Raw genomic sequence first — 55,675 nt, forward strand, 5'->3', positions numbered from 1 at the left:
AACCGGGCATACCTGGCGGAACCGGGCGTGCCTGGTGGTACCGGGCATACCGAGCGGAGCCGGGCGTACCTGGCGGAGCCGGGCGTACCTGGTGGGTTCTTCCGACCAGGTACGCCCGTTCTTGCAAACCAACGCGCCCGCGATGGGAAAGAACGTGCGCGCAGACGGACGGGAGGCCCGGTGCCGGCTGGCACCGGGCCTCCCGTCCGTCCTGTGGGACGCCGGGCCGGCGGCCGCCGTCGTCACGTGCTGGGCGACACCTCACGCGCTCACGTGCGCGTGAGCTGTCGCTCAGCGCGAAATCCCGCCCCCGCACCGCACCGCGCCGCCGCACCGCACCGCACCGCGCCGCCGCGCCGCGGCACCGCGCCGCGCAGCTCAGCCGCGCCGCCACCACCGCCGCGGCTTCGCGTCGAGCCGTGCCTGCTCCGCAGCCTGCGCAGCCGAGGCCATGCGCACCTCGCGGCGCTCCCGCCACGCCTGCACCTCGGCCTCGATGTCACGCATCGGTGTCACCACGGGTGGCCCGCCGAGCAGCTGCCGCCTGGCCTCCTTCACGCGGGCGTTGAAGTCGACCAGGACGTCCCGCACGTCGGACTCCAGGGACAGGGCGTCGAGTGCGTCGTCGAGCTCGGCGTCCTCGGTGCGCAGCGCCAGCGCGGGCGGGGCGATGCCGCGGATGTCCTCGCGCTCGATCTTCGACTTGATCCACCAGTCCGGATCGTGCTGCCCGTCGAGTCCGGGCAGGGGCTTGCCGTGGTACGGGTTGCCCTCGAAGACGCCGCGGCGCTCGGCCTCCTCGATCTGCGCCCGGGCGTGCGCGGCGACGTCGGCGGCCTTGAGCAGCCGACGTTCCTCGCGTTCCGCGCGGACCTCGTCGGGGTCGAGCGACCCCCGCTCGATCTCCTGGTCGACGAGCTGCTGGTAGCGGTAGCGGGCTGCCCTGCGGAGCCGGTCCATCCGTGCATCGACGTCGTTCATCGTCAGACCATGATGCCCCGCACCCCCGACGCGCCCGTCCAGCCGGTCAGGACTCCGCCGACAGCTCCTCGATGGTCAGCGCAGCCTGGATGAGCGCCAGGTGCGACAGCCCCTGCGGGATGTTGCCCATGAAGTCCCCGTCGACGGCGCTGAGCATCTCGCTGAAGAGCCCGACGTCGTTCGCCTGCGCGACCATGTCGTCCATCAGCTGCTTCGCGTCGTCGGAGCGTCCGACACACGCCAGCGCGGCTGCGAGCCAGAACGAGCACGCCACGAAGGGCGACTCCTCGTCCTGGATGCCGGAGTAGCGGTACACGAGCGGACCGTGCTGCAGCTGGTCCTCGATGGCCCGGATCGTGGACTCCATGCGCGGACCACGGTCGAACGCCGACATCGCGTGCAGCAGGATCGAGCAGTCGAGCGCGTCGGTGCCCGGGTACATGACGTAGTGGCCGAGCTCCTCGTTCCACCCGTTCTCGGCGACCCAGTCCTCGATGAGTTCGCGGTTCTCGACCCACTTGTCGCGCGGGCCGTCGATCATCCCCGCGTCGTGCAGCTCGACCGCGGCGTCGAGCGCCTGCCAGCAGCCGATCTTGCTCGTCGTGTAGTGCTGCGCCTCCTGCAGCTCCCACATGCCCGAGTCCGGCTCCACCCAGCGGTGGCAGGCGTCGTCGGCCAGGTCCTGCAGCACCGAGGCGGTCTTGCGGTCGAGCACGTTGCCGGCGCGGACGTACTGGCGCATGATCTCGAACACGTCGCCCCAGACACCGAGCTGCAGCTGGTCACCCGCGCGGTTGCCGATCGTGACCGGGCCGATCCCGTTCCAGCCCGGGACGTCGCGTTCCTCGACGTCGTCGCTCTTCGACCCGTCGAGCCCGTAGAAGATCGGCATCGTCTCGTCGTGCTCGGCGATCGTGCGCATGACCCAGGACACCGCGGCGTGGGTCTCCTCGCGCAGCCCGAAGCGGGTGAGCGCGTGCACCGTGTAGGCGAGGTCGCGCACCCAGGCGAACCGGTAGTCCCAGTTCTTCCCGCCCGTGCGGTCCTCGGGCAGGCTCGTCGTCGGCGCAGCTGCGATGGCACCGGTCGGCGCGAAGATCAGGAGCTTGAGCGCGAGCGCGCTGCGCTGCACGGCGTCGGACCACGGCCCGTCGTAGCTGAACTCCTTCGACCACGTCGACCAGTTCTCGATCGTGCGGTCGACCCCCTCGAGCGTGCGCTCCGGCTCCGGCAGGAAGATCGGCTCGTCGTGGGTGCCGACGATCGTCAGGATCGACTTCGATCCCTCGGCCGTCGCGAACCGCCCGGAGAACCGCGGGCCCTCGTCGTGGACGGGCTCGAACCCCTGCTCGACGATCGCGATCGTCACGCCGTCGATGCCGATGACGGTGCCGTTGGCGGTGTCGAGCCGTCGGGGCTCCGCGGTGTTCAGGATCGTGCCAGGCACGACGGCCCACTCCATCTCGACCGTTCCCTCGACCCCCTGCACGCAGCGGCCGATCTCAGCCCAGGGAAGGCGGCCGGCGACCCCGGTGACCATGGCGTCGGTCACGGTGGCGGTGCCGGTCGGGGTCGTCCACGTGGTCACGAGCACGTTCGTGCCCGGCAGGTACGCACGGGACACCTGCGCCTGGTCGTCCACCGGCCGCAGCGCGACGTGTCCGCCGTGCTCGGCGTCGACGATGCTCGCGAACACCGGCGGTGAGTCCATCGACGGGATCGGCAGCCAGTCGATCCGGCCGTCGAGCGCGATGAGGGCGACCGTCCGCCCGTCACCGATCGCGCCGTACGAACGGAGCGGGACGTACCCGTTGGTCCGCTCTTCGTTCTCGGTCGCGTCGGGGGTGTCTCGCGTGCGCTCGGTCATGCGTCCAGCCTGCCCCGGCGCTGGCGCCGACCATCAGGCGGACGTACCCCTCGTGGAGAACGCACGCCGGGCCTCCCGCCTGTGGAGAACCGTCGGCACACCGCGGGCGGATCCCCGGAGCACCGCCGACACGCCCACGTGACTTGCGCATCCCGGGCGTGTCGCACTAGCGTCGTCCTCCTGCCGATCGGCAGACCGCCCGTCCCGGGCACACCGGAAGGACCGCGCATGCGCGCCGTGCAGCACAACGAGGAACGCGTCGAGCTCCAGCTCGACGCGACCGCCGTGCTGCTCGGACAGCAGCAGTGGTCCCTCAGCTATCCCGCGTAGGCACGCGACGTCTGACGACGCCCCCGTGCCCACCCGGCCCGGGGCGTCCGTCTGCACGGCTTCCTTCCGTCCGCCACGTCCGGCGACGACCAGGAGGCCCGGCGTACGACCGTCTCGGACCGTCACCTCGACCGTCACGAAAGCGAGACGACACCATGCAGACGATCACCGACCGATTACTGAGCTGGGCCTCGATGCTCGAGGACAACACCGAGCAGCAGGCCCGCACGACCGCGCGCATGCCGTTCGTGTTCCCGCACCTGGCCCTCATGCCCGACGCACACCTCGGCCTCGGGGCCACCGTCGGGTCCGTCATCCCGACCCTCGGCGCGATCATGCCGGCGGCCGTCGGTGTGGACATCGGCTGCGGCATGATCGCGGTCCGCACGCAGTTCACGGCGGCCGACCTGCCCGCCGACCTGCAGGGGCTGCGCGAGCAGATCGAGCGGGCGATCCCGCTGTCGGCCGGTGCGTCGAACCGGAAGATCGTCGCGACCGCCGCACCTCGGATCGCCGAGCTCGAGGCGATGGCCGAGACCGCCGGGTTCGACCCCGACGGCGTGCACGGCGCCTGGCGCAACCAGCTCGGCACGCTCGGGTCCGGCAACCACTTCATCGAGGTCTCCCTCGACGAGCAGGACCGGGTCTGGCTCTTCCTGCACTCCGGGTCGCGGGGTGTCGGCAACAAGATCGCGCAGCGCCACATCAAGGTCGCCAAGAAGGCGATGGAGCGCTGGTGGATCCAGCTGGCGGACCCCGACCTGGCGTACCTGGTCGAGGGCACGCCGGAGTTCGACCGGTACATCGCCGAGCTGCGGTGGGCCCAGCACTTCGCGCTGCTCAACCGCGAGGAGATGATGGACCGCGTCGTCCGGCAGCTGTCCGAGGCCGTCGGCACACCCGTCGACGAGCGCGAGCGGATCAACTGCCACCACAACTTCACGCAGCGTGAGACGCACTGGGGCAAGTCCGTGTGGGTGTCGCGCAAGGGTGCGATCCAGGCGAAGGCCGGTCAGCCCGGCCTGATCCCCGGGTCGATGGGCACCGCGTCGTACGTGGTCGAGGGGCTCGGCAACAAGCCCTCGCTGGAGTCGTCGCCGCACGGTGCCGGTCGGCTGTTCTCGCGGAGTGCGGCCCGGCGGACCTTCACCCACGAGCAGCTGCGCGCGGCGATGGCCGGCATCGAGTACCGCGACACCGACGCGTTCCTCGACGAGATCCCGGCGGCGTACAAGCCGATCGACCAGGTCATGGCGGACGCCGAGGACCTCGTGTCGATCCGGCACACCCTGCGGCAGGTCGTCAACGTGAAGGGCGACTGAGACGCGCCCCCGGACGGACGGGAGGCCCGTGGCGGCACCGCCACGGGCCTCCCGTCCGCCAGGGGTCGACACCACGGCCCGGCGCGCCCCGGACAGGACGGCGCGCGTCGGGCACGCTGGGGCGTGATGAGCGACACGGCGGAGCACGCAGCGAAGGAAACCGGACGACAGGTCCGGCGAGCGGCGGACAGCCGCTGGTTCGAGGTCACGGCGCGCGCCGGGTTCGTCGGCAGCGGCATCGTCCACCTGCTGATCGGGTACCTGGCGATCCTGCTCGGCATCGGCAATGCATCCTCCGGCGGTGAGACGGACCAGTCCGGCGCGCTGCAGCAGATCGCCGCGGTGCCCGGCGGGGTGTTCCTGCTCTGGCTGATCGCCGTCGGCACGGCCGCACTCACCGTGCGCCTGATCGTCGAGGCGATCGTCGGCGGCCGCTCCGACACCACCCGGGGGTGGCTCGCCCGCCTGAAGGACGTCGCGAAGGCCGTGGTCTACGGCGTGATCGCGTACTCGGCGGCCTCGTACGCGCTCGGCGCCGGGTCGAGCTCGAGCAGCTCGTCGCAGAGCGCCGCGGCGAAGACCCTCGCGACGCCCGGCGGGGTGTTCGTGCTGCTCCTGGCCGGGGCCATCGCGGTCGCGGTGGGCATCGGACTCGTGGTGATCGGTTGCCGCCGGTCGTTCCGCAAGCAGATCACGCGACCGTCCGGCCAGCTCGACCGGGTGGTCACCGTGCTCGGGGTCGTCGGGTACGTCGGCAAGGGCATCGCCGTGGCCATCGTGGGCGTGCTCATCGCCGTCGCGGGGCTGCGGAGCGACCCGGACCAGGCCACCGGCCTCGACGCCGCGTTCGACGCGGTGCGGAGCATGCCCGGTGGGGTGTTCGTCCTCGTCGCGATCGGCATCGGGTTCCTGGCCTTCGGCGTCTACAGCTTCTTCCGCGCGCGGTTCGCCCGCCTCTGACCCGCCGCGCCGGAACGGCCGGACCGGCGGGACCGGCGGAGACTTTCGCGCTGCGCGACACCTCACGGGCACCCGCGGGCGTGAAGTGTCGCTGGACGCGTGAACTCGCCGCGCCGCGCCGCGCCCGCGCCCCCGCCCGCGCCGCCCCCACGCCTGAACGGGCACGGACCGCCCCCGCGGTAGACGGGGTCGATGAGCACCAACGCCACGACCGGCCCCGCCACGGTCTTCGCCGACGCACGAGCGGTCCTCGCCGAGAGCATCGTCTGGGACCCGTCCGCACAGCTCCTCCGGTGGGCCGACATCACCCTCGGCACGCTCAACACCGCCGAGGCCGACGGCACCGTGCGCTCGAGCGTCCCGCTCCCGCCCCCGTTGGCGAGCTTCCAGCCGCGGGCATCCGGCGGGTTCGTCGCGGCCCTCGGCGACACGATCGTGCTGACCGACGAGCACGGCTCCGTCGATCGCGAGATCGCCCGCGTCGCGCACAGCACCTCGGGCAACCGGTTCAACGAGGGCAAGTGCGACCCGTTCGGCCGGTTCCTGGTGGGCAGCATGAACGTGACGACCGGTGAACCCGACGCCGCGCTCTACTCGTTCGAGGCCGACGGCACGACCCGGCTGCTCCGCGGCGGCTTCGGCGTGACGAACGGCATGGAGTGGTCGGAGGACGGCAGCACGATGTACGTCACCGACACCAGTGCCTCGACGGTCTTCCGCGGGTCCTACGGCCCGGACGGCGAACTCGGTGAACTCGAGCCGTTCATCGTCGGCCACGCCCACGACGGCCTGGTCCGCGACGACGAGGGCTGCTTCTGGAGCGCGATCTACGGCGGCTCCCGCGTCGAGCGCTACGGGCCCGACGGCTCGCACCTCGAGACCGTCGAGCTGCCCGTCGCGAACCCCACGTCCGTGGCGTTCGGCGGACCGGACATGTCGACGCTCTTCGTGGGGACGGCCCGCGAGAACCTCTCCGAGGACGACCTGGAGCAGGCGCCGCGGTCCGGCGCCGTCTTCGCGGTGCCGACCACGGTGCACGGCTTCCCCGCGAACACCTTCAGCGGCTGAGCACGTCGCCGCCGCCGGTGCGGACGGCGGCCGGGTATCCTGGGCGACCGCCCGACCGGAGGAGACCCACGTGGACGACGAACGCCCGGCAGCCCGGCCGGACCCGGCGGGCGAACTCGCACAGGCCGAGGACGCGGACGTCACGGTGCGGGTCGACCGGGTCGCGGTGGACGGCACCTACGTCCGGGTGAGTTCGATCGGTGAACCCGGATCCCGAGCCTTCGTGCTCGTCGCCGGCCTCGGCATCGCGTCGACGTACTACGAGCGGCTCGCCCCACACCTCAACGAGAACGGCCCCGTGCACGCGCTCGACCTGCCGGGGTTCGCCGGCGTCCCGCGGTTCCGGGGCACGGTCTCGATCGAGCGCTACGCCGATGCGGTGGAGCGGGTGATCGACGACCTCCGGCTCGAGGACCCGGTCCTCATCGGACACTCGATGGGCACCCAGGTCGTCACCGAGGTCGCCGCCCGTCGTCCGGAGATCTCCGACCTCGTGCTCATCAGCCCCGTGGTCGACTCGTCGGCGCGCACCGCACGGCAGTCGGCGTTCCGGTTCCTGCGGTCCACCCTGCACGAGCCCGCCGCGGTCCGCTGGCACGGCATCACCGCCTACGCGCTGTGCGGCTGGCACTGGTTCCGGAAGGTGCTGCCACGGATGATCGCGTTCCCGATCGAGGAGCGCGCCGCCCACGTGCAGGCCCGCACCCTGATCGTCCGCGGTGAGCACGACGCGATGGTCCCGCGGGACTGGATCCGTCGGCTCGCGCGGGTGTTCCCCTACGCCGTCCTCCGCGAGGTCGTCGACGGCGCGCACTCGGTCATGCACGCGCAGGCCGACGCGGTCGCACGGCTCGCGGTCGCGCACGTCGACCACCGGCTGCCCGACCGGGGCGTGTCCTCGCTGCAGCGGGTGCGCGACGGCTCCACGTCGTCGGACCTGGCCCGACTCGGCCCGAGGGACGCCTGGCTGCTGGTCAAGTCGCGGTTCATCGAGCTGTTCGGCATGGCCCGGAACGACGACGAGACGCTCGCGGCGGCCAAGTCCGCGCACGCCGTCGCGATGGCGGACGGCGACGACCTGCCGGTCGACCCGGCGGACCGCCGGGCGGTCGTCGACGACGTCGCGCCCGAGTCGAAGTAGCAAGACAGTGACCGCCGCGACGGGCGAGCAGTCAGGGCGTGATGCGGCCCGGCAGCATGTCGGGCGTCAGCGCGTTCGCCTCGGCGAGCACCTTGCGGGCCTCGTCGGTCTTGTCCCACACGTTCCAGAGCAGCACGCCACGGACCGTGTCGTCGTCGTCCAGGTAGTAGACGACGCCGGTCACGGTGGGGTCCTGCCAGTCCTCGACCGTGCGGAGCTTCGAACTGACCTGCCCCACGGCCTCGTACCCCATGTCGAAGACGTCGGAGTAGAACATCGGCGTGTGGTCGTAGGTCTCGTCGGCGTCGGCGAGGTTGCGGCCGGCCTGCCGACCCTGCTGCTGGGCGTTGTCGACGTGCTCGACCCGGCGGGTACCGAGGATCCGGTCCGGGTACTCGGCGACGTCGCCGGCGGCGAACACCGAGTCGTCGTCGGTGAGCAGCGTCGAGGTCACCACGATGCCGTCGCGGACGGTGAGCCCGGCGTCGGCGGCGAGCTGCGTCGCGGGTTCGATGCCGAGTCCGGCGACGACCGCGTCGGCCTCGATGACCGACCCGTCGTCGAGGGTCAGCCGCACGCCGTCCGCCGTCTCGGTGCCCTCGGACACCCGGCGGCCGGTGCGGAGTTCCACGCCGTGGTCGATGAAGCGCTGCTGGAACGCCTGCGCGAGGTCGGCCGGGAACATCCGTCCGCCGACGACCTCGTCCGGGTCGACGAGCGTCACCCGCGCGCCGTTCTGCACGATGCCCGCGGTGATCTCCTGTCCGATGTAGCCGCCGCCGACGACGGCGACGTGTGCACCGGCGTCCGCGAGCTCGCGCAGTCGGCGGTAGTCCGACGCGCTGCGGTAGTCGAGCACGCGTTCCGACGGGGACAGCCCCGGCAGCCCGCGCGGCTTCCCCCCGGTCGCGAGCAGGAGCCGCTCGTACCCGTGGGTCGCGCCGTCGGCCGTGGTGACGGTCTTCGCGGCACGGTCGATCGCCGTCACCGTGGTGCCCAGGACGAACTGCGCCCCGGTCTCCTCGGTGTGCAGGTCGACCTTGTCGTCCCAGCTGAAGTCCGGGTCGGTCCAGAGCTTCTTCGAGAGCGCCGGCCGGGCGTAGGGCCGGTCGACGTCCTCGCTGAGGATCCCGATCGACCCGTCGGCGTCGAGCTCGCGGATCCCGCGGGCGGCGGCGTCGGCGACCATCCCGCCGCCGACGATGAGGTAGCGGAAGTCGGTCATGACGCCTCCTGGCGGTGCTGTGGTGCCACGGTCAGACCGTGGCGACCGAGCCGGAGTCGACCCGGTAGTTGGCGCCGTTCACGAAGCTGGCCAGGTCGGAGCACAGGAAGGCCACGACGTTCGCGACCTCTTCCGGCTCGCCACGGCGCTTGAGCTCCATGTACGGCCGTTCTTCTTCGAGGAAGCTGCCGATGGCCTCGTCGAACGAGGTCCCGCGCTGCTTCGCCCGCTTGTCCATCATCGCGTCGGTCATCGGCGTGTGGATGAACGCGGGGGAGACCGTGTTCACCAGCAGGCCCTCGGAGGCGTAGGAGCGCGACAGGCCCTTGGCGAACGAGAGCACCCCGGCCTTGGCGGCGCAGTAGGGCAGTTCGTCGTCGTACGGCTGCGAGGCGTCCTCGGACACCAGGTAGACGATGCGTCCCCAGCCGCCCTGTCGCAGGTCGCCGATGAACTCGCGGGTGATCCGCACCGGCCCCATCAGGTCGATGTCGATCGTCTCCGCCCAGCCGGCCTCGTCGATCTCGTGGAACATGCCCTGGGCGCCCGTGACGCCCGAGGACTGCACCAGGATGTCGATCTCGCCGACGGCCTCGCGCACCTTGTCGTGCAGGGCGGCGAGGCTCTCGGCGCTCCGGACGTCGGCCGCGAAGGCGTGCAGCTTGCCGAGCGGAGCCTCGAGCTGGTCGGCACTCGTGTCCAGACGGCTCTGGTCGATGTCGGTGACGACCACGGTCGCGCCCTCCGCCAGGAGGATGCGCGCCGTGTTCCAGCCGATGCCGGAGTCGCCGCCGAAGACGAGTGCGGTCTTGCCCTGGATCCCGAGGTCCACCCGACCCCCTACGCGTGCGCCGACGCGTCGGCGACGGCGGGCGTGGTGGCGGAGGCCAGCGGGGTGATGGGTGCGCGGTTCTCGGCGGAGACCATCCACGCGAGCTGCTCGAGGCGCTCGATGAAGCCGTGGAGCAGGTCCGCGGTCGTCGGGTCCTCCTCGTCGACCTCGTCGTGGACGTCGCGCATGGTGCCGGTCGCCTGGTACAGCCGGAGCGTGACCTGGTCGATGGCGTCGTGCGTGGTGATCTCACCCGAGGGGAACGCGTCGAGGTGGCTGCCCGCGGAGACGGTCGCCGAGCGGCCGTCCGGCACGAGGTACAGCGCGCGCATGCGCTCGGCGGTGTCGTCGGCGAACTCACGGGCCGCGTCGACGATCTCGTCGAGCTGCAGGTGCAGATCGCGGAAGTTGGTGCCCAGGATGTTCCAGTGGGCCTGCTTGCCCTGCAGGTGCAGGTCGATGAGGTCCACGAGGACCGCCTGGAGGTTCTTGGCCATCTTGTCCGAAGCGTGCATGGTTGTGGCTCCTTTCGCGTCGGTGTGACCGTTCCGGTCTACGCGGTGCCGCAGTGCACGCTCTCAGTGCGCTCGGAGGCAGCGTCCCCCGACGGCGCCGGTGCGAGCGTCACGCCGGTCGCTCAGTGCGACGGAGCGGGGTCGACCTGGTCGACCGCCTGGCGCATCTGCTCGAGGAACCCGGCGACGATCCGGGCCTCCGACGCGGGGAGTCCCTCGGCGATGGACATCATCCGGCGGTGCATGACGCCGAGCGTGGCGCGGACCTCGTCATCGGTCTCGGTCGTCGGCGTGATGACGAGGGCGCGACGGTCGGTGGGATGCGGGTCGCGGCGCACGTGGTTCGACTTCACGAGGCGGTCGATGAGGATGGTCGTCGACGCCGACGAGATCTTGAGGTACGCGGCGAGGTCCTTCGGGCTCACGGCGGTGCCGGAGCGCTGCGCCTGCAGCAGGAAGCGGACGGCGAGCAGGTCGGTCTCGCCCATGCCCATCGAGTCACGGGTCCGGCGGCGCATGGCCGTCTCGGCGGAGCGGTACCGGCGCAGGGCGTTGAGCACCGCGACGCCGCGTTGGGTCGCGTCGTCGTCCGGGAACCAGTACCCGGACGCCTCGGTGATCTCCTGCGTGGACATGGCGTTCAGGGTAACCCGTCTCGTTTCTCGTCTGTCTAGCGGACTCCCGGGTTCCGCTCCGCCCGATGCGGACGCACCGAACGGACAGGAGGCCCGTGGCGGGGTCGCCACGGGCCTCCTGTCCGTCTGCTGGTCGCGTTACGCGGCTGCGGACTCGTCGGTGCCGGCTGCGGCCTCGGCGAGCGCGGTGAGCGCGCCCTGCACGAGCGTCGTGACCTCGGCGTCCTCACGCGGGTGGGTCTCCGCGAAGCGGACGACCGACTGCGGGATGGCGACCTTGACGTCCTCCAGGACCTTCGCGCCGGCGATGCCGGCGGCCTTGCGGGCGTCGTCGTGCGCCCAGACGCCGCCGTACTGACCGAACGCCGAGCCGATCACGGCGAGGGGCTTGCCGGACAGCGGCGAGGCGCCGAACGGACGCGAGCCCCAGTCGAGCGCGTTCTTCAGCACGGCGGGGATGGTGCCGTTGTACTCGGGGGTGATGAGCAGGACGCCGTCCGAGGCGGCGACCGCGTCACGGAACGCGACGGCGGCGGCCGGCGGGGTGTCGCCGTCGATGTCCTCGTTGTAGAACGGCAGGTCGACGATGCCGTCGAAGGTGTGCAGCTCGATGCCCTCCGGCGCGTGGTGCGCGGCGGCCTCGGCGAGCTTGCGGTTGATGGAGTCGGCGCGCAGGCTGCCGACGAGGACGAGGACGTTCGTCATGGAGCTCCTTCTGGTGCTGGACGGAAGAGGTGTCAGCGACGACCAATGCGATCGTCGGGGGCGCTATTCCCGCAAGCGTGGGTACGGTGGCGACGTGACCACGCTTCGGACCCCGGCCAGCACGCCACGAACCACCGACCCGACCTGGTGGCGCGATGCCGTCGTCTACCAGGTCTACCCGCGCAGCTTCGCCGACACGGACGGCGACGGACTCGGTGACGTCGCGGGCATCACGAGCCGGGTGCCGTACCTGGCGTCGCTCGGTGTCGACGCGCTGTGGCTCTCCCCGTTCTTCCCGTCACCGCTCGCCGACGGCGGGTACGACGTCGCCGACTACCGGGCAGTCGACCCGAAGCTCGGGTCCCTCGAGGACCTCGACGCCCTGGTCCGCGCTGCGCACGAGCACGACCTCAAGGTCATCGTCGACATCGTGCCGAACCACACCTCGGACCAGCACGCGTGGTTCCGGGCCGCGCTGGCTGCTTCGCCGGGGTCGGCCGAGCGGGCGCGGTACGTGTTCCGCGAGGGGTCCGGTGCCTCCGGAGAACTGCCGCCGAGCGACTGGGTGTCGAACTTCGGCGGCAGCGCCTGGACCCGGGTGCCGGACGGCCAGTGGTACCTGCACCTGTTCGCCCCCGAGCAGCCCGACCTGGACTGGTCGAACCCCGAAGTCCGTGCCGACTTCGAGGACACCCTGCGCTTCTGGTCCGACCGCGGTGTCGACGGGTTCCGCGTGGACGTCGCGCACGGACTGGCGAAGGACCTGTCGACCCCGTACCGGCCGTCGAACGAGCAGGACCTGCCGCTCGACGGCTCCGACCCGCTGTACGACCGCGACGAGGTGCACGAGATCTTCGCCACCTGGCGCCGGGTGCTCGACGAGTACGACCCGCCCCGTGCCGCCGTCGCCGAGGCCTGGGCACCGGCACCCCGACGCGTCCTGTACGCCCGGCCGACGGAGCTCGGGCAGGCCTTCAACTTCGACCTGCTCGAGGCCCCGTTCGAACCCGACGCCTTCCGGCAGATCATCGAGCGCAACCTGGCCGCCTCGGAGCAGTCCGGCGCCTCGAGCACCTGGGTGCTGTCGAACCACGACGTCGTACGGCACCCCACCCGCTACGGCCTGCCGGACGGCACCGACACCGACGCGTGGCTCATGACGGACGGCACCTCGCCCGAGCTCGACCGTGCACGTGGGCTTCGTCGGGCGCGGGCGGCGACGCTGCTGATGCTCGCGCTGCCCGGTTCGTCGTACGTGTACCAGGGCGAGGAGCTCGGGTTGCACGAGGCCGCCGCGATCCCGCGCGACCTGCTGCAGGACCCGAAGTGGCTCCGCACCGGGCACACCGTGAAGGGCCGGGACGGCTGTCGCGTGCCGATCCCGTGGACGCGGTCCGGGCCGTCGTTCGGCTTCGGGGACGTCGCACCGCACCTGCCGCAGCCGCAGGACTTCGGGGAGTCCTCGGTCGAGGCCGAGGACGACGATCCCGAGTCGACCCTGTCGCTGTACCGCCGGGCGCTCGCCACCCGCCGTCGGCTGCAGCAGGGGGAGACGCTGACGTGGCTGGAGTCCGGCTCCGAGGTCGTGGCGTTCGCGCGGCACGACGGCTGGCGGTCGGTCACGAACTTCGGCACCGCGCCGGTGCCCCTGCCGGCCGGGACCGTCGTCGTCGCGTCCGGGCCGCTCGACGGGGTCGCGCCGGGGCTGCTGCCGGGTGAGACGACGGTGTGGCTGGCCTGAGCGGTCCGCTTGCGTCGTTCTTCCTCCACAGCCAGGAGGCCCGTGGCGGCGTTCCACAGATCGTCCCGCCGCCGCCCGGGGGTGACGTCCTGGTCGCGAGCATCGGGGCATGACAGATCCCACTGCTCCAGCTCCTGCTCCTTCCCCTGATCCGCGATCGCTCCGGTCGCGCGTCGTCCGTCGCCTCGCCGCGGCCTGCGCCACGCTGACCGCGCTCGGCGTGCTCGCGGCTCCGGCCGTCCTGCCGTCCGGGTCGAGCGCCGCTGCCCTCGACTTCCCGTACGTCAACCAGTTCTCCAGTGCGTCCGGGGGTGCCCTGCACGGGGACGCGGCGGTGTCCGGCGGTCGGCTGCGCCTGACCGACGACGTCCGGAACCAGGCGGGGGCGTGGTCGACGAACGACACGTTCCCGTCCGACACCGGGCTCGAGATCGAGTTCACGTACGCGATGTACACCGCGAAGGACGACCCCGGCGCCGACGGCCTGCTCCTGTACCTGGCCGACGGCGCCGCAGCGCAGGGCGTCGGGTCCTTCGGCGCCGGGCTCGGGTACGCCTGCCGCAAGGAGGCGACCGAGGGCGGCGGTCGTGAATGTGACCTGCCGGGTGTCCCCGGGGGCTTCGCCGCCGTCGCGATCGACCACTACGGCAACTTCTCCTCGCGCATCAACGGGTCCGGTCCGGGCGCGGAGCCCGACCACGTGGTGGTCCGCGGGTCGGGCAACGGGACCGAGGGCTACCGGTACGTCGCCGGTGCCGCGGCCCCCGGTGGCACGGTGACCGCCGGCTCCACGCCGCGGAAGGTCCGCATCACCCTGCTGCCCGACGACGACGGCGGACTCGCGGTCACCGTCCGGCTGCAGGCCGGCTCGACCATGCGCACCGTGCTCGACGCGGTCCCCCTGCACGGCGACGGGCAGGCCCCGCTGCCGAGCACGCTGCGGCTCGGGTTCGCGGGGGCCACCGGCAGCCACGTCGACAAGCACGAGGTCGACGCGCTGCGGGTCTGGAAGCCGGCGGACCTGTCGGTCGCGCACGACCTGCCCGCGACCGCCACGGCCGGTGAGCCGCTCCGCTACACCGTGACGGCGCGGAACCCCGGGCCGAACGCCGCCGACCCGAGCCCGCTGCAGGTCGACGTGCCGGACGGCATCGAGGACGTCCGCTGGACCTGCACGGCGGCGGACGGCTCCGCCTGCGCCACCGCGTCGGGCACCGGGGACGTCGCGACCGACCTGTCCCTGCCCCGGGGTGGATCGGCCGTCGTGACCGTCGAGGGCCGCGTCGCCGAAGGCACGTCGGGGGCGCTGGAGAGCGTCGCGACCATCGCTCCGCCGACCTCGTTGTCCGACACGAACGAGGCCGACAACGCCTCGCGGGCGAGCACCAGCGTGACGGCCCCGGTGGTGGAGGCACACCTCGAGACGGACAAGTCGGTGTCACCGTCGACCGTCCGGCCCGGCGACGAGGTCGAGTACCTCGTGACCGCCCGGAACCGCGGGCCGTCGGTGGCGGAGCAGGTCGGCGCGGTCGACGACCTGCCCGAGGCGATGCGCTTCGCCGGCTCGGACGACGGGTGCACCGCCGAGGGGCAGCGGGTGACCTGCAGCTCCGAGGTGTCGCTCGACGTGGGGGAGACCCTGGACTTCCGGATCCGTGCCGTGCTCGACCCCGGGTACCAGGGGGACGGCTCCGACGTGGTGAACGTGGCGACGGCGACCTCCCCGACCGACCCGGACGGTGGAGACCCGTCGACCGGGGTGGCGATCGTCGTCGGACCGGACGACGAGGGGCCGGCACCGAGTCCCGCACCGACGACCGGCCCCGCGCCGGACGACGGCACCGGGGACGACGGTGACGACGGCAACGGCAACGGCGGCGGAACGAACGACGGTGCGGGTGACGGTTCCGGCGACGGGCGGGGCACCGGTGACCCCGCAGCCGATCGCGGGCCGGCCTCCCCCGCCGGGGCGCTCGCCTACACCGGCACCGAGGGGCTCGGCCTCGCCGCCGCGCTCGCCGCCGTGGCCGCGGCTGCGGGGTCCGTGTGCTGGTGGCTCGCCCGACGTCGTGCCCGCCGTGGGACCTCGACCGAGGACCCGCAGCAGCCCTGAGAGCACCGGGACGGCACCGCGGGACGGTGCCGTCCCGGCACGCGGGTGCGGACGGTCGCGCGGGTTCGACCCCGCTCCGGTCGGGCGTCCACCCCACCGGCGGTAGGATCGGATCCACGATCCGCATGCCCGAAAGAGGTCTCGTGTCCGACACCGTGGACGACGCCACCACCGTGGACGACGCGACCCAGCGCGCGCGGTACTGGCCGATCCCGATCCTCCGCGCGGTCCCCGCAGCGGTCGTCGCGCTCGTGATCACCTTCTCGACGAACCACGCCGCGGGCTACGGTCTGCTGCTGTTCGGCGGCTTCGCCCTGGTCGAGGGCCTGGTGCTCCTGTTCGCCGGGATCGCCCGACTGCCCCTCGACGGCCGTTCGCGCCGGACGACCCTGCTGCAGGCGCTCATCACCCTGCTGGCCGCGGTCGCCGGGTTCGCCTGCAACGGGTTCGGACTGCCGGCCTTCATCACGGTCGTCGTCGCGTTCGCCGTGCTGACCGGGGCCCTCGAGCTGTCGCAGGGTCTCCGTGCCCGTCGTCGTTCGCCCTTCGCCCGTGACTGGACCACGATCGGCGGTCTCACGCTGCTGCTCGCGATCGCCTTCCTCGTCACCCCGCCGGACTACTCCCAGCAGCTCGGTGGTGTGGAGCAGGTGAGCGGCATCCTCGACGCCTCGATCGTGCTCGTCGGCCTGCTCGGCGCGTACCTCGCCATCACGGCCGTCTTCCACGTGATCGCCGGCCTCTCGCACAAGTGGGGAACGGCCGCTCCGGCCGCCGCCCCGGACGGAGCACCACACGCATGACCACCCCCAGCCGTCGTGACCGCCTGCGCCCGGTCGAGCTCCTCGGGATCTCCGCGATCGTCGCGGTGTTCACCGGGCTCGTCGTGCTGTTCTCGACGCGGGAACTGCAGCTGGCCGTGATCTTCCTCGGCGTCGCGTTCATCGTGGTCGTCGTCGTGCTCGCGATGCTGCAGCTCGCCTCGTCGAGCGAGCAGGACGACAACGACATGCTCGGTGGGCACAAGACGCCCGGCGAGGGCGACGGCGACGACTTCCACTGACGGCTGAGCGTCGATCGCTGACGCCTGACGCCTGACGCCTGACGCCCGACGCTCGACCCGGCGGACACGCCCGGGGTCACGAATCCGTCACGGTCCTGTCAGGATCGCTCGTCCTGCCGACACCTCTGAGTGAAGGAGGTGGGATGTGGACGTGACGACCGGCACCGACACGGACGAGGGACTCGTCCGTGCGATGGCACAGGGGGACACCGGCGCGCTCGCCCGGGCGTTCGACCGGTACGCCGCCACCCTCACCCGTTACGCCTGGGCGCTGGTCGACGACCGGTCCGACGTCGAGGAGATCGTGCAGGACGCGTTCCTGACGCTCTGGCAGCGCGCTGCGACCCTCGAACTGCCGGCCGACACGATGCTGCCGTGGCTGCTCGTCGTGTGCCGCAACCACGCCTTCAACACCGGGCGCAAGCAGGCCCGGCGCCGCGCGGACGAGCTCCCCGAGCACCTCGCCTCGCCCGCCGAGCACGACGAGGCCCGCGAGACCCTCCGCTGGGTCCGGGCCGAGATCGCCGCGCTCCCCGACCTCGACCGTCGCATCTGCGAGCTCTGCCTGCTCGAGGGTCACTCGTACGCCGAGGCCGCCGAACTCCTCGGGCTCACGGTCGGCGCGGTCACCCAACGGGTGTCCCGCAACCGTCGACGACTCAAGAAGGTGGTGATGCACGATGAACACTGAGCCTCCCGAGGGAGACGACCTGCAGCGCATGCTCGTCTCGATGAAGCAGAACGTCCTCGAACGTGCCGCCCCGCTCCCGAAGCGTCGTCGTGGCCGGTCCGGGATCGTCATCGGCGTCGTCGCGCTGCTCGCCGTCGGCACTGCGACCGGTGCCGTCGCCCTGACCCTCTCGCAGCAGAACGCCGACCCGGTCGCCGCTCCCACCCAGACCCAGCAGCCGGAACCCTCGCCGTCCGCGACCACGCCGAGCTCCGCCCCGATCACGGGTACCCCGACCCCGAAGCCCACCCCGACGTCGACACCGACCCCCGCCACGGCGACCATCCCCACGGACTGTCGCGCGCTCGTCTCGGCAGCCGACTACGTCCGTTTCTTCGGTGACACTCCGCTGACGCAGCTCGACCCGCCGTCGGGGACGGACCGCGTTCCGGATGGTCAGGACCCGGAAGGCACCCAGTCGAAGGTCTCCTGCTCGTGGCGTGACCCGCGCGCGGACATCTCCGGGATCGAGGTCCGGGCCGGGACCGCCACCGCAGCCACCATCCAGCGGGAGATCGAGGAGTTCCCCGCGTACGACGGCGGCGGGACGTGCACCGAGCGAGACGGCGGAACCTTCTGCCAGTCCCGCGGGATCGTGGAGCCGTACGGCGCCGAGAAGGCGTACACGTACTTCACCCGCGGTGACACCTGGATCACCATCGAACAGACCAACGTCCCGACCGACGGGCTCCTGGCCGCGCTCATCGCGACGTTCTGGGGGGACTGACGGCCTGGAGGCACGCGGCGGACCCGACCCGTGCCTCCAGTCCGTCGGTGGGGAAGCCCACTTCCCTGGGTCACCCCACCCGCGCCGCCACGATGTCGCGCGCCAGCGTCCGGACCGCGCGGCTCGGTTCCGGGGACGTCCGGACCGCCAGGCCGATGCGGAGCGGTTCGACCTCGTCCTCCAGATCGAGCACCGCCCCGTCGTACCGCACCCCCGAGTCCGGCACGACCCCGACGCCGAGCCCGGCCGAGGCGAAGCGGACCACGGCGGGCATGTCGTTCATCTCCGCGACGATGCGCCGACGGATCCCGAGCCGCTCGAGTGCCCCGTCGAGGATGATCCGGTTGCCGAACCCGTGCGCCGTGTCGACGAACGGCTCGTCGGCGAGTTCGGCGAGCGACACCGACGACCGGCCAGCGAGCGGGTGGTCCGACGCGGTGAACACCCGGAACGGCATCTCCCGCAACGGCTCCACGGCGACACCGGTCGGCACGGTGGGCAGGCCCGTGTAGGCGATGTCGAGCCGCCCGGCGACCAGGTCCTGCACGAGGCCGGTCGTCCCCGACGGCGAGGTCATCAGCTCCACGGCGACGAGCGGGTGCTGCCGCCGGAACCGCTGCAGCACGCCCGTCAGGTCGACGATGTCCATGCTCGTGAAGATGCCGAGCCGCACCCGGCCCCGCAGGTCGGCGTCGTCGGCGGTGGCCAGGTCGCGCATCCGGTCGAGGGACTCGAGCACCGCGCGGGCGTGGGGGAGCAGGTCGTCACCGGCGGGGGTGAGCACGAGCTGCCGGCCCGTGCGGTCGAAGAGTCGCACCCCGAAGCTGCGCTCGAGCGACGCGATGCCCGCGGACACCGTGGACTGCGCGGCCCAGAGCCGTTCCGCCGCGCGGGTGACGCTGCCCTCGGCGGCGACGGTGACGAACTGTTCGAGCAACCGGGTCTCCATCGTCCGAGTATCGACCTGCTCGATGGTTCGCATCAAGCGCATCCGTTGGACTCGATGCACCCCGAGCGCGACCATCGGAGCATGTCGACCGTCACCGAGACCCCGACGGGCACCGTCCCCGCCACCAGCGCCGCTCCCGCAACCGCGGGTGACCGCGTCGTCGCTCCCCGCGGGCGCCGTGCCCACACCCGGCGGCGCCACGGCTTCGGCTTCTGGGTCGTCGCCTTCGCGTTCCTCTCGGTGATGGCGTTCGCGACCGTCCCCGCGCCGCTCTACGTCATCTACCAGGCCCGCGACGGCTTCCCGACCTTCACGACGACGGTGATCTTCGCCGCGTACGGGGTCGGGGTCGTCGGGTCGCTGTACCTCGCGGGGCACCTCAGTGACGTGCACGGACGGCGGCCGCTCATCCTGGTGTCGATCGCCCTCGAGCTCGTCGCCGCCGTGCTGTTCCTGCTCTGGAACGACGTCACCGGCCTCATCGTCGCCCGGCTCGTGACCGGCCTCGGCGTCGGGACGCTCACCGCGACCGCGACGGCGCACCTCGGCGAGCTCCGGGTTCGGGCGACCGGTTCGAGCGACTCCGCGAAGGGCGCGAGCGTCGCCGCCGGGGCCGTGAACCTCGGTGGCCTGTCACTCGGCGCCCTGGTCGGCGGAGCACTCGCCGAGTTCGTCGGGCAGCCGCTCATGGTCCCGTACGTGGTGTTCGTGATCGCGCTGGCGGTCGCGTTCGTGCTGGTGCTCGCGGCGCCGGAGACGGTCGACCGTCCCGAGCAGCCCGTGGCCTACCGCCCGCAGCGCATGCAGGCGCCGGAGGGGCAGGGTGCCGCGTTCTGGGCCGCCGGGGCAGCCGCGTTCGCCGCGCTCGCCGTGCAGGGCCTCTTCACCTCGGTCGCACCGAGCTTCCTCGGCACCACGTTCCACGTCACCGACCGCCTGGCCGCCGGCGCCACGACCTTCGGGGTCTTCGCCGCGAGTGCGCTGTCGCAGATCGTGTTCGCCCGGCTGTCGCAGCGTGTGCAGATCCGACTCGGCATGGTGCTCCTGGTCATCGGGCTGGTCGTCCTGGCCGTCGCCGCGGTCCTGCTGCAGGTCGCCGGGTTCATCGGCGGCGGCGTCGTCGCGGGTGCCGGCGTCGGCCTGCTCTTCCGTGCCGCCATCGGCAGCGCCGCGGCACTGGTCGGCCCGGAGCGTCGGGGCGGCGTGCTCGCCGCCACGTTCCTCATCGCCTACGCCGGGCTCACCGTGCCGGTCGTGGCCGTCGGCGCGGCGCTCCTGGTGGTCCCGACGCTCCCCGTCCTGATCGGGTACGTGGTGCTCGTCGCCGTCCTGGCCGTCGTCGCCGGCACCCGCCTGGCCGCGCGCGCCTGACGCGGGGCGGGCCTGGCGTCCGCCCATCGCATCCCGCAACCAGGTTCCGGACACCGCACCACGTGATCGCGCGGCGCCGTGTCCGGAACCTGGTTCCGTCGTGCGGCCGCACTCCCGGCATACTGGGCGGGTGCCCCGGAACCGCAACCGTCCCGTGATCACCGGCGTCGCGGCCGTGGTGGCCGCCGGGCTCCTCGCCGGCGGGCTGTTCCTGACGGCACGGCAGGGCGCTGACGACCCGACCATCGGCGGTTCGACCGTCGGTGCGACGACCGGTGCGGCATCGCCCTCGGGTGACAGCACCGTCACGATCACCCGCACGGGGCCGGACATGCCCGGCTCCGCCGCCCTCGCACGGTGCGACGGCACGACCCGGGCGGCCGTCGCCCGGTACGAGACCGAGGCCCTCGGCCGCGTCACCCTGCAGTGCGGCACCGCTGCCCAGGGCTACGAGCACATCCGGGTGCGGCACACCGCCGACTGGCAGGACGTCGTCACCGGGCACGGCTCGCGGGACTGGGACGACGCCATGCTCACCGCGGTGCAGACGGCGCTCGAGGCCCCGCGCCCCGGGTTCCCGGTCGACGCCGGCGACGGCAAGGTCTGCTACGCCGCACCCGTCCGGTTCGACGACGGTTCGCGCCCCGACGAGGACCCGTACGTCAAGGTCATCGTCTCGGCCACCACCGACCGGGTGATCACGGCCTACCCCACGCGCACCGACGACTGCTGACCCGGTGGGCGGCGGCGCTGGCCACTGACGTCGTACGACACCGCCGTTGTCGTCCGACATCGGCCCTGTCGCAACCGGTGCCACGCAACAGTCCGCTTGTGCACGGAGCGACGATGTCGTCGTCGTACGACGTCGACCCTGTCGTTCCGCGTCGCCTCCCCCGTCGCCGCCAATCCCGACCGAGACCCGAGACGCACACGCCCCAGCACGCGACCTACGCGTGCACCTCGTACTCGTGCCGCCGGTGCGACACCGGCTCCAACTGGAACGTCGAGTGCTCCACCGGCACGTCGAAGTGCTCCGCCACGCACCGCTGCAGCTCGTCGAGGATCGCCGGGGCGTGCGCCGTCGAGAAGCAGTGGTCGTCCACCACCACGTGCGCCGTCAGGTTCGGCACCCCGGTCGCAACGAGTGTCGCGTGCAGGTCGTGCACCGCGATGACGTGGTCGAGCTCGAGGATGTGGCCGCGCACGTCGTCGAGGTCGAGCCCTGGCGGCGTCGATTCGAGCAGCACGTTCGCGGTCTCGCGCAGCAGCCGGATCGCCCGCGGCAGGATGAGCAGACCGATCAGGATCGCGGCGACGGAGTCCGCCCGCTCCCACCCGGTCAGCATGAGCACGATCGCGGCGACGATGACGGCGACCGAGCCGAGGGTGTCGTTGAGCACCTCGAGCCGGGCGGCCCGCGAGGTGAACCCTTCACCCGAGGCCCGCAGCAGCACCGCGTAGGCCACGAGGTTGCCGACGAGTCCGACGATGCCGAAGACGAGCAGCGGCCCGGAGTGGATCTCCTCCGGCACGAACAGCCGCTGGACCGCCGAGATGATCACGTAGACCCCGACGGCGAGCAGGATCGCGGCCTGCGCCGTGGCACCGAGGACCTCGGCCCGCTGGAAGCCCCAGGTGCGCTGCGCGGTCGGGGACCGGCGGGCGAGCCGCGTCGCGACGAGCCCGATGCCGAGCCCGCCGGTGTCGACGACCATGTGCCCGGCGTCGACGAGCAGGGCGAGCGAACCGGTGACCACGGCGCCGACGACCTCGGCGAGCAGGATGCCCGCCGAGATGCAGAACGCGATGAGCAGGGCGCGCTCGGACGCGTGCCCGACGCCGTGCCCGTGGTCGTGTCCCATGTGCGACATCGTAGGGATCCGCACCGACGACATGCCAGGATCGTCACCGTGAGCGGGTCGCCCTACGAGCTGTCGACACCCCCCGAGGTGCTGGCCCGGCTGCACCCTCGACTCCGCACGTACTTCGGTGCCGTCCCACCCGGACACGTCGGCCGGGGCGAGGGCGTGTTCCGCGTCGTCGGCACGCCGCGCCGTTGGCTGTGGCCCCTGCTCGCCCTGTTCGCGCGCGACGCGGTCATGTTCCCGGTCTGGGAGCGGGACGTCCCCTTCACGGTCGAGAACCGTCCGGCTCGCGTCCGACGCGGATCCGGGACCAGCCTGGAGGCCCGCCCCGCCGTCCGCGCGCACCGCACCTTCCGCTTCCGCTCCGGCACCCGCACGATGGTGGACGCCATCACCGCCGAACCCGACGGCCTGGTCGACCACCTCGGCCGCCGTGGGCGCGTCAGCGCCCTGCTCCGGGCGCAGGTCGACGCGCACGGCCCGGATGCGGGCGCCCTGCGCCTGGTCTCCGAGCGCGTGACGTTCCGCGCGCTGGGACGCGATCTGCGCCTCCCGGCCCTGATCGCACCGCGGGTGCTGCTCACAGAACGATTCGATGACGAAGCCGACCTGCAGCGCGTGTCCCTGGTGCTCACGGCGCCGGTGCTCGGCACGCTGTACCGGTACGAGGGGGCGTTCCGGTACGCCGTCGTGCCCGATGCCGGTCCTGAAGGGGGACGTTGATGGTCGAGCAGCAGAAGGTCGTGATCGCGGGAGCGAGCGGCTTCGTGGGGCGGTACCTGCGGGACGCCTTCACGGAAGAGGGCTACCGGGTCGTCACCATCGGCCGGACCGGGGACGCCGTGTGGGGCAACACCATGCGCATCCGGGAACTCGTCAACGGCGCCGCCCTGGTCGTGAACATGGCGGGCAAGAGCGTGAACTGCCGCTACGGCCGACGGAACCGCGCGGAGATCATGCGCTCCCGGGTGGACACCACACTCGAGCTCGCCGAGGCCATCCGGACGTCGGAGCACCCGACGCCTCTGTGGTTGAACGCCTCGACCGCGACGATCTACCGGCACGCAGACGACCGCCCGCAGGACGAGACGACGGGGGAGATCGGCGAGGGGTTCTCGGTCTCCGTCGCCCGCGCGTGGGAGGACGCGTTCTTCGGCGCCGACCTGCCCGCGACCCGTCGTGTGGCGCTCCGGATGGCGATCGTGTTCGGCGACGGCAGCGCGCTGCTGCCGCTCCTCCGGCTCGCGCAGGCCGGACTCGGCGGGCCGCAGTACGACGGGCCGTGGGTACCGACGCGCTCCCGGCTCCGCGCCGGCACGTACCACCACCACCGGCCGACCCACGGCCGACAGCGGTTCAGCTGGGTGCACATCGAGGACGTGCTCGGCTCGATCCGGTTCCTCCGCGACCACCCCGAGATCGAGGGGCCGGTGAACATCTCGAGCCCGAACCCGTCGGACAACCGCACCGTGATGGCGACCCTCCGCGACGCCGTCGGCCGCCGGTTCGGGGTGCCGACCTGGCGGTGGATGCTCGAGCTCGGGTCGTTCGCGATCCGCACCGAGACCGAACTCGTGTTGAAGAGCCGGTGGGTGGTGCCGACCCGGTTGACCCAGGCCGGCTACGAGTTCCGGTACCCGCACCTGCACGGGGCACTCGCCGGGATCATCGCGGAGCGCCGCCAGCACCGGGGGTGACGGTCGGGTCGAGATCGCGCGCACTGCCGCTCACGAGCGGTCCGGGCAGCACGTCGTGCGATCCCGGCGGCACGGCAGCGGCGCGTCGTTCGACCTCGTCGGCGGGGGCCGGTCGCGGACCGGCGCCCCGCGCCGGTCGCGACGACCACAGCACGGCGGCGACCACGACCGTGCCGGCGAGCACCTCGACGAGGTCAGGCACCTCGCCGAAGGCCGCCCACGACGCGAGCACCCCGACCACCGGCACGAGCATCGAGAACGGTGCGACGGTGCTCGACGGGTAGGTCACCAGCAGCCGCGACCAGATGCCGTACCCCACCAGGGTCGCGACGACCACGATGTACAGCAGGCCGAGGTCCGCGGGCAGCGCCGACGCCGTGAACGCCGTGCCGAGTGCGGCACCGATGCGGTCGGGCCCCTCGACCACGAACGACAGCACGGCCATCGGGACCGGCGGCACGACCGACCACCACAGGGTCAGGTGCAGCGGGTTCGCCGCCCCCGCCCGCCGGGTCGCGACGTTGCCGATCGCCCACCCGAGCGCCCCGCACAGGGCGAGCACGACGGGCAGCAGGGCAGCGGTCTGCGAGCGGTGGAGGGCGATCAGGCCGAGGGCCGCGACGGCGACCGTCACCCCGACGAGCTGTCGTCCGGTCAGCCGCTCACGCAGGAACACCCCGGCCAGCACGACGGTGAACGGTGCCGATGCCTGCAACACGAGCGAGGCCAGCCCCGACGGCATGCCCGACGCCATGCTGAGGTACAGGAACGAGAACTGCAGCACCCCGAGCCCGAGGCCGACGAGCAGCAGCCGCCCGAACGGGATCCGCGGCCGCGGCACGAACAGCAGCGTCGGGACCGCCAAGATCGTGAACCGCAGCGCTGCGAGCAGGAACGGCGGGAAGTGCTCGAGCGCGAGTGCCGTCGCGGGGAAGTTCAGGCCCCAGACCACGGCCACGACGACGGCGAGCAGGCGGTCACGAGTGGTCATGGTCCGATCGTCCCCGGCCTCATGTTGTAGGTCCATCGAAACTCTTGCAACCGACGTTGTAGGGTCCCTGCATGGTCGACTTCGACGTGCAGCTGCTCGCGGTCCTGCGCGAACTCGCCGAGCGGGGGAGCGTCACCGCCGTCGCCGAGGCCACCCACCGCACGCCGAGCGCCGTCTCCCAGCAGCTGCAGACCCTGCAGCGGCAGGTCGGCGTCCCGCTGGTCGAACGTGTCGGGCGCGGGGTCCGGCTGACCCCGCACGGCGAAGTGCTCGCGGGCCTGGCATCCGGTGTCGCGACCGCGATCGCGCGGGTCGACGCCGCCTGGCAGGAGCACCTCGGCGGGACGACCGGGCCGGTGTCCCTGGCGATCTTCCCGTCGGCGGCGGAACTGCTGCTGCCCGGCGTGCTCACCCGGATGCAGGCGCACCCGGGCATCACGCTGACCCTGGTCGACGTGGACGTCAGCGAGGGGGAGTTCGCACCCCTCGCCGCGGACCACGACGTCGTCGTCGGGCACCGGTCGGACGGCGTCCGACCGGCCGACCAGGGATCGGTCGACACCGTGCCGCTGCTCCGCGAACCCCTCGACGTGGCCCTGCCGCCCGGGCACGCCTTGGCCGGCCGCGTGCGCGTGGGCATCGACGAGGTCGTCGGGGAACGCTGGATCGGCGTCCCCGAGGGCTACCCGATCGACCGGGTGCTGCACGCGATGGCCGCGGCGACGGACACCCCACCGAGTGTCGCGTTCCGCACGATCCACCTGCCGGTCATCGAGAACCTGGTGGCGGCCGGCCACGGCATCGCACTCGTCCCGCGGTACACGTCGGGCACGCGGGCCGCCGGGCGCTTCCACCTGGCGGAACTCGCCGACGTCCGTGCCGGCCGCCGCATCGAGGCACTGGTCCGCCCGGACCGGGCCGTCCGTCCCGTGGTGCGCACCGTCCTGGAGGCGCTGGTCGCCGTGGCCCTGGACGTCACCACCTGAGATGGTTGCGCCCACTGCCGGGCGCACGCCGCGCCTCCAGGCCGCGGGCGGGCCGCGGCAGACCCGCTTCGTGAGCAGGAATGGTCGGGTCCCGATGCGGAACCCGACCATTCCTGCTCACGAACTGTGGCGGGGTGAGCCCGTCAGCGCACCTGGAACGGCGTGCCGAGCGGCAGGCGCTCCGCCAGGGCCGTGATGTCGGCGTTGTGCATGCGGATGCAGCCGTGCGAGGCCGCCGTGCCGATGCTCGACGTGTCGTCGGTGCCGTGCAGCCCGATCTGTCCGGGGCCGCCGCCGAACGAGTTGAGCACGTCGGAGAACGCCGTCGTGCCGTACGCGTACGGGCCGTAGCCCTCGTTCGTGGGCGCGAGCAGCTCGGTCAGCGCGAACCGACCGATCGGCGACGGGGTGCCGCCGGTGCCGGTCGCGACGGGGTAGCTGTCGACGACCTTCCCTGCCTTGTACAGGTCGAGGGTGTTCGTCGAGCGGGTGACGACGATCGCGTACGGGTCCTCGGACAGGGTGAGCGCGCTCGTCGGCACCCAGCCGGTGCTGCCGTTCGGGCGCTGTGCGAGCTGCACCTCCGCCCAGCCGTCCTGCTGGTCGACGACCCGGAAGACGAGCGGGGCACCGGACGCCTGCGGGTTCTCGAGGGTCGTCGTGCTCGCGCCACCCGGCTTGCTGCTGACCGGGACGGACGCGCCGCTGACGGCGGCGACGGTGGTGCTGGCCGGGGCGTCGACCGCGTCGACCGGTGCTGCCGACCGGGTCGGCTTCGGTGTCGTCGTCGGGGTGGGCGTCGGTGCCGCGACGGACCGGGTCGATGTCGGGGCGGGTGCGGCTGACAGGGGACCGAGCGCGACGAACGCGACGGCCCCCGCACAGACGACGGCCACGGCGGCGGCGATCACAGTCGCACGCCGCCGTGGCTCGGTCGGGAGGATCGGCAAGATCAGCCCGTGAAGGTCGCCGTTCCGGGCACCGGGACGGCAACCGGAGCCGTGCCCGGGTCACCGGCAGCGGCCGGGTCGGCGGTGACGGTGAGCGCGGCCTGTGCGGCCTGCGCGGACGAGGCGCCGACGAGACCGACGCTGTAGGCGCCGGCGGCGTTCACGAAGTCGGCGGGCAGGACGATGGTGCCGGAGACGTTGCCCTCGGCGTCGGCGCGGAACGCGACCCCGGGGATCTCGGTGCCCTGAGCACCGGTGCCGACGCCGGCGCCGACGACCTCACCGGGGGCGAAGCCCGAGCCCTGGATGCGGACACCGGCGGTGGTGGCCTCGGTCAGGGTCGCGGTCGGGGTGAGGAGCTCGGCGGCCGCGGTGGGCTGCGGCGTGAAGTACGTCGTGGTGTCGTCGACGCGCAGCGCGGAGATCGAACCGCTGGCGTCGGCGGCGAGGGCCTGCCCGTTGACCTCGAGCGGCGCGGCGAGGCTCTTCAGCTCGGTGCCGCGAAGCCCGGTCGGTGCCGGAGCGCCGTCCACGGTCGGGGCCGGGGTGGGCTGATCGGTCGGAGCCGGCGTCTCGGTCGGCTCGGTCGGGGGCGCGGTGATCCCGTCGGCGATGTCGATGCCGACGTAGACGACGTAGCCGACGACCTCGGCGTCCGCGTCCCGCAGGTCGGCTGCGAGCTCGGTCGTCGACTCGACCTCGCCGGTCGTCGGGTCGATCCAGTTGCTGGTGCCGCTGATCGTGCCGCCACCGTCGGTGACGGGTTCGTCCGTGGCGAAGACCACGGACTGTGCGGTGGAGTCGTCGCCCTCCTGGACCGCGAGGCCGAAGCTCGTCGCGCCGGTCGTCGTCATGCTGATCCCGGCGGCGAGCGCGGGGACGGCAGCCGGGGCCACCGGCGTGTTCAGGCCGCGGACCAGCGCGACGGCTTCACCCTCGGAGACGGACAGGCCGTCCTCGTCGAGCGTGGCGTGGTCGGTGATCGTGCCGCCGCCACCCAGGTCGGTCACGGATGCCCAGTACCACTGGTCGTTCAGGGGGAACGTGCCGGTCGGCGCGGCCGTGAACTCGTCGGCGGAGTCGGTCCAGGTGACGATGGCCGAAGCGGCGGTGCTCGTCACGACGGCGGTCGAGACCGTCGGGACGAGGGCGGCGGAGACGCCGAGCACGGTGGCGCCGACGGCGGCCGCGGTGATGCGAGAACGAAGCACGGTGTGGAGATCCATCCGGTCAGTGGACAGGGTGCATCCACTGCGACGCCCCCCGTGCTGAGATGTACTCAGCACCACGAATCTATCGAACCGCTCAGGATTGCGCACCCCCTGGCGGAGATCCGGCTGGACGGAGATCCGGCTGGACGGAGATCCGGCTGGACGGAGATCCGGCGGCGGACCGACGACCGTCCGGCCGACGGTCCACCGTGCTCAGACGTCGAGGTGGTCCACCAGCTCGTCCGCCAGGCCCGTGTAGGTCGCCGGCGTCAGGTTGGTCAGCCGGGCCTTCGCGCCGTCCGAGATGTCGAGACGGTTCACGAACACGATGAGGTCCTGCTGGCTCACACGCTTGCCGCGCGTGAGTTCCTTGAGCATCGCGTAGGGGTCCTCGATGTTCGACTGCCCGGCGGTGACCTCGGCACGGATGACCGTCTGGATGGCCTCGGCGAGCACCTCCCAGTTGTGGTCGAGGTCGTCGGCGAGCTTCGCCTCGTTCACGGCGATCTCGCCCAGGCCCCGGCGCAGGTTGTCGAGTGCGAGCAACGAGTGCCCGAACGCGACGCCGATGTTCCGCTGGGTGGTGGAGTCCGTCAGGTCGCGCTGCAGGCGGCTCGTCACGAGGGTCTCGGACAGCGTCGAGAAGAGCGCCGACGAGATCTCGAGGTTCGCCTCGGCGTTCTCGAACTTGATCGGGTTGATCTTGTGCGGCATCGTCGACGACCCGGTGGCACCGGCGACGGGGATCTGCGTGAAGTACCCCATCGAGATGTAGGTCCACACGTCGGTGGCCAGGTTGTGCAGGATCCGGTTGGCGTGACGCACCCGGTCGTACAGCTCGGCCTGCCAGTCGTGCGACTCGATCTGGGTGGTGAGCGGGTTCCACGTCAGGCCGAGGCCCTCGACGAACTCGCGGGACAGTGCGGGCCAGTCGGCCTCGGGGTCCGCGGCGAGGTGCGCCGAGAAGGTGCCGGTCGCGCCGGAGAACTTGCCGAGGTACTCGCCGCCCTCGATCTGGGCGAGCACGCGCTCGAGCCGGTAGACGACGACCGCGAGCTCCTTGCCGAGCGTCGTCGGGGTGGCCGGCTGACCGTGGGTGTGCGAGAGCATCGGCACGCTCTTCAGCTCGACGGCGAGCGTGCGGAGCTTCTCGATCACGGCGCGGAAGCCGGGCAGCCAGACCTGGTCGACGGTGTCCCGCACGGTGAGTGCGTAGGACAGGTTGTTGACGTCCTCGCTCGTGGCGGCGAAGTGGGTGAGCTCGGCGATCGCGTCGAGCCCGAGCTCGGACAGGCGGCGGCGCACGAAGTACTCGACGGCCTTGACGTCGTGACGGGTCGTCGCCTCGATCTCGGCGAGCTCCGCGATCTGGTCGTGGCCGAAGGTCGAGGCGATCGCGCGGAGTGCGGCCTTGTCGTCGACGCTGAGCGGCGAGGTGGTGAACATCGCGTGGTCGGTCAGGAAGATGAGCCACTCGACCTCGACCACGATGCGCGCGCGGTTGAGGCCGGCCTCGGAGAGGTGCTCGCCCACCGTGTGCACGATCGGGTAGTAGCGCCCGTCGAGCGGGCTGATCGGCTGCGGGGGAAGGGGGGTCATGGGGCTCCCTGACGGACTGCCGGCTCGAGCTGGTGGAAGAGCGCCCGGCAGGCACGTTCGACGGTCGAGAGCACTCGGTCGAACTCGTGCCGGTCCGCGTAGTACGGGTCCGGCACGTCGGCCTGCTGGGGCCAGGCGGCGTCGTACCGCAACAGGAGCGTCACCTTGGCGGAGTCGTCCATGGTCGGGGCCCACGAGCGCAGGATGCGTTCGTGGGAGCGGTCGAGTGCGACCACCAGGTCGAGGTCCGGGAACCGGTCCGGGTCGAACTGACGGGCGCGATGCCTGCTGCCATCGTATCCGCGCGCCGCCAGGGCTGCGATCGTGCGCTCGTCGGCGGGTTCCCCGACGTGCCAGTCACCGGTGCCGGCCGACTCCACCTGGAACCGGTCGGCGAGACCGGCGTCCGCGGCGATCTGCGCGAACACGACACCGGCCATGGGGGAGCGGCAGATGTTGCCGCTGCAGACGAACGAGACGCGGAACGGGGCGTCGACGTCCTGGGTCATGAGCACATCATGACGCAGGGCGGGGTCCGCCGCGAGGTCCGCCGACCTCACGCCCGCTGGCGGTTGAGGACCGGGCGAGCGAAGAGCCCGATCAGCCACGCGAAGACCGCGAGCACGAAGGCACCGACGATGCCCCAGCCGAAGGAGTCGACCTCGAGCCCGAAGCCGAACGCCTCCGAGATGCCCGCGACGATGAGCAGCAGGATCGCGTTCACGACGAACGAGATGAGCCCGAGCGTGAGGATGTAGATCGGGAACGCCACGATCCGGATGAGCGTGCCGATCACCGCGTTCACGAGGCCGAACACGAACGCCACGAGCAGGAAGGTGAGCACGGTCGCGGTGGTGCCGCCGTCACCGAACGGCGTCACGGAGACGCCGCTGACGATGAGCGTGGTGAGCCAGAGCGCGAGGGCGTTGACGACGAGGCGGACGAGGAATCGCATGTGCCCATGATGCCCTCGCTTCCCCTCGTGGGTGCCGTGTACGTGCCGGTAGCCTGTGCGGGTGAGCGAGCAGCGTGTGCACATCCGGCCCGAGGTGGCGGTCCTCCCCGCGTACAAGCAGGGACGCCAGGCGGCCGACTCCGCCTTCAAGCTGTCGAGCAACGAGAACCCGTTCCCACCGCTCCCCGGGGTCGTCGAGGCCGTGCAGGCGCAGACCTCGTACAACCGCTACCCCGACGCCACCGCCCTCGCCGTGCGTGCCGTGCTGGCCAACCGCTTCGGCCTGACCGCCGAGCAGGTGCACGTCGCCCCGGGCAGCGTCGCGATCCTGCACGAGCTCGCCCGTGCCACCTCGGGCCCCGGCGACGAGGTCGTCTACGCCTGGCGCTCGTTCGAGGCGTACCCCGGCGTCGTCACGGTCGCCGGTGCCACCAGCGTGCCGGTGCCGAACCGCGCCGACGGCGGGCACGACCTCGACGCCATGGCTGCTGCCGTCACGGAGCGCACCCGCATGGTGATCGTCTGCTCGCCGAACAACCCGACGGGGCCGATCGTGACCGCCGACGAGTTCGACGCGTTCATGGCAGCGGTGCCGCAGTCGGTGCTGGTCGTGCTCGACGAGGCATACGCCGAGTTCGTCACCGACGAGACCGCCGTCCACGGTCACCCGTTGCTCGCCGCGCACCCCAACCTCGTGGTCCTCCGCACCTTCTCGAAGGCGTACGGGCTCGCAGGCCTCCGGGTGGGCTACGCGCTCGGCCCGGACTACGTGCTCGACGCGGTCCGCGCGTGCGCCATCCCACTGTCGGTGACCGCCCAGGGGCAGGCAGCGGCGCTGGCCAGCCTGGAACGCGAGGCCGAACTGCTCGAGCGCGTGTCCGAGATCGCGACCCTGCGGGACCGGATCGTCGGCGAGCTCCGCGCCCAGGGCTGGGACGTCCCGGACGCCCAGGGCAACTTCCTCTGGCTGCCGACGGGGGAGCGGACGGCCACCGCGGCAGCGGCGTTCGAGGACGCCGGGATCATCGTCCGGGCCTTCCCGCCGGAGGGCATCCGCATCTCGATCGGCGAGCACGAAGCTGTGGAAACGCTCCTCGAAACGGCCCGCTCACTTGTGGGGGACCTCCAGGTGGCCGACTAGTGCCTGGCGCTACGCTGGCCCGCATGTCATTCCGCGCCGCGGCTCCCGCGACGACCACCGTCCGGCTCCTCGACCCCGAGGGTCGGTTCGTGGAGACCGACGAGAACGCCGAGTTCGCCGCCGCCGCGCGAGCGATCCCGGACGAGACCCTGCTGGCGATGCACCGCCGCATGGTCCTCACCCGTCGGTTCGACCACGCCGGCCACAACCTCCAGCGCACGGGCCAGCTCGGCCTGTGGGTCCCCAGCCACGGGCAGGAGGCCGCGCAGACCGGCTCCGCGTTCGCCCTGCGCGCCCAGGACCACGTGTTCCCGTCGTACCGCGAGCACGCCGTCACCATGCAGCGCGGCGTCGAGCCGATGGAGATCATCGCGATGTACCGCGGGCAGACCCACGGCGGGTGGGACCCGGACCAGCGCGGCAACACGCACATCTCCACCCTGGTGATCGGCTCGCAGACCCTGCACGCCACCGGGTACGCACTCGGCCAGAAGCTCGACGGCGACGTCGGCACGGGCGACCCGGACCGCGACGCCTGCTCGATCGTCTACTTCGGCGACGGCGCCACCAGCCAGGGCGACGTGAACGAGGCCTTCGTGTTCTCCGCGTCGACCGGGGCACCGGTCGTCTTCTTCCTGCAGAACAACCACTGGGCCATCTCGGTGCCGGTGTCGGTGCAGTCCCCGACGCCGCTCGTCGACCGACCGCGCGGCTTCGGCATCCCGAGCGTCCTCATCGACGGCAACGACATCCTCGCCTCCTACACGGCGTCCGTCGTCGCGACCGAGCACGCCCGCAGCGGGCAGGGCCCGGCCTTCATCGAGGCCGACACCTACCGCATCGGTGCGCACACCAGCTCGGACGACCCGAGCCGGTACCGCGCCGACGGCGAGCTCGAGGAGTGGGTCCGCCGTGACCCGATCGTCCGGTCCGAGGCGTACCTGCGTTCGAAGGGCGCGACGGACGAGCAGTTCGCCGCGTTCGACGAAGAGGGCGAGGACATCGCCGCCGACGTCCGGCGCCGCACCGTCGCGCTGACCGCACCGTCCGTCGACGTGATGTTCGACAACGTCTACCGCGAGCCGCACCCGCGGATCACCGAGCAGAAGGCCTGGCTCGCCCAGTACGAGGCCGGCTTCGAAGGGGGCGCCCACGCATGAGCACCACCGAGCAGCTCTTCGACTACACGCTCCGCGCCCACCCGGGCGCCGGCGAGGTCCCGAGCGACCCCACCCCGACCCTGCCGATGGCCAAGGCGCTCAACGCCGGGCTCGCCGCGGCGATGGAAGCGGACGACAAGGTCCTGCTGATGGGCGAGGACATCGGCCAGCTCGGCGGCGTCTTCCGCATCACCGAGGGCCTGCAGGACCGCTTCGGCGCCGAGCGCGTGCGGGACACCCCGCTCGCCGAGGCCGGCATCATCGGCACCGCGATCGGCCTCGCCCTGCGCGGCTACCGCCCGGTCGTCGAGATCCAGTTCGACGGCTTCGTGTGGCCCGGCTTCGACCAGATCACGTCGCAGCTCGCGAAGATGGCGAACCGCCTGCCGGCGCACATGTCGCTGCCGGTCGTCATCCGCATCCCCTACGGCGGGCACATCGGCGCCGTGGAGCACCACCAGGAGTCCCCGGAGGCGTACTTCGCGCACACCCCGGGCCTGCGCGTGGTCAGCCCGAGCACCCCGAACGACGCCTACTGGATGATCCAGGAGGCCATCGCGTCGAAGGACCCGGTGATCTTCCTCGAGCCGAAGTCGCGTTACTGGCCGAAGGGCCAGGTGGACCTCGTCGAGGGCCACGTCCCGATGCACACCACCCGCGTCGCGCGCACCGGCACCGAGGTCACCCTCGTCGGTCACGGCGCGATGGTCGCGACGCTGATGCAGGCCGCGGACATCGCCGAGGCCGAGGGCACCAGCTGCGAGGTCATCGACCTCCGCTCGATCTCGCCGATCGACTGGGAGCCGCTGCTCGCCTCCGTCCGCAAGACCGGTCGCCTGGTCATCGCACAAGAGGCCTCCGGCTTCGTCAGTGTCGGCAGCGAGATCGCCGCGACCGTCGCCGAGCGGGCGTTCTACACGATGCAGGCACCGCCGCTGCGGGTCTCCGGCTTCGACGTGCCGTTCCCGGTCTCGAAGCTCGAGCACCTGCACCTGCCGGATGCCGACCGCATCCTCGAGGCCGTCGACCGCGCCCTCGCCTACTGACCCGTCCGACCGAGCACGACCAGATCCGCGAAGGAGCCGTAGTGGCCGCCGCCGAATTCCCCCTGCCCGACGTGGGTGAAGGCCTCACCGAGGCCGAGATCGTGCAGTGGCGCGTCGCCATCGGGGACGAGATCGCCGTCGACCAGGTGCTCGTCGAGATCGAGACCGCGAAGTCGCTCGTCGAGCTGCCCTCGCCGTTCGCCGGAACCGTCACGGGCCTGCTCGTGTCCGAGGGTGACACGGTCGAGGTCGGCAAGCCGATCATCCGCGTCGACTCGGACGCCTCGGTCGCGTCCGGAGCAGCCCTCACGCCGCCTGCGGAACAGCCGGGAGGCACGGTTCCCGTCGCCGATTCCGCCCCGGTCTCGCCCGTGGTCGCGTCCACCCCTCCGACCGCTGCCGCCCCGTCGGCTCCGGTCGCGCAGACCCCTCCCGCTCCCGCGGCGGTGCCGGCACGCGCCGCTGCCCCCGCTCCGGCCGCGCCTGCCCCTGCCGCCGCACCGGCGGCTGCGCCGATCCAGCCGGTCGCGGTCGACGCCTCCGTCCAGGGCACCGACGAGTCCTCCGGCGCCGTCCTCGTCGGCTACGGCTCGGCGACCTCGTCGCCCTCCCGACGCAAGCCGGGTGCCCGCCGGGCCGCAGCGCTCGCGGCCGAGGCGAGCCGCGCCTCCAGTGTGGACACCGCGGCGGCCGCCGAAGCCTCCGTCGACCCGGGCGAGGAGAGCACGGCCGAGGCGATCAGCGCGCTCGGCACCGGCTCCGCGCACAAGCAGAGCACGGCCACCAACGTGCTGGCGAAGCCGCCGATCCGGAAGCTCGCGAAGGACCTCGGCGTCGAACTGACCGAGATCGTCGCGACCGGTCTGGCCGGCGAGGTCACCCGCGACGACGTCATCCGGCACGCGAAGCAGGCCAGCGTCTTCCGCAACATCGAGACGCCCGAGTGGGGCGAGGTCCGCAGCGAGACGATCCCGGTCAAGGGCGTCCGCAAGGCCATCGCGACCGCGATGACCACGTCCGCGTTCACGGCACCGCACGTGTCGCTGTTCGTCGACGTCGACGCGACCCACACGATGGAGTTCGTCAAGCGGCTCAAGGCCTCGCCGACGTTCGCCGGCGTCAAGGTCTCGCCGCTGCTCATCGTCGCGAAGGCCGTCATCTGGGCCGTCCGTCGGAACCGCTCGGTGAACTCGACCTGGACCGACCGCGAGATCATCGTCCACCACTTCGTGAACCTCGGCATCGCCGCGGCGACCCCGCGCGGGCTCATCGTGCCGAACATCAAGGACGCGCAGGACATGTCGCTGCTCGAGCTGGCACAGGCGCTCGAGGAGCTCACCCTGACCGCCCGCGACGGCAAGACCACGCCGAAGCAGATGGCGAACGGCACGGTGTCGATCACGAACATCGGTGTGTTCGGCATGGACACCGGGACCCCGATCCTCAACCCGGGCGAGGTCGCGATCGTCGCCATGGGCACGATCAAGCCGAAGCCGTGGGTCGTCGACGGCGAGGTCCGTTCGCGCATGGTGACGACGATCGGCGCCTCGTTCGACCACCGGGTCGTCGACGGTGACGTGGCGTCCCGCTTCGTGCACGACGTCGCCTCGGTGCTCGAGGAGCCCGCGCTCCTGCTCGACTAGTCGCCGCTCCCGTGCGGACTCCCTGCGGCTCTCCGCACGGAGTCCGCGCGATCCGGCGATCGTCGCGTGGTGTTCACGCGGATGTCGTGGGTCGGCGGCATGATCGGTGCATGGTCCACCAGCTCCTGACCCCCTCGCAGGAGATCCGAACGGATCGCCTCCTGCTCACCCCGCTGACGCCCGCCGACATCGACGACGTGCACGCGCTCTTCTCGGACGCCCGCACGTGGCAGCACCTGCCCACCGGTCGGCACGTGGCGCGGAGCTCGAGCGTGGACATGGTGCAGCGCAAGATCGGCGGTCGTGCACGGCACGGCCTCGGGTCCTGGGCGGTCCGGAACGCCTCCGACCACGCCTTCGTCGGCGTCGGTGGGGTCGACATGACCGCCGGAGGGGTCTGGAACCTCGGCTACCGCCTGGCGCCGGCCGCGTGGGGGCAGGGCTTCGCGTCCGAGATCGCCCTCGCGGCCGTCCGCGCTGCTGCCGAGACCGCTCCCGACGTGCCGGTGACCGGGCGCGTGCTCACGAACAACCCCGCCTCCGCCGCGGTGCTCCGTCGTGCCGGACTCTCGCTGGTCTGGCAGGGGCCGCCCGCCGTGCAGAACCGTGCGGCCGCCGGGGTCGACGGACAGGTCTGGACGGATCGGCTGCTCTCCGACGAGCAGTTCGCCTGGCTCGTGGCCAACGCCTGAGCGCCCGCTCCGCCGTCCGACGCCGGTGCACGTTGGTCTTCCCGGGCTGACTCGCTACTGTGATGGGAACTGGTCATGTCCGCGCATGACCACCGCCCAGGACCAGCAACGGAGCACGAGGGACGCATGACGAGCCGCATCACCGAGGGTGCCGAACCGAAGCACCAGCAGCTGCGGCGCATCCTGCTCGACCTCGTCACCACCCGCCTGGCCCCCGGCGCCGCGATCCCCTCCGAACGCCAGCTCATCGCCGAGTACGGCGTCTCCCGGATCACCGTGCGCGAAGCCCTCGGCCAGCTCGTCAACGAGGGCTACCTCGAGCGTGTCCGGGGCAAGGGCACCTTCGTGGCGCACCGCCCCGTGCAGTCGACGCTGCACCTCGCCTCGTTCACGGAGGAGATGCGGGCGATGGGGCACGAGCCGACCACCGTCGTGCTCGTGCGCGAAGAGCGGGTACCGCCGGCCGACACCGCCGCGGCGCTGCGCATCGACCCGGACGTGCCGGCCTTCCACGTGAAGCGCCTGCGGATGGCCGACGGCGCCCCGGTGTCGATCGACGACGCCTGGCTCGTGGCCGACGCGTTCCCGGGCCTGCTCGACCACGACCTGTCCGGTTCGGTGTACTCGATCATCGCGACGGCGTACGGCACCCCGATCGACCGCGCGCAGCAGACCGTCGCGGCGAACCCCGCTGCCGACGACGTGGCGACGCTGCTCGGCACGAAGACCGGAGCGCCGGTGCTCGAGTTCGACCGGGTGTCGTACGCGGGGGAGCGCCCCGTGGAGCACACCCGGAGCTGGTACCGCTCGGACCGCTACCGGGTGCAGATGGAGGTCACCGCGACCCCGGCGGTCGCCTAGATCCCTCAGCAACACGAGAGCGACCGTGTGCCGCGGGTGTTCCGCAGCACACGGTCGCTCTCGAAGGGGGAAGTGGCCCTAGACCTCGTACAGGGTGTCGCCGTCGAGCACCGTGGTGCCGACCATCCCCTGGTCGACGCTGTCCGCGGTCGAACCGAGCACGACGACGGGGCAGATCGGCGAGTAGCCGGCCGCCGAGATCACCGAGGGGGTGAAGCGGACGACGGGTTCGCCGGCAGTGACGGTGTCGCCCTCGGCGGCGAGGAGCTCGAAGCCCTCGCCCGACAGCTTCACGGTGTCGATCCCGACGTGGACCAGGATGTCCGTGCCCGCAGCGCCCTGCAGCGCGAACGCGTGCGGGTGCAGCTTCACGATGGTGCCGTCGACCGGGGCGACCGCGGTGATCGCACCCTCGACGCCCGTCGGGTCGACCGCGACACCGGCGCCGACGAGCTGCCCGGCGAACACCGGATCGGGCACGTCGGCGAGGGCGACGACCGGGCCGGCGAACGGGGTGCGGACGACGGTCACAGTTCGTCCTGGATGTCCTGCGCGAGGTTGTCGGCGATCGTGCCGACGATGACCTGCCAGCCGGTCCCGCCACCGACCACGGCCTGTGCCCCGGCGGCCTGCAGGGCGGCCTTGTCGACGAGGTCCCCGTCCTCGACCTCGACGCGGAGGCGCGTGATGCAGCCCTCGACCTCTTCGATGTTGTCGGCACCGCCGAGCGCGGCGATGATGTCGGCAGCCTTGATGTCGGCCATCGTTTCCTCCTCGTTAAGGGTTTGCGTCACAGGTTGACACCGGACCGCTCTCGGATCAGACTACGGAACTGGTCATGACCGGACAGGACCGGACCTGGCGACACCGCCGAGGTTACCTGCGCTGGCTGCACGACTCAACTCACCCCGACAGCTCCACCCAATGACGAGAGGACCTCCGATGAGCGCCACCACTGCCGCGGATGTGCCGGAGAAGAAGAAGCCGAAGAAGCAGTCCCGGGTCTTCGCGAACGCCCAGCGCCTCGGACGGAGTCTGCTCCTGCCGATCGCGGTCATGCCGGCAGCGGGCATCCTGCTCCGACTCGGCCAGTCCGACATGCTCGGTGCGATCCCCGGCTTCGAGCAGGGTGCGACGATCATCGCGGCCGCCGGGCAGGCCGTGTTCACCTGGCTGCCGCTGCTGTTCGCGGTCGGCATCGCGATCGGGTGGGCCAAGAAGTCGGACGGCACCACCGCCCTCGCGGCCGTCGTCGGGTACATGGTCATGTACCAGGTGTTCGCCGCCATGTCGCCGATCGTGCTCGACGGGGTGAAGGACTCGGCCGGCAACCCCGCCACCATCAACTTCGGTGTCCTCGGCGGCATCGTGATGGGGCTCGTCTCCGCGGTGCTGTGGGAGAAGTTCCACCGCACGAAGATGCCCGACTTCCTCGGGTTCTTCTCCGGCCGCCGACTGGTGCCGATCCTCGCAGCCGCCGCGGGTCTCGTCATCGCGGTCCTGATGTCGTTCGTCTACCGCTACTTCGACATCGCGCTGACGGCTGCCGGCACCGCCGTCGCCGACAACGCCGTGATCGGTGGCGGCATCTTCGGGTTCGCGAACCGCATGCTCATCCCGATCGGTCTGCACCAGCTGCTCAACTTCTTCCCGTGGTTCCAGCTCGGCAGCTTCACCGGCGCGGACGGCATCGCGGTGCACGGTGACGTGAACCGCTTCCTCGCGGGTGACCCGACCGCCGGCACCTTCATGACCGGCTTCTTCCCGATCATGATGTTCGCGCTGCCCGCCGGTGCCCTCGCGATCTGGCGCAACGCCAAGCCGCAGAACCGCAAGCTCGTCGGCGGCATCATGATCTCCGCCGCACTGACCTCGTTCGTCACGGGCATCACCGAGCCGCTCGAGTACTCGTTCATGTTCGTGGCGTTCCCGCTGTACATCATCCACGCGGTGCTCACGGGCACCTCGCTCGCCCTGGTGAACGCCCTCGGGATCCACGACGGGTTCTCGTTCTCGGCGGGTGCGATCGACTACGTGCTGAACTTCGGCAAGGCGGACGGCGCGATCTGGCTCATCCCGATCGGCCTCGGGTACGCCGTCATCTACTACTTCCTGTTCAGTTTCGTGATCAAGAAGTGGAACCTCCGCACGCCGGGGCGTGAAGAGGACACCATCGCCGAGAACACGATCGACGCGGCCACCAAGCCGTAGACGCGAGCGTTTCCGGACAGGAGGCCCGGTGCCAGCTGGCACCGGGCCTCCCGTCCGTTCCCGGTCGCGCTGAGAGCCCTCATAGCGGTTTTGACAATCGTTATCAGTAGGCGTTAGCGTCGTGCCATGCGCAACCGCCTCCTCGCCCTCCCGCTCGTCGCCGGCGCCGCCGCGCTCGCCCTGACCGGGTGCGCGACCTCATCCGCCTCGGGGGAGGCCGGCACCGACGGCACGATCAACGTCGTCGCCTCCACGAACGTCTACGGCTCGATCGTGAAGACCATCGGCGGCGACGCCGTCTCGGTGACGAGCATCCTCAAGGACCCGTCGCAGGACCCGCACTCCTTCGAGTCGAGCGCCCGCACGCAGCTCGCCGTGTCGAAGGCCGACCTGCTCATCGAGAACGGTGGCGGGTACGACGACTTCATGACGACGCTCGCGGACGCCTCGGACACCAAGGCCGACACGATCAACGTCGTGAAGCTCTCCGGGCTCGACAAGGGCGGCGAGTTCAACGAGCACGTCTTCTACAGCTACCCGACGATGGTGAAGCTCGTCGACGCGGTCACGAAGGACCTCAGCGCGCTCGACGAGGGCGGGAAGGACGCGTTCGAGAAGAACGCGGACGCCCTCACCACCAAGCTCGAGGACCTCGAGTCGCAGACCGACGCGGTCAAGCAGCAGGACGCGGGCGACAAGGTCGCGTACACCGAGCCGGTGCCCGGGTACCTCTTCGACGCGATGGGCCTGACGAACGAGACCCCCGGTGACTTCTCCGAGGCGATCGAGGAGGGCGACGACGTCCCGCCGGCGGCGCTCCGCGACACCCTCGCGCTGTTCACCGGCAAGCGCGTGCAGCTGCTCGCCTACAACAACCAGGCATCGAGCCCCGAGACCGAACAGGTCCAGAAGGCGGCCGAGGAGAACGACATCCCCGTCGTCGGTGTCACGGAGACGCTCCCCGAGGGGCAGGATTACGTCTCGTGGCAGCAGGCGAACATCGACGCGGTGAAGGCAGCGCTCCAGAAGTGACGACCTCGACCGCAGCAGCGGCGACCCACGGCCCGGCGACCACCACGGTGGACGACCGGGCTGCGGCTCGTCCGGTCCTCGCGCTCCGCGACGCCGGGTTGTCGTACGGCGCCCGGAAGCTCTGGGCGGGCCTCGACCTCGACCTCGCACCGGGGGAGTTCGTCGCGGTCCTCGGTCCGAACGGCGCGGGCAAGACCTCGCTGCTCCGCACGGTCCTCGGCCAGCAGCGGCTGACGAGCGGCACGATGTCCTTCCTCGGGCAGCCGGTGCACCGGGGACACCGGAAGATCGGGTACATACCGCAGCAGCGACTCATGGAGGCGGGGACGCCCCTCCGCGCGCGGGACATGATCGCCCAGGGTGTCACCGGGCACCGGTGGGGCATCCGTCGGGCGTCGAAGGCCGATCGGCTGCGCATCGACCGCGTCCTCGACGAGGTCGGTGCCACCGACTTCGCGGACGCCCCCGTCGCGGAACTGTCGGGTGGTGAGCAGCAGCGCACCCGCGTCGGGCAGGCCATCGCCGCCGACCCCGCCCTGCTGCTGTGCGACGAACCCCTCATCTCCCTCGACCTGCGGCACCAGCGCGGGATCACCGAGCTCATCGACCGCGAACGTCGGCAGCGTGACGCCGCCGTGCTGTTCGTGACGCACGACGTGAACCCGATCCTCGACGTCGTCGACCGCGTGCTCTACATCGCGGGCGGCCGGTTCCGGATCGGTTCGCCGGACGAGGTCCTGCGCGCCGACGTGCTGAGCGACCTGTACGGCACGCCCGTCGACGTCGTCCGCACCATGGGCCGGATCGTCATCGTCGGGGCGAACGAGGCCCACGAGCACCACCCGGGCGAGGTCGACCCGCACGCCGACCCGTCGGACGAAGGGCGGATCTGATGGACCTGCTGTCGACCGTCTTCTCGTTCCAGGACTACGGCGAGCTCCTGGTGCTCGTGCAGAACTCGATCTGGGCCGGCGCGGTGCTCGGCATCGTCGGCGGACTCATCGGCCCGTTCGTCGTCGCCCGGAACATGCCGTTCGCCGTGCACGGCATCTCGGAGCTCTCGTTCGCCGGTGCCAGTGCGTCGCTGCTGCTCGGCGTGAACGTCGTCTCCGGCTCGCTCGTGGGGTCGGTCATCGCCGCCCTGCTCATCGGTGTGCTCGGCTCCCGGGCCCGGGAACGCAACTCGATCATCGCCGTCCTCATGCCGTTCGGACTCGGGATCGGCATCCTCTGCCTCGCCCTCTACAAGGGCCGGGCCGCCAACAAGTTCGGGCTGCTCACCGGGCAGATCGTGTCGGTCGACAACCCGCAGCTGACGTTCCTCATCGTGGTCGCCGCGATCGTCGTCGCGACGCTGCTCGTCATCTGGCGTCCGCTGATGTTCGCCTCGGTCGACCCGGACGTCGCCGCGGCCGCCGGGATCCCGGTGCGCACCCTCGCGATCGTGTTCATGCTCGTGCTCGGACTGGCCACCGCGGTGTCGGTGCAGATCGTCGGCGCGCTGCTCGTGCTGTCCCTGCTCGTCACACCGGCGGCCGCAGCCCTGCGGCTCAGTTCGCACCCGGTCGTCGTACCGGTGCTGTCGACACTGTTCGCGGTGACGTCGGTCGTCGGTGGCATCCTGCTCGCACTGGGTGGCGGCCTGCCGATCAGCCCCTACGTGACGACCATCTCGTTCGCGATCTGGGTGGTCTGCCGGATCGTCGGGTCGCGACGTGACCGGCGGGGACGCAACCGTGTCGCCGGGCGGGGCGAGCGCGGCGGGGACGAGCCGGGCCTCCCGGCAGCAACGACGTCGACAGCAGGCCGGAAGGAAGAGGTGACAGCATGAACGCCGTGCAGAAGACCAAGCGGAACACGTGGCAGCGCGAAGCGGTGCGCGGAGCCCTCGACTCCACCGAGGGGTTCGTCAGCGCCCAGGCACTGCACCAGCACCTGCGGGACGAGGGCTCGACCATCGGTCTGGCCACCGTCTACCGGGCGCTCGCCGACCTGGCGACCGAGGGTGACGCCGACTCGCTGCAGCAGGACGGCGAATCGCTGTACCGGGCGTGCACGACGGACACGCACCACCACCACCTGATCTGCCGGAACTGCGGCCGGACCGTCGAGATCGAGGCGGACCCGGTGGAGCAGTGGGCGCAGGACGTCGCCGCGGCCAACGGGTTCACGAACGCCAGCCACGTCGTCGACATCTTCGGCGACTGCGCCGTCTGCACCGCCGCCCGAGCGACCGCGGCCAGCGACGAGTAGCCTGCCCCGCATGCACGTCATCCTGGTCCCCGGGTTCTGGCTCGACGCGAGCGCGTGGGACGACGTCGCCCCTGTGCTCCGCGAAGCCGGGCACTCGGTGCAGGCGGTCACGCGCGACGGTGGCACGCTCGACGAGCAGGTCACCGCACTGGTCGCGATCCTCGACGACGTCGCGTCCCCCGACGAGCGGGTCGTGCTGGCCGGGCACTCGGGAGCCGGGCCGATCGCGTACATGGCTGCCGACCAGCGGCCCTCGCTCGTCGCGCACCTGCTCTACGTCGACACCTTCCCCGGGCCGGAGGGCGGGTGCGTCAACGACGAACTGCCCGTGGTCGACGGGGTCGTACCGCTGCCGGCGTGGGACATCTGGGAACCCGCCACCGTCCGGGGCATGACGCCCGAGGTCCGGCAGGACGTCGAGCGCCGAGCGGTCCCGGAGCCCGCGTCGGTGCCGTCCGACCGGTTCCACTACTCCGACCCCGCACGGCACACGATCCCGGCGACGATCATCACGTGTGAGATCCCCGCTGCCGAGCTGCTCGCGATGGTCGCGGACCACCAGGCCTGGGCGGCCGAGCTCGTCGCCACCGAAGAGCTGTCCATCGTCGGGCTCGAGACCGGACACTGGCCGATGTTCACGGCGCCCGAGCAGCTCGGGGAGCTGATGGTCCAGGCGCTGGCGCCCAAGCCGACGCAGACTCCGTAGGCCACGCACGCCGTCGGCGACGCACGCCGTCGGCGACGCACGCCGTCGGCGACGCGTCGGGCGTGACGCCGAGACGGACCGCAGCCCGCTCCGCGTACCGTCCCGCTCGTGGATCTCGCAGCGTGGACACAGTGGGCGGGCGCGTCCGACTACGACGTCGCCCGGTTCGTCCTGCAGCGCGGCGTCGCGGCGATCGCCTGCCTCGCCTTCCTCTCCGCCCTCGCCCAGTTCCCGGCACTCGTCGGCGAGCGGGGGCTGCTCCCCGTGCCCCGCTTCATGGAGCACCCGTACGCCCGTCGGCTCCCCGTGGTCTGGCGGTGGTGGCGGTACACCGACCGACGGCTGCGGCTGCTCGCCGGCGGGGGAGCCGTGGTGTCCTTCGCCCTGGTGGTCGGGCTGCCGCAGCGGGCCCCGTGGTGGGTGCCGATGCTGTGCTTCCTGCTGCTCTGGCTGGCGTACCTGTCGATCTCCGACGTCGGGCAGACCTTCTGGGCGTTCGGGTGGGAGTCCCTGCTGGTCGAGGCGCTGTTCACCGTCGCGTTCCTCGGTTCCGACGACGTCGCACCGCCGATCGTCGTGCTCGTCGCGCTGCGGTGGCTCGTGTTCCGGCTCGAGTTCGGTGCCGGGATGATCAAGATGCGTGGCGACCGTTCGTGGCGGGACCTGACGGCGCTGTACTACCACCACGAGACGCAGCCGATGCCGAACCCGGTGTCGCGCACGGCACACCTGCTGCCCCGTCCCGTGCACCGGTTCGAGACCCTCGGCAGCCACTTCGTGCAGCTGGTCGTGCCGTTCTTCCTGTTCGCGCCGCAGCCCGTGGCCTCGATCGCAGCCGCCCTCGTCCTGCTCACCCAGCTCTGGCTCGTGGTCTCCGGCAACTTCGCCTGGCTCAACTGGATCACCCTCGTGCTGACCTTCGCCGCGATCGACGACCGGTCGGTGGCGGCGGTGCTGCCCTGGTTGCACGACGCCGTCGCAGCCGGGCCGTCGGCCACCCCGGTCTCCTTCGTCGCGGTGACCGTCGCCGTCGGACTGCTGCTCGCATGGCTGTCCTGGCCGGCGGCGAAGAACCTGGTGTCGCGGCGACAGCTCATGAACGCCTCGTTCAACCGGTGGCACCTGGCGAACGCCTACGGGGCCTTCGGCAGTGTGACGCAGCAGCGTGACGAGGTCATCGTCGAGGGGACCCTGGCCGAGGACCCGTCCGACGAGGACTGGCAGCCCTACGAGTTCCGCGGCAAGCCGGGCGACCCGAGGCGCCGGCCCGGGCAGTTCGCGCCGTACCACCTCCGGCTCGACTGGCTGATGTGGTTCCTGGCGCTCGGGGCCGACGACCGGTGGTTCCGGGTGTTCGTCCTCCGCCTGCTCGAGGCCGACCGGCCCACGCTGCGGTTGCTCGCCCACGACCCGTTCGACGGGCGGCCTCCGCGGTGGGTGCGTGCGCGGATGTTCCACTACCGGTTCGCCACCCGAGCCGAGCGGCGGGAGACGGGGCTGTACTGGATCCGGCGGGAGCGGTACCTGCTCATGGCGCCGGTCGGGCTCCCGCGCGGTCGTGCCGCGGAGGGTGGTTCTGCTCACGATCGCGGGCGGTGGGGGTGACCACGCGTGCGCGTGAGCGGTCCGGTCGGCCGCACCGGGCCTCCCGGCCTGGAGGCGTGGCTTGCGACACGCCCGGTCCTCGCGTAACGTGGACCCCTGGTTCTCCGCGTCCGCGCGGGCGGACCCGTTGTTCCAAGCCCTCCGACCGTCGCGAATGCCGCGGTCGCGCGGTGTCCGGCTCTCCTTCGACAGGGGATGCGGACCTGGGCGGTGCACACAACCCCTCGCACGGCCACCCCGGTGGCAGTGCGCGTGTGCACCAGGCAAGTGAACTTGGGTGCGGCCGTCCGGTCGCACGGTACTCAGGAGGAAACCATGGCAGCAGTGTGCCAGGTGACCGGCGCCGTTCCCGGCTTCGGTCACAACATCTCGCACTCGCACCGCCGGACGAAGCGTCGCTTCGACCCGAACGTGCAGAAGAAGACGTACTACGTGCCTTCGCTTCGTCGTAACGTCACGCTCACGCTCAGCGCGAAGGGCATCAAGGTGATCGACGCACGTGGCATCGAGTCCGTCGTCAAGGATCTCCTCGCCCGTGGGGAGAAGATCTGATGGCGAAAAAGGGTCAGGACATCCGTCCGATCATCAAGCTCCGCTCGACGGCGGGCACCGGGTTCACCTACGTGACCAAGAAGAACCGTCGGAACAACCCCGACCGTCTCGTGCTCAAGAAGTACGACCCGGTGATCCGCAAGCACGTCGACTTCCGTGAGGAGCGCTAAGCATGGCGAAGAAGAGCAAGATCGCGAAGAACAACCAGCGTGCCGTCATCATCGCGCGCTACGCCGAGCGTCGTCTCGAGCTGAAGAAGGCCCTCGTGGACCCGAACGGCACCGACGAGTCGCGTGAGGCCGCCCGCGTGGGCCTGCAGAAGCTGCCCCGCGATGCATCGCCCATCCGGTACCGCAACCGTGACGCCATCGACGGCCGCCCCCGTGGCCACCTCGGTGAGTTCGGCATCAGCCGTGTCCGTTTCCGTGACATGGCCCACCGCGGCGAGCTCCCCGGCATCACGAAGAGCTCCTGGTAAGCACTCGCAGTACCCGACGCCCCGTCACCTCCTGGTGGCGGGGCGTTCGCTGTGTACGGGGTACAGGTGACCGTTCATTCGTCACATCTGCCCCTCCAGCACCCCTCCGGACCCCCGACAACCCCGGAAATCCGGGCGAGTCGGCAGGTTCCGTCCCCTGGGGCTGGTAGGTTCAACTCCGGTTCCGCCGGGCCCTCGGCCCACTGGCACCGTGGCACGGGGCAACCGCTCCGGGCGCCGGACGACACGTGCGTCCGACCGATACTGCAAGAAGTCCGAGGAGGACATCCATGGCTGACAAGTCACTGAACCGCACCGAGCTCGTCGCTGCCGTCGCCGCTGAGTCCGGCCAGAGCCAGGCCACCGTCAACGGCGTCGTCGACGCGCTCTTCAGCGTCGTCTCGTCGTCCGTCGCCGACGGCACGAAGGTCACGATCCCCGGTTGGATCGCCTTCGAGAAGACGCACCGCGCCGCCCGCACCGGCCGCAACCCGCAGACGGGTGACGCCATCGAGATCGCCGCGAGCGACTCGGTCAAGGTCAGCGCCGGCTCGAAGCTCAAGGCTGCGGTCAAGTAAGACTGTTCCGCGCATCGGGAGGGACGGCTTCGGCCGTCCCTTTCGTCGTTCCCGGGGGCGGGCGGGCGCGTGCGTGGGCGGGCGCCCGGTGCGCGCGTCCGGCCTGGAGGCCCGTGCCGCTTTGCACAGATCGGCCCGCCCGTTCGGCGGCCGGGTGGGCACCGCCTAGGCTTGACGGGTGAATCGGATCGCGCGCATCGCCGGTCCCGCCGTGCTCCTGCTCGTCGGGTTCGTGGCGCTGCTCACGGCACTCGTCATCGGCGGCGGTGCGGACCCCGCGCTCATCGCCGACCCGGGGCCCGTCGTCCGCTTCGGGCTGCCGATCGCCCGGCTCGTCGTCGACCTGTCCGCGGCCACCACGATCGGTGGGCTCGCCCTCGCGACCATCGGGCTCTCACGTTCGGGCCCCGAGTGGAACCGCGCGATCGACGTCGCCGCCGGGGCCAGTGGCGTCTGGACGGTCGCGTCGGCCGTCGCCACGTTCTGCACCTTCCTCAGCGTCGCCGGTTCGCGCGTCAGCATCGACGAGCAGTTCGGGCAGTCGATGGGGGTGTTCCTCACCGGCACCGAGCTCGGGCTCGCCTGGCTGGTGACCGTCCTCGTCGCCGCGGCCGTCACGGTGCTCTGCTTCGCCGTCCGCTCGCGGGGCATGGTCGCCCTGACCGCCGGGGTGTCGATGATCGGCCTCATCCCGCTCGCGCAGCAGGGCCATGCCGCCGGCACCGCCAGCCACGACGCCGCCGTGACCGCCCTGGGGCTGCACCTGGTCGGCGCCGCGCTGTGGGTCGGTGGGCTCGTCATGCTCGTGCTGCTGCGCGGGGTGCTGCCCGATGACCGTCTGGCCGTCGTCGTCGCCCGGTACTCGAGCATCGCCCTCGGGTGCTTCGTGCTCGTCGCCGTGTCCGGCATCGCGACTGCGCAGATCCGCGTCGGGGCGCTGTCGAACCTGTTCACCCCGTACGGCACGCTCGTGCTGGTGAAGATCGGGGCGATCGTCGTCGCGGGGGTCCTCGGTGCGTTGCAGCGCCGTCGGGTCATCCGGGCGCTGACGACGTCGCCCGCTCGGCAGCGGCCCTTCTGGACCCTGATCGTCGTCGAGCTCGCGGTGATGGGGGTCGCATCCGGCTTCGCCGCGGCCCTCGGGCGCACCGCGACCCCGGTCGACCAGATCGCTCTGAGCAAGACCACCGACCCGAGCCCGGCGGAACTCCTGACCGACGACCTGCTGCCGCACGCGCCCGGTGCGTGGGGCTGGCTGACGCATTGGAACATCGACCTGTTCTGGCTGATGGCGGCCGTGCTGCTCGTCGTGACCTACGCGGCCGGCGTGGTGCGACTGCGTCGGAGCGGCGTGCGGTGGCCCGTGCGGCGCTCGGTCGCCGCAGCCCTGGCGATCGTGTCACTGGTGATCGCGACCTCCGGCTCGCTGCACCAGTACGACCGCTTCCTGATCTCCGCGAACGTCGGCGCCCACGTCCTGCTCGGCCTGGTCGTGCCCGCGCTGGTGTGGGCCGCGGCGCCCGTCGCGCTCATCCGTGCCGCCGTGCACCCCCGGAGCGACGACAGCACGGGTGTGCGCGAATGGACCGACGTCATCGTCGAGCACCCGACCGTGCGGTACCTGGCACAGCCGTTCCCCGCGTTCGCGCTGGCGGCGGCGCTCTGGTGGGCCTTCTTCGCCACCGACGCGCTCCGGTGGTCGGTGAGCGATCCGATCGGACGCACGGTCAGCGACGCGGTGTTCCTGCTGGTCGGGCTGCTGGCCGTCCCGACACTGTGCACCCCGATCCCTGCCGGGCGCCGGCGTCCGACCACCGCTGCCACCGTCGTCCGGATCGTCGGGGCCGCGGTGATCGCCGCGGGCACCGTCTCGCTCGGGTTCGCCATGCGCGGGCCGCTCGGGCTGCTGCAGGCATCGTGGTTCGGCGCGATGGGCCGGACGTGGGGGCCGGACCCGCTCGTCGACCAGGCCCGGGCCGGCCTCGTGCTCATCGTCGCCGGGGTGCTGCTCCTGGTGACCGTGGTCGTGGTGGTGCTCGTGCGACTGCGGCGTGACGGGGGAGCTCCGGGCGACGCAGCGACGCCCGACGACGCGGTTGTCCGAGCTGTCCCCGCTGCCCGGGCCGACCGGGACGACCTGGGCGACCTGGACTTCGACGACGGCAGCGACGACCTCGAGCCCTCGCCGGGGGCGGACACTCGATGAGCATCGAACTGAGCGACGAACAGCGCGCCGTCTTCGAGTACATCGAGCACACCCGCGACAACGTCTTCATCACCGGCCGCGCCGGCACGGGCAAGTCGACGCTGCTCAACCACCTGTCCTGGAACACCGAGAAGCAGGTCGTCATCTGCGCCCCGACGGGGGTCGCCGCGCTCAACGTGGGCGGCCAGACGATCCACTCGCTGTTCCGGCTGCCGATCGGGCTCATCGCCGACGCCGAGCTGCGACAGGGCCCCGACACCCGCAAGCTCCTCAACACCATCGACACCCTGGTCATCGACGAGGTCTCGATGGTCAACGCCGACCTGCTCGACGGCATGGACCGCTCGCTCCGCAAGGCGCGCGGTCGGCAGTTCGAGGCGTTCGGCGGCGTGCAGGTCGTGATGTTCGGCGACCCGTACCAACTGCCCCCGGTGCCCGGCGACGCCGACGAGCGCGCCTACTTCACCGACCACTACCGGTCGATGTGGTTCTTCGACGCCAAGGTGTGGCTCGAGACCGAGCTCAACATCATCGAGCTCGCGACCGTGCACCGGCAGCGTGACGACGCCTTCGCCGCCATGCTGACCGCCGTCCGGCACGGTCGGGTCACCGCGGACATCGCCGAGCAGCTGAACACGGCCGGTGCGCGTCCCGCGCCGGACGACGCCATCACCCTGGCGACGCGCAACGACACGGTTGCCCGGATCAACAAGGCGGCCCTCGAGCGGCTGCCCGGCAAGGTGAAGACCGCGAAGGCAGACGTCAACGGCGACTTCGGCGGGCGGAACTTCCCTGCGGACGAAGCCCTCGAGCTGAAGCCCGGCGCGCACGTGATGTTCCTGCGCAACGACGCCGACCAGCGCTGGGTGAACGGGACGCTCGGCATCGTGACGGCCATCCGCGACACCGTGTGGGTCGACGTCGACGGGGAGTCCTTCGAGGTCCAGCCGTCGGTGTGGGAGAAGTTCAAGTACTCGTACGACCCCGACAAGAAGGAACTCAAGAAGGACACCGTCGGGGAGTTCCAGCAGTTCCCGCTCCGGCTCGCCTGGGCCGTGACCATCCACAAGTCACAGGGCAGCACGTACGACCGCGCCGTGGTCGACCTCGGCAACCGGGTGTTCAGCGCCGGGCAGACGTACGTGGCGCTGTCCCGGCTGACCTCGCTCGAGGGGTTGTTCCTCACCCGCCCGCTCCGGCCGCAGGACATCATCGTCGACCTGGACGTCCGTCGCTTCATGTCCGAGGCACCCCGCATCGTCGCGACCGAGCTCGAGCCCCCGAAGCCGAAGCCCGACGCCGACTGACCCGTTCGGTCCGCGCGCCTGCATGCCCGGCGGCACACCGCCGAGCGGTCACGACTCCTCGTCGGTCCTGCGCCGAGTGGTCACTCGTCGTCGCCTGGACACTCCGCGTCCGACAGTTCGTGACCGGCCGGCGGACCTGAGCGGGGAGTCGTGACCGCACACACGACGACGCCCGCCTGCCGGAGCGGCAGACGGGCGGTGAGTCGAGTGGAGCGGGTGCGTCAGGCGCGCGCCGCACGCAGCGCGCGGAGGTTCTCCTTGTCGGCACCGAGCGCGGTGAGCAGCAGGAGCACACCGACGATCGCGTGGAACACGTTGTCCGTGGTGTTCAGCGCGAAGACGTTCGCCGAGGTGTCCACGAAGACGAAGCCGTACACGGCGAAGACGACGAGCAGGGCACCGACGAGCAGGTTGCCGTTGCGCGAGCCGATGGTGTTGCCGAGACCCGTGATGAGCAGCACGACGGCGAGCAGCACCCAGACCAGGCACAGCGCCGGGTTGACGCCGAACGCGTTCCAGAGCATGCCGCCCTGACGGCTGAAGAAGCCCGGGTCGCCGTCGGCGGCGAAGAAGAAGCCCAGGATGCCCCAGAGTGCGAGGACGCTGCCGGCCGTGAGCGCGAGACCCCGGTTCGGCGAGGCGGTGATGCCCGGTTCCTTGATGGCCACTTCGGTTTCCTCCTCGTACACTGCCGACGCGACGTGCGTCGGTCCCGCGTGGTGCGACGGCCCGGCGGGGACCACTGATCCGGTCGTCCCGGCGCGGGGCGCGCGGCCGACGGGGGTGCGGTTCCCAGCCTCCGGCCGGTGCTGCAACGGTATCGTGTCGGACCCCGACCGACCCAATCGCAGCGCCGCCGCCAGTCGTGCGACGAGCCCGACGACGACCACTCCGAGGAGGACCAGCCCGGTGACCTTGACACCCGAGCGCAGTGCATCCGAGTCGCGCGGACCGTGGGTCTCGCGGCGGGTGCGGTGGGCTGCGCTGGCGGCTCTGGGGTTCGTGATCGTGCCTCTCGTCTACTGGGTCGCGGTGCTGACCCCGGTCGGTCAGAAAGCGGAGGACGCCGCGCTCGGCGGGGTCCGGGAGTCCGACCTGTTCAGCTCGGACACTGCGCTCAACGTCATCTCGGTGCCGGTGATCCTGTTGCTCGTCGTCGTGATCGCGGCCGTGGCGTTCGCCAGACGGCGGCTCTCGGTGGGTCTCGGCGCGGGGGTCGTGGTGCTCGCGTCGGCGGCCACTTCGACGCTCGTGAAGCGTATCGCCGTGCGCCCGGAGATCGCTCAGTCAACGACGCCGAACTCGTTCCCGTCGGGGCACGCGACGATCGCGCTGGCGGCGCTGTTCGCGGTCCTGATGGTGACGCCACGCCGGTTCCGGCCCCTCGTGACGATCGTCGGCGCCGGGTACGCGGTCTTCGTGGCGAACCAGACCGTGGTCTACGGGTGGCACCGGGTCAGCGACATCATCGGCGCGTGCGCGATCGCGATGTTCTGGCTCGGGATCGTCCGTGCCGCCGGTCCTCGGGTCGACCGCGGACTCCGGGGTGACCGCAACGGCCGGCGGGGTCCGCGCCGCGTGGTGAGCGTCGTGCTCCTCGTCGCGACCGGGGTGACGCTGGCGGTCGGTGTCACCGCGCTCGTCCTCGGACTGACCGGGGAGGGCGCGCACGACCACGCGGCGATCCTCGTCGCGGGGCGGATGGCCTCGAGTGCGAGCGTCCTCGCCGTCGTGACCGTGGTGTGGTTCCTCGACGGGATGCACCACGCGGCGCGGACCGACCCGGCCACGCTGCCGACCGCACGCTGACCGGCCGAGCCGAGCCGGGCCTCCAGTCCGCCCGAACGGGCCGTCCCGACGGCCGGCCCGAACGGGCCGTCCGACGGGCGGCACGAACAGCCCGTCCGACGGGCGCGAGCCTGGCGGGAATGCCCACGCGTGCGCTACGTTGTACCGAGCAAGTCGATGCAAACGCATCGATATCGCGAAAGGCGGCGCATCATGCAGTTCGGCATCTTCACGGTCAGTGACGTCACGACCGACCCCACCACCGGAACGACGCCGGACGACACCCGGCGGGTCCGCGACATCCTGACGATCGCCGAGCACGCCGACCAGGCCGGGCTCGACGTCTTCGCGACCGGTGAGCACCACAACCCGCCGTTCGTCGCCTCGTCGCCGACCACGTTGCTCGCCTACCTCGCGGCGAAGACGAAGGACATCACCCTGTCCACGTCGACGACCCTGATCACCACGAACGACCCGGTGCGCATCGCCGAGGAGTACGCGATGCTCCAGGTCGTGTCCGACGGCCGCATGGACCTGATGATGGGCCGCGGCAACACCGGCCCCGTGTACCCGTGGTTCGGTCAGGACATCCGCCAGGGCGTCAACCTGGCGATCGAGAACTACGCGCTCGTCCGCCAGCTGTGGGAGAACGACGTCGTCAACTGGCAGGGCAAGTTCCGCACGCCGCTGCAGGGCTTCACCTCGACCCCGCGTCCGCTCGACGGGGTGCCGCCGTTCGTCTGGCACGGCTCGATCCGCACGCCGGAGATCGCCGAGCAGGCCGCCTACTACGGTGACGGCTTCTTCCACAACAACATCTTCTGGCCGATCCAGCACACCGAGCAGATGGTCGGCCTCTACCGCCAGCGCTTCGAGCACTACGGGCACGGCCGCGCCGACCAGGCGATCGTCGGCCTCGGCGGGCAGTTCTTCGCGCGGAAGAACTCGCAGGACGCAATCGACGAGTTCCGCCCGTACTTCGACAACGCCCCGGTCTACGGCCACGGCCCCTCGATGGAGGACTTCACCGCCCAGACCCCGCTCACCGTCGGCTCGCCGCAGCAGGTCATCGACCGGTACGCCGCCATGAAGGACCACGTCGGCCACTACCAGCGCCAGCTGTTCCTCATCGACCACGCGGGGCTGCCGCTGAAGACCGTGCTCGAGCAGATCGACATCCTGGCGGAGGACATCGTGCCGGAGCTGCGCAAGCTGAACGACGAGGGTCGCCCGGCCGACGTGCCGTCGGACCCGCCGTCGCACGCGGCGCGTGCCGCTGCCGCGATGGCTGCGGGCACCCTCGGCAGCGACCACGTCGCCGCCGAGGACGAGTGGACGGGCGCGTCCGTCTGACGAGTGCCGTGAGCGCCACCAAGCGCGGACGGGAGGCCCGGTGCCAGCTGGCACCGGGCCTGCCGTCCGTCTCGGCGCGCGTTCTCGGGCCCGCGCCGACGTCACGGGGTGAGCGACACCTCACGGGGCTGCCGGCGCGTGAGCTGTCGCTCAGCGCGTGAGCTCGGCGGTGGGCTCCGCGACGGGGCGGGCCGGCACGAGCTTGAGGCCGACCACGCAGCCGACGATGCCGGCGATGAACAGCAGGCGCAGCACGGTGACGGGCTCGGCACCGGTGGCCATGCCCCACAGCACCGTGAGTGCGGCGCCGGTGCCGGTCCACACCGCGTACGCAGTGCTGATCGGGATGTGCTTGAGGACGTAGCCGAACGCGACGAGGCTGATCACGATCGTGACGCCGAACACGATCGTCGGGCGGAGTTCGGTGAAGCCGTCGCTCTCGCCGAGGGCGGTCGCCCAGACGGTCTCGAGCGCGGCGCTGACGAACAGGACGATCCAGGCCACGTCAGCTCACCACCTTGAGGCCGATGACGCACGCCACCAGGCCGAAGACGAGGGCGAGGCGGGCGAAGGACGCGGCCTCCTGACGTCGGAGTATCGCGACGACCACGGTCAGTGACGCCCCGATTCCGACCCAGACCGCGTAGGCGGTGCCGACCGGGATGCTCTTCATCGCGAACGCCAGCCCCACCATGCTCAGTGCCATCCCGGCGACGAAAACGATCGTCGGGACCACCTTCTTGAAGCCGTTCGAGGCGCCGAGGGCGGTGGCCCAGACGGCCTCGAGCACGCCGCTCAGCACGAGGATCACCCATGCCATGACGATGTCCTTTCCTGCGGAAGTCGTTGTCGGTGTCGTTCTCGCACGACTGTGCGACAACGACCACGACGGTAGCACGAGTTCGTACGACTGTGCGAGTATGGCGTGTGGCCAGGAGCATGGACGTCGACGAACGGCGCCGCACCGTGTCCGAGGCGGCGTGCCGGGTCCTCGCCCGCGACGGCCTCGGGGCACTCAGCGTGCGGAACGTCGCCGCCGAGGCGGGGCTGCCGCCGAGTACGGTCCGCTACACGTTCCCGACCCAGGCGAGCGTCCGCGAGCACACCATCACCCTCGTGTTCGATCGGATCCGGGAGCGCATCGACGCCATCCCGGCTGATCTGGCACCGGTCCGACGCGCACGCCGGATCGTGCTCGAGCTGCTGCCCCTCGACGAGGAGCGGGTCATCGAGCTCGAGGTCTACCTTGCACTCGGGAACGCCGCGCTCACCGACGTCGGGCTCCGACCGACGCTCGACCGCGTCGTCGCGGCGATGCGGACCTGGTGCGAGGAGGTCCTCCGGCTGCTCGGGGTACCGGCGGGTGACCGGGAGTACGAGGCGTGCCGCCTGCACGCCCTCCTCGACGGGCTCGCGATGCAGGTCGTCCGGCTGGCTCCGGGGGAGTCCGGTGACTGGGCGATCGACGTGCTCGACCGACACCTGGACGGCGTCGCCGCAGGCTGAGCTCGCGGGCCCCCCTCGCACCGTGCGAGGGTGGGTGCGCAGCCCCCCGCGGCACGCGTCGCCTATCCTGTCCCGGTGACGACGACCACGCGGCCGCCGCAGCGCACCCGGAGCCTCACCGGCCCCGGGCTGGTGCTGCTCGCCGTCGTCGTCCTGCTGGGGATCCGGCTGTTCTCGCCGAGCATCGGGACCGCGGGGCTGCCGGACGTCGTGCAGGACTTCCTCACGCTGGCGATCAGCGTCGTCGTCGAGTCCCTGCCGTTCGTGGTGCTCGGCATCGTGCTGTCGATCGTCGTCGAGGTCTGGGTCCCGGTCGGCGCGCTCGAGCGGGTCCTGCCGCAGAACGCCTTCGGTCGCCGCGCCGTGATCTCCCTGATCGGCATGCTCTTCCCGGTGTGCGAGTGCGGCAACGTCCCGCTCGCCCGCGGCCTGATGATGCGCGGGTTCACCCCCGCCGAGGCCGTCACGTTCCTGGTCGCGGCCCCGATCCTCAACCCGCTCGTCATCGTCAGCACCGCGCAGGCGTTCGGCTGGTCGGGCTGGATCCTGCCGGTGCGCATCGTCGGCGGGTTCGTCATCGCGAACCTCGTCGGCTGGATCGTCGCCGCGCACCGCCGTCCGGCCGACCTGCTGCTCCCCGCCTTCGAGGCCCGGTGCCGCGCTGCCGTCGGAGCACCTCGAGGCCTGCACCGCTGGCGGCAGAGCGCCGCGCAGTTCGGCGGCGAGACGGCGACGATGATGCCGGCGCTGTTCGTCGGTGCCGGGCTGGCCGCCGCGATCCAGGTCGCCGTCCCCCGCTCGACCCTGGTGGCCATCGGCTCGAACCCGGTGCTGTCCGTCGCGGCGATGATGCTGCTGGCGATGACGGTGTCGCTCTGCTCGAACGTCGACGCCTTCTTCGCGCTGTCGTTCGCGTCGACGTTCCTGCCGGGGTCGATCACGGCCTTCCTGATCATCGGGCCGATCATCGACGTCAAGATGATCGCCCTGCTGCGCACGACCTTCCGGGTCCGGTTCCTGGTGCTGCT

Annotated in this window: 58 protein-coding genes (1 of these 58 cut by a window edge); 38 read left to right on the forward strand and 20 right to left on the reverse strand. The window is 71.5% G+C overall.

Going from position 1 to position 55,675, the window contains the following annotated elements; genetic code table 11:
• Positions 1-378: 378 nt before the first annotated feature.
• Together KK087_RS01915 and KK087_RS01920 are read right to left on the reverse strand one after the other, a co-directional pair.
• Positions 379-981: a DnaJ family domain-containing protein gene (locus KK087_RS01915; protein ID WP_214564039.1), complete on the reverse strand. Its 603-nt coding sequence runs from the start codon at positions 979-981 to the stop codon at positions 379-381.
• 46 nt (positions 982-1,027) lie between these two features.
• Positions 1,028-2,848, reverse strand: coding sequence for a glycoside hydrolase family 15 protein (locus tag KK087_RS01920; RefSeq protein ID WP_214564040.1), 1,821 nt, complete (start codon positions 2,846-2,848; stop codon positions 1,028-1,030).
• Between the two features lie 485 nt (positions 2,849-3,333).
• Here KK087_RS01920 and KK087_RS01925 point away from each other — a divergent pair, with 485 nt between their 5' ends.
• From KK087_RS01925 to KK087_RS01940, 4 genes are all read left to right on the forward strand, one after another.
• Positions 3,334-4,500 carry an RtcB family protein gene (locus KK087_RS01925; protein WP_214564041.1) on the forward strand — a complete coding sequence of 389 codons (1,167 nt, stop codon included), beginning with the start codon at positions 3,334-3,336 and terminating at the stop codon, positions 4,498-4,500.
• A 126-nt stretch (positions 4,501-4,626) separates the two neighbouring features.
• Entirely contained in the window at positions 4,627-5,460 is an 834-nt protein-coding gene (locus KK087_RS01930) for a DUF1206 domain-containing protein (protein WP_214530291.1), read from the forward strand.
• 192 nt (positions 5,461-5,652) lie between these two features.
• Entirely contained in the window at positions 5,653-6,528 is an 876-nt protein-coding gene (locus tag KK087_RS01935; RefSeq protein ID WP_214564042.1) for an SMP-30/gluconolactonase/LRE family protein, read from the forward strand.
• A gap of 70 nt (positions 6,529-6,598) precedes the next feature.
• Positions 6,599-7,669 carry an alpha/beta fold hydrolase gene (locus tag KK087_RS01940; protein ID WP_214564043.1) on the forward strand — a complete coding sequence of 357 codons (1,071 nt, stop codon included), beginning with the start codon at positions 6,599-6,601 and terminating at the stop codon, positions 7,667-7,669.
• Between the two features lie 31 nt (positions 7,670-7,700).
• On the opposite strand, the gene KK087_RS01945 is transcribed toward KK087_RS01940, so the two are convergent.
• The 5 genes from KK087_RS01945 to KK087_RS01965 form a co-directional block, all read right to left on the reverse strand.
• Positions 7,701-8,894, reverse strand: coding sequence for an NAD(P)/FAD-dependent oxidoreductase (locus KK087_RS01945; RefSeq protein ID WP_214564044.1), 1,194 nt, complete (start codon positions 8,892-8,894; stop codon positions 7,701-7,703).
• 31 nt (positions 8,895-8,925) lie between these two features.
• Positions 8,926-9,726 carry an SDR family NAD(P)-dependent oxidoreductase gene (locus tag KK087_RS01950; protein ID WP_214530295.1) on the reverse strand — a complete coding sequence of 267 codons (801 nt, stop codon included), beginning with the start codon at positions 9,724-9,726 and terminating at the stop codon, positions 8,926-8,928.
• A gap of 8 nt (positions 9,727-9,734) precedes the next feature.
• Positions 9,735-10,241 carry a Dps family protein gene (locus KK087_RS01955; protein ID WP_214564045.1) on the reverse strand — a complete coding sequence of 169 codons (507 nt, stop codon included), beginning with the start codon at positions 10,239-10,241 and terminating at the stop codon, positions 9,735-9,737.
• Positions 10,242-10,363: 122 nt separating this feature from the next.
• On the reverse strand, positions 10,364-10,876 hold the full coding sequence (locus KK087_RS01960) for a MarR family winged helix-turn-helix transcriptional regulator (RefSeq protein ID WP_214530296.1): 513 nt from the start codon (positions 10,874-10,876) through the stop codon (positions 10,364-10,366).
• Between the two features lie 138 nt (positions 10,877-11,014).
• Positions 11,015-11,581 carry an NADPH-dependent FMN reductase gene (locus KK087_RS01965; protein ID WP_214530297.1) on the reverse strand — a complete coding sequence of 189 codons (567 nt, stop codon included), beginning with the start codon at positions 11,579-11,581 and terminating at the stop codon, positions 11,015-11,017.
• A gap of 94 nt (positions 11,582-11,675) precedes the next feature.
• Here KK087_RS01965 and KK087_RS01970 point away from each other — a divergent pair, with 94 nt between their 5' ends.
• The 6 genes from KK087_RS01970 to KK087_RS01995 all read left to right on the forward strand — a co-directional run bounded on the left by KK087_RS01970 (position 11,676) and on the right by KK087_RS01995 (position 17,955).
• The gene (locus KK087_RS01970) at positions 11,676-13,322 is read left to right on the forward strand and encodes a glycoside hydrolase family 13 protein (RefSeq protein WP_214564046.1); all 1,647 of its coding nucleotides are present in this window, start codon (positions 11,676-11,678) and stop codon (positions 13,320-13,322) included.
• A gap of 109 nt (positions 13,323-13,431) precedes the next feature.
• A complete protein-coding gene (locus KK087_RS01975) occupies positions 13,432-15,435 on the forward strand; it encodes a lectin-like domain-containing protein (RefSeq protein ID WP_214564047.1) in 2,004 nt (667 codons plus the stop codon).
• A gap of 143 nt (positions 15,436-15,578) precedes the next feature.
• Entirely contained in the window at positions 15,579-16,238 is a 660-nt protein-coding gene (locus KK087_RS01980; RefSeq protein ID WP_214530300.1) for a DUF308 domain-containing protein, read from the forward strand.
• Positions 16,235-16,498 (forward strand): hypothetical protein, encoded by a 264-nt coding sequence (locus KK087_RS01985; RefSeq protein ID WP_027464979.1) that lies wholly within the window; start codon positions 16,235-16,237, stop codon positions 16,496-16,498. The genes KK087_RS01980 and KK087_RS01985 overlap by 4 nt, the downstream gene beginning before the upstream one ends.
• A gap of 151 nt (positions 16,499-16,649) precedes the next feature.
• Entirely contained in the window at positions 16,650-17,189 is a 540-nt protein-coding gene (locus KK087_RS01990; RefSeq protein ID WP_214530301.1) for an RNA polymerase sigma factor, read from the forward strand.
• On the forward strand, positions 17,179-17,955 hold the full coding sequence (locus tag KK087_RS01995; RefSeq protein WP_214530302.1) for a hypothetical protein: 777 nt from the start codon (positions 17,179-17,181) through the stop codon (positions 17,953-17,955). Before KK087_RS01990 ends, KK087_RS01995 begins: the two co-directional genes overlap by 11 nt.
• 70 nt (positions 17,956-18,025) lie before the next feature.
• Here KK087_RS01995 and KK087_RS02000 read toward each other — a convergent pair whose 3' ends face one another.
• On the reverse strand, positions 18,026-18,946 hold the full coding sequence (locus KK087_RS02000; protein WP_214564048.1) for a LysR family transcriptional regulator: 921 nt from the start codon (positions 18,944-18,946) through the stop codon (positions 18,026-18,028).
• Positions 18,947-18,985: 39 nt separating this feature from the next.
• Between KK087_RS02000 and KK087_RS02005 the strand changes: the two genes are divergently transcribed.
• Positions 18,986-20,275 (forward strand): MFS transporter, encoded by a 1,290-nt coding sequence (locus KK087_RS02005; protein WP_214544780.1) that lies wholly within the window; start codon positions 18,986-18,988, stop codon positions 20,273-20,275.
• Between the two features lie 130 nt (positions 20,276-20,405).
• On the forward strand, positions 20,406-21,008 hold the full coding sequence (locus KK087_RS02010; RefSeq protein WP_214564049.1) for a hypothetical protein: 603 nt from the start codon (positions 20,406-20,408) through the stop codon (positions 21,006-21,008).
• A gap of 214 nt (positions 21,009-21,222) precedes the next feature.
• Here the strand turns inward: KK087_RS02010 and KK087_RS02015 are convergent, their stop codons facing one another.
• Entirely contained in the window at positions 21,223-22,137 is a 915-nt protein-coding gene (locus tag KK087_RS02015) for a cation diffusion facilitator family transporter (protein WP_214564050.1), read from the reverse strand.
• 48 nt (positions 22,138-22,185) lie between these two features.
• Here KK087_RS02015 and KK087_RS02020 point away from each other — a divergent pair, with 48 nt between their 5' ends.
• Complete coding sequence (locus KK087_RS02020) at positions 22,186-22,863, forward strand: DUF4166 domain-containing protein (protein ID WP_214564051.1); 678 nt, start codon at positions 22,186-22,188, stop codon at positions 22,861-22,863.
• Entirely contained in the window at positions 22,863-23,837 is a 975-nt protein-coding gene (locus KK087_RS02025) for an epimerase (protein ID WP_214530034.1), read from the forward strand. Before KK087_RS02020 ends, KK087_RS02025 begins: the two co-directional genes overlap by 1 nt.
• On the opposite strand, the gene KK087_RS02030 is transcribed toward KK087_RS02025, so the two are convergent.
• The gene (locus KK087_RS02030; protein ID WP_250900751.1) at positions 23,806-24,828 is read right to left on the reverse strand and encodes an EamA family transporter; all 1,023 of its coding nucleotides are present in this window, start codon (positions 24,826-24,828) and stop codon (positions 23,806-23,808) included. The genes KK087_RS02025 and KK087_RS02030 overlap by 32 nt on opposite strands.
• A gap of 71 nt (positions 24,829-24,899) precedes the next feature.
• On the opposite strand from KK087_RS02030, the gene KK087_RS02035 reads away from it, so the two are divergent.
• On the forward strand, positions 24,900-25,814 hold the full coding sequence (locus KK087_RS02035; RefSeq protein ID WP_214530033.1) for a LysR family transcriptional regulator: 915 nt from the start codon (positions 24,900-24,902) through the stop codon (positions 25,812-25,814).
• Positions 25,815-25,957: 143 nt separating this feature from the next.
• Here the strand turns inward: KK087_RS02035 and KK087_RS02040 are convergent, their stop codons facing one another.
• The 5 genes from KK087_RS02040 to KK087_RS02060 form a co-directional block, all read right to left on the reverse strand.
• A complete protein-coding gene (locus KK087_RS02040; RefSeq protein WP_214564052.1) occupies positions 25,958-26,725 on the reverse strand; it encodes a L,D-transpeptidase family protein in 768 nt (255 codons plus the stop codon).
• Between the two features lie 41 nt (positions 26,726-26,766).
• Entirely contained in the window at positions 26,767-27,990 is a 1,224-nt protein-coding gene (locus KK087_RS02045) for a hypothetical protein (RefSeq protein WP_214564053.1), read from the reverse strand.
• 198 nt (positions 27,991-28,188) lie between these two features.
• A complete protein-coding gene (gene purB / locus KK087_RS02050; protein WP_214530031.1) occupies positions 28,189-29,574 on the reverse strand; it encodes an adenylosuccinate lyase in 1,386 nt (461 codons plus the stop codon).
• A complete protein-coding gene (locus KK087_RS02055; RefSeq protein WP_017886476.1) occupies positions 29,571-30,083 on the reverse strand; it encodes a low molecular weight protein-tyrosine-phosphatase in 513 nt (170 codons plus the stop codon). Before KK087_RS02055 ends, purB begins: the two co-directional genes overlap by 4 nt.
• A 47-nt stretch (positions 30,084-30,130) precedes the next feature.
• The gene (locus tag KK087_RS02060) at positions 30,131-30,529 is read right to left on the reverse strand and encodes a phage holin family protein (RefSeq protein ID WP_017886475.1); all 399 of its coding nucleotides are present in this window, start codon (positions 30,527-30,529) and stop codon (positions 30,131-30,133) included.
• Positions 30,530-30,590: 61 nt separating this feature from the next.
• Between KK087_RS02060 and KK087_RS02065 the strand changes: the two genes are divergently transcribed.
• The 6 genes from KK087_RS02065 to KK087_RS02090 all read left to right on the forward strand — a co-directional run bounded on the left by KK087_RS02065 (position 30,591) and on the right by KK087_RS02090 (position 37,072).
• Positions 30,591-31,670, forward strand: a complete 1,080-nt coding sequence (locus KK087_RS02065) for a histidinol-phosphate transaminase (RefSeq protein ID WP_214530030.1) — start codon at positions 30,591-30,593, stop codon at positions 31,668-31,670.
• A 23-nt stretch (positions 31,671-31,693) separates the two neighbouring features.
• Positions 31,694-32,830: a thiamine pyrophosphate-dependent dehydrogenase E1 component subunit alpha gene (locus KK087_RS02070; protein WP_214564054.1), complete on the forward strand. Its 1,137-nt coding sequence runs from the start codon at positions 31,694-31,696 to the stop codon at positions 32,828-32,830.
• Positions 32,831-32,916: 86 nt separating this feature from the next.
• Positions 32,917-33,876: an alpha-ketoacid dehydrogenase subunit beta gene (locus KK087_RS02075; RefSeq protein WP_110894911.1), complete on the forward strand. Its 960-nt coding sequence runs from the start codon at positions 32,917-32,919 to the stop codon at positions 33,874-33,876.
• Between the two features lie 41 nt (positions 33,877-33,917).
• Positions 33,918-35,519, forward strand: coding sequence for a dihydrolipoamide acetyltransferase family protein (locus KK087_RS02080; protein ID WP_214564055.1), 1,602 nt, complete (start codon positions 33,918-33,920; stop codon positions 35,517-35,519).
• Between the two features lie 110 nt (positions 35,520-35,629).
• On the forward strand, positions 35,630-36,211 hold the full coding sequence (locus tag KK087_RS02085) for a GNAT family N-acetyltransferase (RefSeq protein WP_194628389.1): 582 nt from the start codon (positions 35,630-35,632) through the stop codon (positions 36,209-36,211).
• A gap of 126 nt (positions 36,212-36,337) precedes the next feature.
• Positions 36,338-37,072, forward strand: a complete 735-nt coding sequence (locus tag KK087_RS02090; RefSeq protein WP_214544794.1) for a GntR family transcriptional regulator — start codon at positions 36,338-36,340, stop codon at positions 37,070-37,072.
• 78 nt (positions 37,073-37,150) lie between these two features.
• On the opposite strand, the gene KK087_RS02095 is transcribed toward KK087_RS02090, so the two are convergent.
• The gene (locus KK087_RS02095) at positions 37,151-37,603 is read right to left on the reverse strand and encodes a PTS sugar transporter subunit IIA (protein WP_214564056.1); all 453 of its coding nucleotides are present in this window, start codon (positions 37,601-37,603) and stop codon (positions 37,151-37,153) included.
• On the reverse strand, positions 37,600-37,836 hold the full coding sequence (locus tag KK087_RS02100; protein ID WP_071293232.1) for a PTS sugar transporter subunit IIB: 237 nt from the start codon (positions 37,834-37,836) through the stop codon (positions 37,600-37,602). Before KK087_RS02100 ends, KK087_RS02095 begins: the two co-directional genes overlap by 4 nt.
• A gap of 178 nt (positions 37,837-38,014) precedes the next feature.
• Here KK087_RS02100 and KK087_RS02105 point away from each other — a divergent pair, with 178 nt between their 5' ends.
• From KK087_RS02105 to KK087_RS02165, 13 genes are all read left to right on the forward strand, one after another.
• A complete protein-coding gene (locus KK087_RS02105; RefSeq protein ID WP_214530025.1) occupies positions 38,015-39,283 on the forward strand; it encodes a PTS transporter subunit EIIC in 1,269 nt (422 codons plus the stop codon).
• A 126-nt stretch (positions 39,284-39,409) separates the two neighbouring features.
• On the forward strand, positions 39,410-40,315 hold the full coding sequence (locus KK087_RS02110; protein ID WP_214530024.1) for a metal ABC transporter solute-binding protein, Zn/Mn family: 906 nt from the start codon (positions 39,410-39,412) through the stop codon (positions 40,313-40,315).
• Positions 40,316-40,362: 47 nt separating this feature from the next.
• Positions 40,363-41,208 carry a metal ABC transporter ATP-binding protein gene (locus tag KK087_RS02115; RefSeq protein ID WP_214530043.1) on the forward strand — a complete coding sequence of 282 codons (846 nt, stop codon included), beginning with the start codon at positions 40,363-40,365 and terminating at the stop codon, positions 41,206-41,208.
• A complete protein-coding gene (locus KK087_RS02120) occupies positions 41,208-42,146 on the forward strand; it encodes a metal ABC transporter permease (protein ID WP_214530023.1) in 939 nt (312 codons plus the stop codon). Before KK087_RS02115 ends, KK087_RS02120 begins: the two co-directional genes overlap by 1 nt.
• Positions 42,143-42,568, forward strand: a complete 426-nt coding sequence (locus KK087_RS02125; RefSeq protein ID WP_214530022.1) for a Fur family transcriptional regulator — start codon at positions 42,143-42,145, stop codon at positions 42,566-42,568. The genes KK087_RS02120 and KK087_RS02125 overlap by 4 nt, the downstream gene beginning before the upstream one ends.
• A gap of 10 nt (positions 42,569-42,578) precedes the next feature.
• Entirely contained in the window at positions 42,579-43,274 is a 696-nt protein-coding gene (locus KK087_RS02130) for an alpha/beta fold hydrolase (RefSeq protein ID WP_214564057.1), read from the forward strand.
• Between the two features lie 108 nt (positions 43,275-43,382).
• Positions 43,383-44,879, forward strand: a complete 1,497-nt coding sequence (locus KK087_RS02135) for a lipase maturation factor family protein (RefSeq protein WP_214564058.1) — start codon at positions 43,383-43,385, stop codon at positions 44,877-44,879.
• 315 nt (positions 44,880-45,194) lie between these two features.
• A complete protein-coding gene (rpmB, locus tag KK087_RS02140; RefSeq protein WP_027464952.1) occupies positions 45,195-45,431 on the forward strand; it encodes a 50S ribosomal protein L28 in 237 nt (78 codons plus the stop codon).
• Entirely contained in the window at positions 45,431-45,601 is a 171-nt protein-coding gene (gene rpmG / locus KK087_RS02145) for a 50S ribosomal protein L33 (protein ID WP_017886456.1), read from the forward strand. The genes rpmB and rpmG overlap by 1 nt, the downstream gene beginning before the upstream one ends.
• A 2-nt stretch (positions 45,602-45,603) precedes the next feature.
• Complete coding sequence (gene rpsN, locus KK087_RS02150; RefSeq protein WP_017886455.1) at positions 45,604-45,909, forward strand: 30S ribosomal protein S14; 306 nt, start codon at positions 45,604-45,606, stop codon at positions 45,907-45,909.
• A 290-nt stretch (positions 45,910-46,199) separates the two neighbouring features.
• The gene (locus tag KK087_RS02155; protein WP_017886454.1) at positions 46,200-46,487 is read left to right on the forward strand and encodes an HU family DNA-binding protein; all 288 of its coding nucleotides are present in this window, start codon (positions 46,200-46,202) and stop codon (positions 46,485-46,487) included.
• A 178-nt stretch (positions 46,488-46,665) separates the two neighbouring features.
• Entirely contained in the window at positions 46,666-48,693 is a 2,028-nt protein-coding gene (locus KK087_RS02160) for a cytochrome c oxidase assembly protein (RefSeq protein ID WP_214564059.1), read from the forward strand.
• A complete protein-coding gene (locus tag KK087_RS02165; RefSeq protein WP_214564060.1) occupies positions 48,690-50,000 on the forward strand; it encodes an ATP-dependent DNA helicase in 1,311 nt (436 codons plus the stop codon). Before KK087_RS02160 ends, KK087_RS02165 begins: the two co-directional genes overlap by 4 nt.
• 221 nt (positions 50,001-50,221) lie before the next feature.
• Here KK087_RS02165 and KK087_RS02170 read toward each other — a convergent pair whose 3' ends face one another.
• A complete protein-coding gene (locus tag KK087_RS02170) occupies positions 50,222-50,668 on the reverse strand; it encodes a DUF4383 domain-containing protein (protein WP_214530017.1) in 447 nt (148 codons plus the stop codon).
• Between the two features lie 241 nt (positions 50,669-50,909).
• Here KK087_RS02170 and KK087_RS02175 point away from each other — a divergent pair, with 241 nt between their 5' ends.
• Positions 50,910-51,809 carry a phosphatase PAP2 family protein gene (locus KK087_RS02175; RefSeq protein WP_214530016.1) on the forward strand — a complete coding sequence of 300 codons (900 nt, stop codon included), beginning with the start codon at positions 50,910-50,912 and terminating at the stop codon, positions 51,807-51,809.
• Between the two features lie 192 nt (positions 51,810-52,001).
• On the forward strand, positions 52,002-53,141 hold the full coding sequence (locus KK087_RS02180; protein ID WP_214530015.1) for a CE1758 family FMN-dependent luciferase-like monooxygenase: 1,140 nt from the start codon (positions 52,002-52,004) through the stop codon (positions 53,139-53,141).
• 150 nt (positions 53,142-53,291) lie between these two features.
• Here KK087_RS02180 and KK087_RS02185 read toward each other — a convergent pair whose 3' ends face one another.
• On the reverse strand, positions 53,292-53,645 hold the full coding sequence (locus KK087_RS02185; protein ID WP_214530014.1) for a DMT family transporter: 354 nt from the start codon (positions 53,643-53,645) through the stop codon (positions 53,292-53,294).
• A 1-nt stretch (position 53,646) separates the two neighbouring features.
• The gene (locus tag KK087_RS02190; RefSeq protein WP_214530013.1) at positions 53,647-53,961 is read right to left on the reverse strand and encodes a DMT family transporter; all 315 of its coding nucleotides are present in this window, start codon (positions 53,959-53,961) and stop codon (positions 53,647-53,649) included.
• A 119-nt stretch (positions 53,962-54,080) separates the two neighbouring features.
• Here KK087_RS02190 and KK087_RS02195 point away from each other — a divergent pair, with 119 nt between their 5' ends.
• Complete coding sequence (locus KK087_RS02195) at positions 54,081-54,647, forward strand: TetR/AcrR family transcriptional regulator (protein WP_214530042.1); 567 nt, start codon at positions 54,081-54,083, stop codon at positions 54,645-54,647.
• A 75-nt stretch (positions 54,648-54,722) separates the two neighbouring features.
• Positions 54,723-55,675 carry the 5' portion of a permease gene (locus KK087_RS02200; protein WP_214564061.1) on the forward strand. 61 nt of this gene lie beyond the right edge of the window, so the window shows 953 of its 1,014 coding nt (coding positions 1-953); the start codon lies at positions 54,723-54,725; its stop codon lies beyond the right edge, outside the window.

It is taken from the genome of Curtobacterium aurantiacum (genome assembly GCF_018598555.1).
In the GTDB taxonomy this organism is placed as follows: domain Bacteria; phylum Actinomycetota; class Actinomycetes; order Actinomycetales; family Microbacteriaceae; genus Curtobacterium; species Curtobacterium aurantiacum.

What these genes read in the sequence shown, in the direction of transcription:
- KK087_RS02025 (WP_214530034.1), top strand. Translation starts at nt 22,863, where the DNA reads ATGGTCGAGCAGCAGAAGGTCGTGATCGCGGGAGCGAGCGGCTTCGTG.
- KK087_RS02155 (WP_017886454.1), top strand. Translation starts at nt 46,200, where the DNA reads ATGGCTGACAAGTCACTGAACCGCACCGAGCTCGTCGCTGCCGTCGCC.
- KK087_RS02030 (WP_250900751.1), bottom strand. Translation starts at nt 24,828, where the DNA reads ATGACCACTCGTGACCGCCTGCTCGCCGTCGTCGTGGCCGTGGTCTGG.
- KK087_RS01975 (WP_214564047.1), top strand. Translation starts at nt 13,432, where the DNA reads ATGACAGATCCCACTGCTCCAGCTCCTGCTCCTTCCCCTGATCCGCGA.
- KK087_RS02125 (WP_214530022.1), top strand. Translation starts at nt 42,143, where the DNA reads ATGAACGCCGTGCAGAAGACCAAGCGGAACACGTGGCAGCGCGAAGCG.
- KK087_RS01935 (WP_214564042.1), top strand. Translation starts at nt 5,653, where the DNA reads ATGAGCACCAACGCCACGACCGGCCCCGCCACGGTCTTCGCCGACGCA.
- KK087_RS01995 (WP_214530302.1), top strand. Translation starts at nt 17,179, where the DNA reads ATGAACACTGAGCCTCCCGAGGGAGACGACCTGCAGCGCATGCTCGTC.
- KK087_RS01920 (WP_214564040.1), bottom strand. Translation starts at nt 2,848, where the DNA reads ATGACCGAGCGCACGCGAGACACCCCCGACGCGACCGAGAACGAAGAG.
- KK087_RS02090 (WP_214544794.1), top strand. Translation starts at nt 36,338, where the DNA reads ATGACGAGCCGCATCACCGAGGGTGCCGAACCGAAGCACCAGCAGCTG.
- KK087_RS01915 (WP_214564039.1), bottom strand. Translation starts at nt 981, where the DNA reads ATGAACGACGTCGATGCACGGATGGACCGGCTCCGCAGGGCAGCCCGC.
- KK087_RS02085 (WP_194628389.1), top strand. Translation starts at nt 35,630, where the DNA reads ATGGTCCACCAGCTCCTGACCCCCTCGCAGGAGATCCGAACGGATCGC.
- KK087_RS02015 (WP_214564050.1), bottom strand. Translation starts at nt 22,137, where the DNA reads ATGGGACACGACCACGGGCACGGCGTCGGGCACGCGTCCGAGCGCGCC.
- KK087_RS01930 (WP_214530291.1), top strand. Translation starts at nt 4,627, where the DNA reads ATGAGCGACACGGCGGAGCACGCAGCGAAGGAAACCGGACGACAGGTC.
- KK087_RS02180 (WP_214530015.1), top strand. Translation starts at nt 52,002, where the DNA reads ATGCAGTTCGGCATCTTCACGGTCAGTGACGTCACGACCGACCCCACC.
- KK087_RS02190 (WP_214530013.1), bottom strand. Translation starts at nt 53,961, where the DNA reads ATGGCATGGGTGATCCTCGTGCTGAGCGGCGTGCTCGAGGCCGTCTGG.
- KK087_RS01985 (WP_027464979.1), top strand. Translation starts at nt 16,235, where the DNA reads ATGACCACCCCCAGCCGTCGTGACCGCCTGCGCCCGGTCGAGCTCCTC.
- KK087_RS02110 (WP_214530024.1), top strand. Translation starts at nt 39,410, where the DNA reads ATGCGCAACCGCCTCCTCGCCCTCCCGCTCGTCGCCGGCGCCGCCGCG.
- KK087_RS02005 (WP_214544780.1), top strand. Translation starts at nt 18,986, where the DNA reads ATGTCGACCGTCACCGAGACCCCGACGGGCACCGTCCCCGCCACCAGC.
- KK087_RS02075 (WP_110894911.1), top strand. Translation starts at nt 32,917, where the DNA reads ATGGCCAAGGCGCTCAACGCCGGGCTCGCCGCGGCGATGGAAGCGGAC.
- KK087_RS02130 (WP_214564057.1), top strand. Translation starts at nt 42,579, where the DNA reads ATGCACGTCATCCTGGTCCCCGGGTTCTGGCTCGACGCGAGCGCGTGG.
- rpmG (WP_017886456.1), top strand. Translation starts at nt 45,431, where the DNA reads ATGGCGAAAAAGGGTCAGGACATCCGTCCGATCATCAAGCTCCGCTCG.
- KK087_RS01965 (WP_214530297.1), bottom strand. Translation starts at nt 11,581, where the DNA reads ATGACGAACGTCCTCGTCCTCGTCGGCAGCCTGCGCGCCGACTCCATC.
- KK087_RS01960 (WP_214530296.1), bottom strand. Translation starts at nt 10,876, where the DNA reads ATGTCCACGCAGGAGATCACCGAGGCGTCCGGGTACTGGTTCCCGGAC.
- KK087_RS01925 (WP_214564041.1), top strand. Translation starts at nt 3,334, where the DNA reads ATGCAGACGATCACCGACCGATTACTGAGCTGGGCCTCGATGCTCGAG.
- KK087_RS02195 (WP_214530042.1), top strand. Translation starts at nt 54,081, where the DNA reads ATGGACGTCGACGAACGGCGCCGCACCGTGTCCGAGGCGGCGTGCCGG.
- KK087_RS02100 (WP_071293232.1), bottom strand. Translation starts at nt 37,836, where the DNA reads ATGGCCGACATCAAGGCTGCCGACATCATCGCCGCGCTCGGCGGTGCC.
- KK087_RS02165 (WP_214564060.1), top strand. Translation starts at nt 48,690, where the DNA reads ATGAGCATCGAACTGAGCGACGAACAGCGCGCCGTCTTCGAGTACATC.
- rpmB (WP_027464952.1), top strand. Translation starts at nt 45,195, where the DNA reads ATGGCAGCAGTGTGCCAGGTGACCGGCGCCGTTCCCGGCTTCGGTCAC.
- KK087_RS02055 (WP_017886476.1), bottom strand. Translation starts at nt 30,083, where the DNA reads ATGACCCAGGACGTCGACGCCCCGTTCCGCGTCTCGTTCGTCTGCAGC.
- KK087_RS02105 (WP_214530025.1), top strand. Translation starts at nt 38,015, where the DNA reads ATGAGCGCCACCACTGCCGCGGATGTGCCGGAGAAGAAGAAGCCGAAG.
- KK087_RS02000 (WP_214564048.1), bottom strand. Translation starts at nt 18,946, where the DNA reads ATGCGCTTGATGCGAACCATCGAGCAGGTCGATACTCGGACGATGGAG.
- KK087_RS02120 (WP_214530023.1), top strand. Translation starts at nt 41,208, where the DNA reads ATGGACCTGCTGTCGACCGTCTTCTCGTTCCAGGACTACGGCGAGCTC.
- KK087_RS02035 (WP_214530033.1), top strand. Translation starts at nt 24,900, where the DNA reads ATGGTCGACTTCGACGTGCAGCTGCTCGCGGTCCTGCGCGAACTCGCC.
- KK087_RS02060 (WP_017886475.1), bottom strand. Translation starts at nt 30,529, where the DNA reads ATGCGATTCCTCGTCCGCCTCGTCGTCAACGCCCTCGCGCTCTGGCTC.
- KK087_RS02045 (WP_214564053.1), bottom strand. Translation starts at nt 27,990, where the DNA reads ATGGATCTCCACACCGTGCTTCGTTCTCGCATCACCGCGGCCGCCGTC.
- KK087_RS01945 (WP_214564044.1), bottom strand. Translation starts at nt 8,894, where the DNA reads ATGACCGACTTCCGCTACCTCATCGTCGGCGGCGGGATGGTCGCCGAC.
- rpsN (WP_017886455.1), top strand. Translation starts at nt 45,604, where the DNA reads ATGGCGAAGAAGAGCAAGATCGCGAAGAACAACCAGCGTGCCGTCATC.
- purB (WP_214530031.1), bottom strand. Translation starts at nt 29,574, where the DNA reads ATGACCCCCCTTCCCCCGCAGCCGATCAGCCCGCTCGACGGGCGCTAC.
- KK087_RS02070 (WP_214564054.1), top strand. Translation starts at nt 31,694, where the DNA reads ATGTCATTCCGCGCCGCGGCTCCCGCGACGACCACCGTCCGGCTCCTC.
- KK087_RS01955 (WP_214564045.1), bottom strand. Translation starts at nt 10,241, where the DNA reads ATGCACGCTTCGGACAAGATGGCCAAGAACCTCCAGGCGGTCCTCGTG.